Origin of the sequence: Paraburkholderia sp. Ac-20340 (assembly GCF_017104965.1) — a bacterium.
Taxonomy (GTDB): Bacteria; Pseudomonadota; Gammaproteobacteria; order Burkholderiales; family Burkholderiaceae; genus Paraburkholderia.
In genome coordinates this window covers 1-57,671 of record NZ_JAAGPR010000025.1, presented here as the reverse complement: position 1 = coordinate 57,671, position 57,671 = coordinate 1, and the positions used below count along the sequence as shown (strand labels likewise).

Here is a 57,671-nt window from a genome sequence, read left to right as displayed (position 1 = left end):
GGCCGTGCCGGTTCTGGTGCTGTTTGCGCTGGTGCAGCATGCACGGCCGTTCGAGCGTATGGCGCGCGTGATGAATCAGGTGACGAGCGGCAAACTGGTCGAACTGGTCGGAAAGTCGGTTCGTATCGATCAGGCCGTCAAGTTAATATGGCGGCGCAAAGCGACGGTTCTGCGCTATTTATTCATCTGGCAAACGATTCAATTCATTGGCTTTTCACTCGAAATCTGGCTCGCGCTGCGCGTGCTGGGCGCCGAGCCGACATTCGCCCAGGCGTGCGTCATTGAAGCGTTGATCCAGATTGTCAGCAGCATTGCGTTTCTGGTGCCCGCGAGTCTGGGCGTGCAGGAAGGCGGTTTTGTGCTGATCGGAGCGATCTTTGGCTTCGACGCGCTGACGTGCCTCGCGCTGGCCGGCGCGCGTCGCATACGCGATCTGCTGTTTTATGTACCGGGCCTTATCGCATGGCAATTGGCTGAATATGGCGGGCCGCGCGAACGCCAGACGCAGGCGAAACTGGGTCATGGGGCCTGAAACTGACGAGTGGCCCGTCATCAAGAATTTGGCAACACGATATGCATGTACAGATTGCGTCGGATCTTCATCTCGATGCGTTGCAGAAGAAGTTTCCCGATTGTGCCCCGCTCGACATTGCGCCGGGCGCCGACCTGCTGATTCTCGCTGGCGATATTGATCTGGGCGCGGCGGGCGTCGATCGATTCGCCGACTGGCCCGTGCCCGTGATTTACGTGAGCGGCAATCACGAGGCCTATGGTTCGGGCTATCGCCAAACCGTGGACGGTATCGCCAGGCGCGCGCAAGGGACGAATGTTCATTACCTCGAGCGCCGTTCCATTGAACTCGATGGTGTGCGTTTTCTGGGCTGCTGTTTGTGGACCGATTACGCGCTTTATGGCGATAGCGTCACGAGTATGGAATACGCACGCGAAGCGATGTCGGATCATCAGGCGATACGGCGTGAAGACGGCGGCTCGTTTGGCCCGGAAGAGGCCTTGGCCGAACACCGCGGTGCAGTCCAGTGGCTTGTGAAGGAACTGGCGACGCCGTATCGCGGCAAGACGGTGGTGATCACGCACCATGGCGTTTCGCCCGAGTCCGTGCACGAGCGCTTTCGCGATCATCCGGTCAATGCCGGCTTTCTAAGCGATCTACGTCATCTGCTGCCTTTTGCGGATCTGTGGATTCACGGCCACGTGCATGACTCGTTCGATTACCGGTCGGGCGGCGCGCGCGTGATGGCGAATCCGCGCGGCTATCCGTTGAATCTGGCATCGGCGCAAAGCCCGGCTGAATTGCAGTGGGAAAACCGGGCCTTCGATCCACATTGCGTCGTCAGGCTTTGACCGGGTTGTCGGTTGAAACCGTTAGCGCTTCCCACGTGCGAATTTCCTCATCTAGCGCCGACAATTTGCTTCGCACCAGCCCAAGCGCATCGCTGCCCAGCAGCAGATGCGCGGGCGGGTTTTCTGCATCAATTGCCGCGAGCATCGCCTGCGCGGCCTTTTGCGGATCGCCCAGTTGCTTGCCGCTTTTCTCTTCGCGGGCCTGGCGAATGGGATCGAAGAGGGCGTCGTAATCCGCTATCGAGCGCGGCGTGCGCGCCATCGAGCGTCCGGCCCAATCGGTGCGAAACGAGCCCGGCGCCACAGCCGTTACGGCGATGCCAAACGGCTTGACCTCTTTGCCCAATGCTTCAGAGATTCCCTCCAGCGCAAATTTGCTGCCACAGTAGTAAGTAATCCCAGGCATGGTGATATAGCCACCCATCGACGTGATATTCAGAATGTGGCCGCGCCTGCGCTCGCGCATGAAAGGCAACACGGCTTTCATCATGGCGACGGCGCCAAATACATTCACATCGAACTGCCTGCGCATCTCGGACAAGGGCGATTCTTCCATCACGCCTTCATGGCCGTAGCCGGCATTATTGACGAGCACATCGACCGGGCCGACAGTCGCTTCGATCCCGGCGACAACGCCATCGATCGCATCGAAATCGGTCACATCCAGCACGCGAGCGAAAGCGGCTTGCGTGGATAGGGCCTCGAAATCGCGCTTCGCTTCTTCGCTGCGTACCGTGCCGATTACGGTGTGACCGGCCGCTAACGCCTCTTGCGCGAGCGCTCGCCCAAAGCCGCTGCTAACGCCCGTGATCAGTAGAATCTTGCTGGATGCCATGAGAGCCTCGCTCGAATGATGTCAGAAACACCATACTAGTCTCAGGAACAGGGCAAAATAAGCCAAATTACCGGATTTATATTGCCTAAAACTATGATCAAGAAACAAGCCGTTCCCCTCGAAGCCGAGCGGGCGCAGCCCAATCGCAATCGCAAGCGCACGATTGCGCTACTGCGCGCGCTGGCGCCGGACGAGGGCTACAACCTCACGCCGCTGCCGGGCGTGCGTATCCTGCGCTCGAACCGGCCCTTGTCGATGACGCCGGTGCTTTACGACCCGGGCATCGTGATCGTGTGTCAGGGCAGCAAGCGCGGCTATTTCGGCGATCAGCTCTATCTCTACGACGAGGATCATTACCTCGCCGTCTCGGTGCCGGTGCCGTTCAGCATGGAAACCGAGGCCAGCGCGCAGCGCCCGTTGCTCGCGCTTTATCTGCATCTGGATTTTGCGCTTGCTGCCGAACTCGCGGCGCAGATCGATCGCGAAGGCGTTGCGGAGCACGTGCAGGCGCCGCAAAGCATGATGTCGACGCCCATGGACGATGCCATGCAGGCGTCCGTGTTGCGCTTTCTGGAGGCCATGCATCGGCCGCTCGAAGCGGCGGTGTTGGGGCCGGGATTGTTGCGCGAACTGTATTTTCGCGTGCTCACCGGCGCGCAGGGCAGCGCGATGCGCGAGGCGCTGGCGATGAAAGGGCAGTTTGGCCGCATCGGCCGCTCGCTGCGCCTGATTCATGCGAACTATGCGCAGGCGCTGGATGTGATGCAGCTAGCGGACGAAGCGGGTATGAGCATGCCGAGTTTCCATAGCCACTTCAAGGCAGTCACGCAGATCTCGCCGATGCAGTATGTGAAATCCACGCGTTTGCATCAGGCGCGGCTGTTGATGGTGCGGCAGGATCTGACTGCGGAGGCGGCCTGTCACGCCGTGGGTTACACGAGTGCATCGCAATTCAGCCGCGAATTCAAGCGCTTGTTCGGTTTGACGCCGGCGGCGGAAACGCGCCGCATGCGAGAAAGCTTCGCGATTCCCGAGCCGTTTGACGACGCGGTGTTTGTTTCGTCGCATTGAGTCATTTGCCGATTAACGCATTGCATTGTTATCGGGCGGCGTTTGTCCAAGCGTATCCGCAGGCCGATATTCGCTGGGCGGCACGCCTAATTCGCGGCGAAACATATCGCTGAAACTACTGGGCACATAACCAAGCGATCGGGCAACCGCGCTCACGGATTGCCCTTCTGCAAGCCGCGAAACCGCAATCGCCAGTTGCACCTGGCGTCGCCATTGCGCGAAGCCCAGACCCAGTTCCCGCGTGAAGAGTCGCGCAAGCGTGCGCACGCTTGCGCCCACCGACGCCGCGTGTTGCTCGAAGGCAATCTCATTCGACGGATGGTCGATCACGGCCCGGCACAGCATGGCGAGTCGCCGGTCTCCCGAACCCGCGGTCCCCACGGCATCGGGCAACGGAATGCGCAGCGACGAGCGCCGCGCATGCGCGAGTTCCATCGCCGCGAGATGCGATGCGGTGGCGAGCCAGGCATCGTCGCGTTCGGCTTCGTGTTCGGCGATGGTACGGATCAATTCGCGCAACAGACCATCGATCTGGAACACTTCGCTGCGCGTACTCAGATGCGCAATATCGCGTTCGTGCAGATAGAGATTGCGCATTTCCACTTCGCTCATCATGTGGATGGCGTGCGGGGTGCCTGGCGGCAACCAGACCGCGCGCTGCGGCGGCACGACCAGTGCTTCGCTGCCGGCCTCGACCCACATCACGCCAGAGACCGCATACAAGACCTGCGCCCAGGTGTGCGAATGCGGCTCGATATGCAGGCCACGCGGATAGCGGCGCGCGAGCGAGCGGCCACGTCCGGGCGCGTCGTCGAGAATCGGGGGCGCGGCTTGGGTCATAGAGCGCGATGCTTCGGGGCGAAAGGCGAAGATCGCTACGCTATCACGAGACGGAAGGGCACGCGCGTTGCGCTACGGGCAGGTGTGCGTGCGAAAGTCGATGATCAATTGCACCATGCGCAAAGAAAAAAGCACATACGCAACAGTCAGTGCCGCCTGCAATGCGAAGTGCCATCGCAGCCTGGACAATTGTCGCAAGCCATCGATCAGATTGAGAACGATGAGCACGCAACCAACGCCCGCGACGATATAGCCCGCAAAACGCGGATTCGACCAGCTCGGCGAGTTCATGAAGTCGAAGCGTTTGACGGATTCAAAACCCGCTGCAACCAGCACGGTTGCAATCACCAGATTGCGCACATGCTCGAACGCGGCTTTCAGCCCGCCCCGGTCGAATAGCGCCTGTGCAGCAGCGTGTGCGACAGCTCGCATGAATGCCCCTTGAGCAGGCCGAGTGTTCGCGCGTGCTTATTGAAACGTTGCATTGATGGTCAATTCGACGGCATTGCCTTTCGGACGATTGCTCGCGCTAAACTCATTCACCCAGCGCAGCGTTGCGCCTACCGGTGTCTTGTCGATTTTTCCATTCCATGTGAGCATCGGGCCAATCCCGACGGCGTGGCCCTGCGAGCCGCCCGTCAATTGTGCGATCCCGCCTGTATCGTTGCCCACCTGCTGGATATAGCCGCCGATGATGCCGGCGCCCCAACCGCCCGCGAAGCGCTTGAGCGCCAGCACGTCCAGCACGCTGACCGGCGCATTGTGATAATGCGTGTCGTTATTCGGCGTATAGAATTCGAGGCCGTAATTCAGCGAAAACTCGATATTCTCGGCCGGGAAAATATGGGTGTACGCAATCGTGGGCGTGAAAGTCCAGGTATTCTGACCGGCGTTGGCGAGGCGATTGGCATTGTAGGCGCCGGTGGGCGCGTAAATCTGCACGCTCAGCGCGATGTGATCGATCTTCGTCAGATGGTAGCCCGCCACGACAGGCGAGAAGAACACATCGGCGAATTGCGTGCCGTGGTCGTTCGGCAAAACACCATGAAACGATGAGATGTCGGTGTATTGCAGCGGCACGCCGAACGAGGTGGCGAAGTTCCAGCCACCCGCCGTGATTCCCCACGTTTTAACCGCATTGATCAGTGTGTACGAGATCGTGTAGTCGAGCCCCGCAGTAACGCGTCCCGCAATCGGCAGGGTTTTACTCGCGCCGACCGAACCTTCGTAGTAGATCGTATTGAGCGAAATGATCCAGTCCGATGTGGGCGGCACCACGCCCGCATAAGGCGAGATCTGCATGCCGGTGATCGGGCGGCCAATGCCGCTTTCGGTGGCCGCAGCGTTCAAGGAAACGCCAAACGTGCCTGAACACGCGATTGCGGCCAGCAGCGTTGTCGACATTCTGCGCGCTTGCATGGTGGTCATCCTGTTGGTATCCAGCGTGATCGTGTCGATGAACCTGCGCCGTTCGGTTCGCCTGTGTGATGTCCGGCACACGCCAGCTACGGTCGACGGCGTGGTGTCGCGTCAGGCAGCGCGATCGGCGTGTTACCGGCTTCGCTTATTTCGTCGGCGTAAAGTCGCCGGGCTTCCAGCTCTTGTCGAACGCCGCGGCCTCCGGGCCATAGATGCGGATATAGGCGAACCAGCCACGGCCAGGCACGGTCTTGATCCAGTGGCCTTCCTGCCCCTTGGGCGCCGTCGGGCCGAAATACAGCGTCACCGGTTTGCTCTGGTCGATATCCTTCAACTCGAACAGCGAGCGCAGCGCGGCTTTGTCCTGATCGGTTTGCACCTGCGAGCGGGTCGCGGCGTCGTAGGCGGTCACGGACCAGAAAAGCTTGCCCGGCACCGGTTGCGGAATCACCAGCGTGTAGTGCTTGCCGCCATCGAGCCACGCCCCTGCGGCGTCGCGCGCGCCCAGCCAGTAGAGCGAACCCGCGCCCGGATCACGCCGGAACATGGCAGGCGAAGTGACGATGGCCTGCGCAAACCAGCGGTCGCGCGCGTCCAGATCGATCCCGCCAGGCGTCTCGAACTGCACGCTGCCCGGCACGAGGCCAATCCACTCCCAATGACGGTCGGGCCACGGTTTCAGGTCTTGCCGATTGCTGTCGAATGCGGAAACCAGCATCTGGTCGCGGCCCATACGCGCGGCGCGATCGAGCAGAGCCTTTTGTTTTTCGTCGGGATGGAAGGGCTTGCCTTTCTCGATGCCAAGTTCGGCGAGTAGCCCGTACATCGGCAGAAAGGAGGGATTGAGCGGCTCTTGCTGGATGATCTTGTCCAGTTCCTGCCAGAACTGGAGGTTGTCCTCCCAGCGTAGCGAGGAACTGTCCATTGCCACTTTCGTCGTGTCCACCGCTTCGAGTGCCGGGCCAACGGCGCCGCTCTCGGACCAACGCTGGATCTTGACGGCGCGTAGCGCGTCCATCGCCTTCGGAATATCGCCGCCGGCCGGCAGCGCGCGCACGGCCAGCAGATTCTGCAGCGTCGTGGAGCGGCCCACGTAATAGCCATCCGGCGCCGTGCCTTTCCATCCCGGCGGCACGATCAGGTGCTTGCCGCCTTTGCCCGCATCGGGACCGGGCAGGCCGAGATCCGCCACCCAGCCCTGGTTATGATCGTCGACAAGGCCGATATACGGCCCTGGCGGCAAGTCGATCTCGATCGGGCCTTGCGAGAGATCCAGCACCGCCGAACCGTAAGGCGTATCCGAATTCAGCGTGAAGCCCACTTGCCTCGGGCCCGCTGCCGCGATGCCCCATTGCTTGCCGTCCTGGATGCCGGCCGTGCGATTGCCGTTGAAGATACCTTCCAGCGAAACCGTCGGATACCAGAACCGATAGGCGATCACCGCGCGTTGCTGCGCTTCGTCGGCACGCGCACGCTCTGAGGTTTGCGCTGTGGGATAGCCGTGCACGAACGTGTAGCCGTTCGTGCTGTCTTTTGCATATCCCGTTGTACCGGCAAAAGCCATAAGCAATGCGGCAATCAACCTGCGGTTCATAAAATCTCCTGTTGAATGGAAATGCAATCTCACTGCAATGCGCAGCAGGTCATGCGATCTTCACTGCAGGTATTTCTTTATTACCGGGTACAGGCAATACATTAGATGCTGGCGGCAGCGTAGTGAGTCAGTTTTTCGATTGATGCAGCGAAAACACAGCGTCGCACAACATCGCTGCAATCAGTCTTGGTGGCTGAAACAAGCGTTGCGGCCGTGTGTACGTAGCTTTCAGGAGAACGGTGCGATCGCAACGCTATGAGATTCGATTACGCTACTTTAAATGTTAATTAACGAATCAGGCGAGTGTGTGTTCTGGATGATCTATGGTTTCTTTGGTGTCAAATGGCAATCCGACAATAACAAATTGCCGATCGAAAGATCAACCATTTATTCGAGCGATAGGCGTTTTTATTCAAAACGCACTATTGAATTGATCGATTGACGAAGGGGGCTTTTCATTTGCAAACGACCAACAAAAAAGCCGCTCTTTCGAGCGGCTTTTTTACCAGCTACGACAACTTATCGGATCAGTCGTCGAGCAGCGACAGATCGCGCACCGCGCCCTTGTCGGCCGACATCACCAGCTTCGCATACGCCTTCAGTGCCGCCGACACCTTGCGCGGACGCGCTTCGACCGGCTTCCAGCCCTTGGCGTTCTGCTCTTCGCGGCGGCGCGCCAGTTCTTCATCCGAAACCAGCACGTTGATCGAGCGGTTCGGAATGTCAATGCGGATGCGGTCGCCATTGCGCACCAGACCAATCGCGCCACCCGCTGCCGCTTCCGGCGAGCAGTGACCGATCGACAGACCCGAGGTGCCGCCCGAGAAACGGCCATCGGTCAGCAGCGCGCATTCCTTGCCCAGACCCTTCGACTTGATATAGCTCGTGGGGTAGAGCATTTCCTGCATGCCGGGGCCGCCCTTGGGACCTTCGTAACGCACGATCACCACGTCGCCGGCCTTGACCTTGTCGGCCAGGATGTTCGCGACCGCTTCGTCCTGCGACTCGGTCACGTGCGCCGTGCCTTCGAACACGTGGATGCTTTCGTCCACGCCGGCCGTCTTCACCACGCAACCGTCCAGCGCGATGTTGCCGGTCAGCACGGCAAGGCCGCCTTCCTTCGAGAACGCGTGCTCATACGAGCGGATACAGCCTTCGGCGCGGTCGGTGTCGAGGCTCGGCCAGCGCGTGTTCTGGCTGAATGCCGTTTGCGTCGGGATGCCTGCGGGGCCGGCCATGTAGAAGGTCTTGACCGCTTCGTCCTGGGTGAGCGTAACGTCCCACTGGTCCAGTGCGTCCTTGAGCGTGGGCGCGTGCACGGTCGGCGCGTCGGTGTGCAGCTTGCCTGCGCGGGCCAGTTCGCCCAGGATCGCCATGATGCCGCCTGCACGGTGCACGTCTTCGATGTGGTACTTGTTGGTGTTCGGCGCAACCTTGCACAGTTGCGGCACGACGCGCGAGAGGCGGTCGATGTCACGCATCGTGAATTCGATTTCCGCTTCCTGGGCGATCGCCAGCAAGTGCAGGATGGTGTTGGTCGAGCCGCCCATGGCGATGTCGAGCGTCATGGCGTTCTCGAACGCCTTGAAGCCCACCGAGCGCGGCAGCACGCGGTCGTTCTCGCCTTCGTAGTATTCGCGCGTGATTTCGACGATGCGACGGCCCGCGCGCTTGAACAGTTGCTCGCGGTCCGCGTGCGTGGCGACCACCGTGCCGTTGCCCGGCAGCGAAAGGCCCAGCGCTTCGGTCAGGCAGTTCATCGAGTTGGCCGTGAACATGCCCGAGCACGAGCCGCAAGTCGGGCAGGCCGAGCGTTCGACTTCGGCGACTTCGGCGTCCGAGTACTTGCTGTCGGCGGCGATCACCATCGCGTCGATCAGGTCGAGCTTCTTGACTTCGATCGCCTTGGTGACCGGGTTCGCGAGGCGCGTCTTGCCGGCTTCCATCGGGCCGCCCGACACGAAGATCACAGGGATGTTCAGGCGCATCGCGGCCATCAGCATACCCGGGGTGATCTTGTCGCAGTTCGAGATGCAGACCATGGCGTCGGCGCAGTGCGCGTTGACCATGTACTCGACCGAGTCGGCGATGATGTCGCGGCTCGGCAGCGAGTAGAGCATGCCGTCGTGGCCCATCGCGATACCGTCGTCGACGGCGATGGTGTTGAATTCCTTGGCAACGCCGCCCGCGGCTTCGATTTCACGCGCGACGAGCTGGCCCAGATCTTTCAGGTGCACGTGACCGGGCACGAACTGGGTGAACGAGTTGACGACGGCGATGATCGGCTTGGCGAAGTCTTCGTCTTTCATGCCGGTGGCGCGCCAGAGCGAGCGCGCACCTGCCATGTTGCGGCCGGCGGTGGAGGTTTTGGAACGGTATGCGGGCATCGTGGGTGCTAGTGAAAAATCGCTGAAAAATTAGCGGGCCACGGGAATAAAGGCCCCTCGAGCGCCCGCGCGGCCAACCTTTTGAGCGGCGCCTCGGGCAAACTCTGTAATTATCCCATACGTGCCGCAATGGCGTCCTGGTCGGCCGAATTTGAGGTATTTGCGTGCGCGAGCAAGGGTTTTTCGCCCGGCAGACATAAAGCTCGCTGAAAGCAGGGCCAAAAACGATCGCCGCAGACGCAGACGAAAAAAAACCGCACGCGAACTTCGCATGCGGTTTCAGACGATCCGTGGATCGTGCGGTGCCGGCCGATCCTGCCAGGCCGGCAAGCGTTATCAGAACAGGTTGCGCAGACCGATTGCGACGCCGGTCTGGTTGTTGCGACCCGGGTAGTCGATCTTGTAAGCGCCGGTGCCGCGCGTGAAGTCGACCGTGCCGTAGACTTCCGTGCGCTTGGAGATCGAGTACTCGGCCAGCAGCGTGGCCGAGTAGTTGATACCGTTGCCCAGATCGCCGTTGCCGAGCGATGCATTGCGTGCGTGGCCGTAGTAGCCTGCGACCGTGATGGCCAGCGGGGCGGTGGCTTGCCACGTGGTGCCGACGTAGAAGTTGTCGTCGATACGGTTCGGGCTCACAGCGCTCGTCGGCAGCGAACCGGTTTGCAGTTCGGCCTGGTCGACCGTGCCCGAGTTGTCCTGCGAGTGCAGCCAGCCGGCGAGCAGGCGAACCGCTGGCGTAACCGAGTAGACGAGGCCGACGTTAGCCAGGTTGAACTTCTTGCCGGCGACGTCGTTCTGCTGCCAGCCAACGAGGGCTGCGAGCGGGCCGACCGTGTACGAAGCCGTCAGGCCGTACATGCTGTTTTCGCCGGTGCTGCCTGCCACGCCGCCGAAACCGTACATCGCCTCGACGTGCACGCCGCCGAACGTGTTCGTGTACTTCGCCGAGCTGTTCGTGAACAGGAACGGGCCGACCGGGTTGTACGCCCAGCTGTCTTGCCAGTAATCGGCAACGGTCAGCGGATCGAACGTGTTGCCCATTTCGTCGAAGAACGGCGTTTGCTGGCGACCGAACGTCAGCGTGCCGTACTGCTGGCTCGAAAGACCCACGTAAGCGTTACGCTGGAAGAGCGTGTTCGACGTGTTGGCGAGCTTGCCGTTCCAGAGGTTGAACTGGTTTTCCAGCTTGAAGACAGCGGAGAGTCCGCCGCCCAGATCCTCGGCACCCTTCAGGCCCCAACGGCTCGGCGTCACGGCGCCTTCGCGCATTTCGACCAGACCGTCGTTTGCTGCGTTGGCGTTGGTTTGATAGCGGATTGCCGTATCGACGAGGCCGTACAGCGTGACCGAGCTTTGCGCGAAAGCGGACTGTGCCGAAAGGGCCAGCAGTGCTGCGCCGATTGCTGCGGTGGTCTTCTTCATGTTTTCCCCGTTTGTAATTGATCCAGCGGGCTCGGGCGCGGCGCTGGCATTAGTCTTCGAACCGGTATCGCGGACGGTGCCCCGTTCACGAAAGTGGCGATAATATTTCGAACCATTAAATTTCCCGCAATAAATTTAAATGGGTGTCGCACGGGCACAACATGGGCTGGCGCAGCGTGCAATTGCCCGCTATCAGGGCGTTCGCAAGGTTTCGGGCGACTGGCAGCATGCATCGCCGGATAAACGCAAGCAGGTAATATGAGCAGCGAAAACGGGGTTTTCCCTAATTCTTTTCTTTCACGCGCTTTCCATCTCATGAAGATGATTTGCCGATGAATACCCAGGCTCTCGCAGTTCAAAACGACGGTCCCGAAGGTCTCTATTCGCGTGGCGCGGGTGCCGCGCGCGAATGGTGGCGCGTGTCGCTTTCGGAGCGCGAGCAGATGTTCCGCATCGAGCACGGCCGTGGCGCAGCGGGCGAAGGCGCGGTGGACATCGACACCGTTGTCGATCTCGACAATCTGGAAGCGAAGCTGCTCAAGTGGCGCCGCGAAGGTTTCGTTTCCGCGGCTGAGCGCGAGGACGAAGCACGCGCGGTGGAAGCGGGCAGCCAGTTCGCAGCGGAGCTTCGGCGGGCGGCGCAGCTTGCGCACGAGGCGGCGCTGCCTACTGTGGAAACGGGTGTGCGCATCGGCAATGTCGTCATGCCGCTCGCGCCTGAAGGCACGCCATCGGCGCTGGTGCCGCGCATCAACGAGGCCTATCTTTTCACGGCTCGTACAGACGATATTGCGCTCGATATCGTCGAAAATCATCGCGTGATGCTGATCGGCCACACGGGTTCGGGCAAGACCAGTTTTATCGAGCAGGTGGCCGCGCGTACAGGGCACGGCGTATTGCGTGCGAATATGAACGGGCAAACGACTATCGGCGATTTCGTCGGTTTCTGGACCGTGAAGGGCGGCGAAACGGTGTGGGTGGATGGCGTGCTGCCGGTGGCGATGCGCGAGGGCTACTGGCTCATTATCGACGAACTCGATTTTGCGGAGCCTTCGATTCTGGCGGTGCTGACTGCGGTTCTGGAACCTCACGGGCGCTTGTTATTGAAAGAACGCGGCAATGAAATCATTACGCCGCATCCGTCGTTTCGGTTGTTCGCAACCGCAAATGCCGCCGGGGCGATGAGTGCATTCCGGCACCTGTATCAAGGGGCGAATCTGCTTAACGAGGCGTTTCTCGATCGCTGGCGCGTCTATCTTTTCGACTATCTGTCGAAAGAAGAGGAGGCCGAAGTATTGCTGCGGACCTTGCCGCAACTCTCGCCGATGCTGGCGCAGACGCTCGCCGCCATTGCCGCCGATTGTCGCGCCGCTTTCGCGCGCGAAGATCTGGCGAGTACGTTTTCGACGCGGCGTCTGATCGACTGGGCCGAATTGATGCTGCGCACCGGTGACGCCGACCGCGCCGCCGGTCCGGCGATCTACGCCAAAGTCAGCGCTGAAGATGCGGCCTTGATTCGCAGCATCATTCGCCATCATGCGATTTTCGACGTGTGTTCCAGCGTATAGCGCAAACCGGCCATGGACAGCACGCTGATCGACGATCTTGAAGTGCGGCTTGGAAAACTCGCACGCGTGCTGACTGGCGCGGCGAGTGCGACGGTATCGATCGGCGCGGGCGGCCCACGTCTTGAGGGCGAGCGTTTCGTGTTGCCATCGCGTGCGCTGGAAATCGAAAAGGATTCCGAATCGTTATTGCTAACAGGCTATCTCGACCTGCTGGCGGCGCGTTGGCGGTTTAGCGCGGTGGAACGGCTGGATGTCGCGCAGGCGGGCGTGACGGGGCGTATTGCGCAGGCTATCGAGGATCGGCGTGTAGTTGCGCGTTTGTTGGCGGATTTCCCGGGCGCGCAACAGTATGTGACACGTTGGCGCGCGCAACTCGCTCGCGATGCCGCGCGGCGCTGGCAGACGCTGACATGGTCCGAACGCCTGGTGTGGGCGATCGAGCGCACACTCTGGCATGAGATGCCCGACGTGAACGAGCGCGACGCGGTCTCGCTGGCAGCCGCACTGCGTACGCTCGACGATGCGCAAGGCCCGCTGGCGTCCGCGCGTGCGAGCGATTCCACGCACGCGAGTGTGCGGGCTGCGCAGGCGATCGTAGCGGGCGTGCGTTCGCTGGCTTCGCGCGGCGCGAACAATATGATGCAGTCGGCGCGGCCCATCGAAGCACTCGACGACGACGCCTTCGCACGTGAGCTCGACGCCTTCGGCGCACAGGACGACACCGATTTCGCGCTGACGCTGGACGCAGACGAAGCCGCGAAAGCGTCGCGCGAGCCGGGCGCGCAGTTGCTGGATTCCGCCGCTCAGGCACAAGCCGATACATCGAGCGCACCGGGCGCCACGCTCTCAGACGCCGATGCCACTGCGCCGCGCGCTGCGAGCGTCGACGCAGCGTTCATCAGACCGCTGCGCTCGATTCCCCTCACCACGGCCTTCGACGTAATCACGGATCTCACCGGCAGCGGCGACGCCACCGCCTGGCGCAAGCTGCGCACGCTGGCGCGCGCAGAAACCGGCGCGCTCAAGATCCATCTCGAACGCGTGCTCAAGGCCGACGAACTCACGCACTGGAAGCGCGAGCAGGAACGCGGCGAGATCGATCGCGCTGCGCTCGCGCGTCTGGCGGTATCGCGTGGTTATCGCACGCCGTTTCGCGTGAGCACACACGCAAGCGGGCGCGACGCCGCCGTGACGCTGCTGCTGGATTTAAGCGGTTCGATGGCGGGGCGCAAGATCGAACTCGCGCGTTTATGCGCCGCCGCACTCACGGATGCGCTCATACAGCTCGATTTCGAGGCGGAAGTATTGGGCTACAGCTCGATCGAGTCGCCTTCAATGCGCGAACACTACGAGCGCGAGCGGGTTTCAGGCGTGGATCTGCGCGCCTATAACCGCTTTGTCGAAAGGCTCGATCTGCGCGTCTTCAAGCGTTTCGACGCGCGCGATCCGAGCGGGCTCGCCGCCATCGAATGCGGCCACGAAAACCCCGACGGCGAAGCGCTAACGTGGGCCGCCATGCGTCTGATAGCGCGCAAGGCGCGGCGTCGCCTGCTGTTCGTGCTCTCGGACGGCTTGCCCTCCACCAGCGACGGCGATCCCGCGATCCTGCGCAGCGACCTGCACGCGCGCGTGGCCGAGGTCAGCGGGCAGGGCATCGAACTGGTGGGGATCGGCATACAGGACGATGCCGTCGAAGCGTTTTATCCGCATGCGGTTGTGGTGCGCAAGCTGCACGAATTGCCGAGCGTTGCATTCGCCACGTTGAGCCGGATGCTCGCGCGGCGGCGTTGACTCTCGCAGCAATCCGTTTCGATTCGTTGCAAGTGCGCCTGAATAGCCGGGTATGCGCCTTGCAGACAGCGTAGGCGTGATATACCTTGTTAGATTAAATCGACGCGCGGCGCGTGGCGATTCGACTGAACAAAGCCAGTGATAACTCTTTTAGATAGTTAGGTTATGTCCGCTCCCGACCCAAGGACACACGAAGACTACGATCGCCTTTATTACCGGCTCGACCTCGAGCCTGGTGCCAGCGCGGCCGATATCAAACACAACTATCGGCAACTCGCGCAAATATTCCATCCCGACAAATGGCGGCATCCGACCGCTGCGTCGCTGCATTGGGCCGACGAGCAGTTCAAGAGGATCAAGGAAGCGCGCGAAGTGCTGGAGGCTTATTGGGCCGCGCATCATGAAGCGCCGTCGAGCGGATATGCGCTCAGCGACGCGCAACGCGGGCGCGCGCTCGAACAGGTGCGCGAATTGCAGATGCGCCGCGAGCGCCTTTCCATCGACCTCGACAATCTTCAGCGCGAGCGTCTACGCACCCTCGCCGAAATTGCGCGCATGCAGAACGAGCGCGAGCGTTTGATCGGCGACATCGTGCGTCTGCGTGACGACGCTTCGCGCGAGCGGGAAGCGCACGCGGACTGGAACGAACAGAAGCAGGCGTTTTCTGCTTCAAACGCTAGTTCGAATTCGGCTTCCGATTACGACGCTCCGCATGGCTATGAAGCAGGCATTGCCACGCCAGCCGAAAGCGATTTCGCGCCCACGAAATCGCATCCCATCCGCCATTTCTTTTTCTCGCGTTTCGACGACCCTTCGCGTGGCTGGCTGATGACGCTCAGCGGTGCGGTATTCGTATTGATCGTGCTGTTCGTGGCGGCGCACCGGATTGTCTTTAGCGTATTCGATATGACGGGTTCGTGGCGCTGGCTGGCGGTGTTTCTGCAAACGTTGTTGATTAGCAGTGGCGCGGTGCTGGCGGGCGGTTTCGCCTGGGCGCAGCGCACCTTGCATCGCGCGGATGGAGCGGGCCGCGTGCATGGCGTGCCGTTGCCCGTGCAGGAAACCTGGCTGCGCGTGACGACGTCATTGCGCGGTACGAGCCGTCACGGCGCGGCGTGGCAGATCGAGACCGGCGCGCTTTCCACCGGCGATTCGGGTTTCGAAATCGATGCGGTGTTGCGCTATTCGACCCGACCGCACGGCGAAGGCGAAGCGAATCAGGCCGTGCGGTTCCGTTGCCGTGCGCAGGCCGCTGGAGCGGGCGCAACGCGTATTGCGTGGGATTTCGGCGTTCAGGCGCCGACCTGGTGGCTCGTGCCTGCCGCGCAGGTCGTGCGCGATCTGCGCTGGCGTATTGAAGCCGATATCGCCGGGCGCATATAAACGCGCGATATCGATTGTTCAGAACACCTGACGAAATACCCAGTACAACGCGGCAGAGAGCGCAATCGAAGCGGGCAAGGTCAGCACCCAGGCCAGCGCGAGATTGCGCACGGTCGACCATTGTAGCCCGGAGCCGTTCGCAGCCATGGTGCCCGCCACGCCCGAAGCCAGCACGTGCGTCGTGGAAACGGGCAAGCCGTAGATATCGGCCATGCCGATGGTGAGCATGGCGACGGCTTCGGCGGATGCGCCCTGACCATAGGTCAAATGCTGTTTGCCGATTTTCTCGCCCACCGTGACGACGATGCGTTTCCATCCCACCATCGTTCCTAATCCCAGCGCAATCGCCACGGCCACTTTCACCCACGTGGGAATGAATTTGGTTGCGTGGTCCATCTGTTTGCGCAGGCCGTCGAGCGTTGCGGCATCCGCGCTGGAAAACGCGGGGCTTTTCGCTTTTTCCATCAGCCGGATCGCTTCGGAGGCGACGTACATATTGTTGCGCACGTTATCGACGATCACTTGCGGCACTTGTGCCATCGAACCGGACAGACTCACCTGATCGGCGATCGTATCGGTCAAGGCGCGCAGCGCGGGCAGCGTCGCAGGCTGCAACTTGTGCGTACGCACATAGGCTTCGACTTCGGCACGCGGATTGTCGGGCGGCGTTTCGGGCGCGTAGTGCACGAGCGTAATGGATGCGGCGCGCGCGGCGGCGACGAAGACTTCGGTTTCGCCAGGCGTGACGGCCTTGTTGAGCGCGTAGGCTGTCGGCACCACGCCGATCAGGATCAGCATGATCAGGCCCATGCCTTTCTGGCCGTCGTTGGAGCCGTGCGCGAACGACACGCCCGTGCAGGTGCCGATCAGCAGCAGGCGAATCCAGAACGGCGGCGGTTTGTTCGGCTCTGGCTGACGGTAGAGACTGGGTTTGCGCACCATGAATTTCAGCGCGACCAGCGCGAGCGCGGAAAGCAGAAAACCGATGATCGGCGAGAACAGCAGCGCCTTGCCTACGCCGGCCGCTTGCGCCCAATCGACGCCCGAGGTGCCGGATGGCCCGCTGATCCACTGATTCATGATGCCCACGCCAATAATCGAGCCCACCAGCGTATGCGAACTCGAAGAAGGCAAGCCGAAATACCAGGTGCCCAGATTCCAGATGATCGCGGCAATCAGCAGCGCAAACACCATCGCGAAGCCCGCGCTGCTGCCCACCTGCAGAATCAGTTCGACGGGCAGCAGTTGCAGGATGCCGAAGGCAACCGCACCGCTCGACACCAGCACGCCGAGGAAATTCCATGCACCCGACCAGACCACGGCGATATGGGGTTCGAGTGAGTTCGTATAGATGACGGTGGCGACGGCATTGGCGGTGTCGTGAAAGCCATTCACGAATTCAAAGCCCAGCGCGATGATGAGCGCCACGCCCAGCAACACAAAGGGCAACGCCGAGCTTTCCTGCACCTCGCGCAGATCGAGGAACAGATGATCGATAACATAGATCGCGCCGATCGCGATGATCAGAAAAAACAGCGTGACGGCGAGGCCGCGTCGGCGAGGGTGCACCGCGCTTAAGGGGGAAAGGGGAAGGTCCGGCATGTGAGTGCGCTATGAGTTGGGCTCGTGAGCCTCGCGCGCTGTGCCGGGAAAACGTGACGCTGGCGATGCGGTCTGCAAACTCATTTGCAAACCTCGTGGCCGCGTGCGTGAAAGAAGGCGGGGCGCGTCAGACACGCTGCTATTCGAGCGTGTCGTTTCGAGACGCGACAGTGTCGCACAACGCGCGGCGCGGCTGCGCCAGGACGCACGCGCTGCCATGGCGCGCTGCGCCGCGGCGCCCGCCAGAAGCGGCCGCCGCGGCTTTTGCGTCGTATTGACGCGTGGTGTGTCGATGCACTTCGGGCTATTCGAAGTGCATCAGTCCTGCCTCACGCCGGCATCAGAACAGCAGCGCAATACCCGCCATGCCGACAAACTGCGAATGCGTGCTCGACGGCGTGCTGTTCTGCGAATCACCCACCGAAGGCGTGGCGTTGACGATGTCGCCGCCGCCATTCGCGCCCAGCGTCTGACCGCTCGCGTGCTGATAGCCCTGCAGCGCATAGAGCGAGGTGCGCTTGGAGAGGTGATAGGTTTCTTTCAGCGATACCTGCTCGTAGCGCGCCGCGCTGGTGATGCCGTTAGCCTTCGACGCCATCGTGTAAGCGAAGCCGCCGCCCACGTCGAACGACGGCGTGAAGCGGTACGTGGCGAGCGCCGCCCACGTGTTGAACACGGCCGTATCGGCAAACAGCGACTTGCCGCCCGCGAGATATTCGACGTTCGAATACGACGCGCCCAGCATCAGATTGCCGATCGTGTAGTTACCCGCCACGGCGATGTGCTGCACCGCACGCGCCGAAACATAGCCCGTATTCAGCGACGATTTGCCGAAGCTCGCCGTCGACGAGGTGTCGAAGCCGCTCGTCAGCGCGGCGTTATCCATGCGCAGATAAGCGGCCGCGAGTGCGATCGGGCCGTTGTTGTAGCGCAGCGCCGCGCTCCACGTCTGTCCCTTGCCGGTGCTGCCCGCGATGCCGCCGAACGCGTACATGGCGCTGGCCTGCAGGCCGTACCACACCGGCGAGGTATAGATCGCCGAGTTATTGATACGCACGGTGGTATCGAGCCCGTCGATATCGCCAGGGTGCGCGCCCGTCGCGCCGGTCAGCCAGTTGCTGCCCGTGAGCGGGCCGACGAACTGGTAATACGGCGTGTACTGGCGGCCGAGCGTGAAGGTGCCCGCATTGTTGTTCTTCAGGCCGACATAAGCCTGACGGTTGAAGAGCAGGCCGCTCGACTGCAGCGCGCCGGTGTTCGGATCGAAACCGTTCTGCAGATCGAAGATCGCATAGGTGCCGCCGCCGAGATCTTCCTTGCCGAGCAGGCCGAATTTCGAGGCATAAACGTTACCCTGGCGCAGGTAGACGTTCGAGTGACCGTTCTGGTTGTTGACGTAGGTGATGGCGTCGTCGACAGCGCCATACAGCGTGACGCTGCTCTGGGCGAAGGCGGGATTGGCGATCAGCGCGGCGCCCGCCGTCAGGAAAATACCGGGGCCGAAGGCAGTTTTCTTCATCGTTGTGCGTCTCCAATAAAAGGCAGGATTGCTTATTGTTTTAAATCGAACCGCGCAAAATTTGCGCGGGGTGCGCCGCGTGAACGGCGCAAGGGTCTCAGGCTCTTTGGGTTCGGTATGGCCTTCTTTATGAAGGCTCGTATTGAACGTGTCTTTTTTAAGGCTTTCTGATTTGACTTATTCAGCCTGTTCGCGCGCCGCACGGGCACGCTGGCGCGCCTGCGCGGCCAGACGCACGGCGGCGTTCGGCGCGCCGTAGCCGTCGTATCCGCCGCGTCGTTCGACCAGTTCGACAAAGAAGCGCTGGTCGAGCGTTTCGGTGTAGGCGTGCAGGAATTCGCCGCCGTTTTCGTCGCGGTCGTAGAGCAGGTTGTGCTCGCGCAGGGCATCGAGAAAATCGGCGGGCAGCGCGAAACGCGCGTCCAGATCGTCGTAATAATTCGCAGGCACGCGCAGCAGCGGCACGCCGGCGGCTTCGAATTCCGTGACCGCGCGGAAGATATCGCCGGTGCTGAACGCCACGTGATTGAGGCCCGTGCCGTGATACGCGCGCACCGTTTCTGCCGCAGCGGTGTGCTGATCGACCGAAGCGTTGAGCACCACACGCAGGCCGCGATCGGCGCTGAAAAGGGCGCGGCTGCGCACCAGACCATAAGGATCGGGCACGAGCACGGCGGCGGTGGCCTGCAGACCGAATACCGATTTCAGGAACAGCACCCACGAATCGAACGAACCGGCGGGCAGCGAAAGGCTCACGTGATCGATGCCGGTGATCGGGCCGACTTCGGTCGGACCGTCCACATCGGTGAGCACGAAATCGGCTTCGAACAGCGTCGGCTTGCCGGGCTCTTCGTTAACGAAGTAGTTAAGACTGCCGTCCGGTGCCTGAACGGCGGGCACGATGCGCTCGTTCGGCCCCACGCTGCCCGAGAACGGCTGATAGCCGAATCCGGCCGCGCGTTCGAGCGCGTGGCCCGCATTGTCCACGTGCAGTGCGGACGCGCACAGCGACAGACCGTGGCGCTGGAAGAAGGCATCGGCGAACGAATCGGGCTCGGCGTTCAGGACGATGGCTGCGGTGCCGTGCTGATAAAGCGTCACATCCTTCGAGCGATGCTGGCCGGCGCGGCGGAAATGCAGCTTGCCGAGCAAATCGGCGAGGTGTTCGCGCGCGGCATCGTTGACGGCGAATTCGAGGAATTGCCACTGCGTATGCGCGGGCGCGGCGGGCGGCGTGTAAAGCGTCGAACCCGCTTTATCGCCTGCTTTAGCGAGCTCCTGATGCGTGAGTTCTTCGAGCAGCAGCAGCGAACGATGGCCATCGGCGGCGGTCGCGGCGGGCGGCGCGCCACGGAAGCCGTCGTTGAAGATTTCGAGCGAAAGCGGGCCCTGATAACCGCTCTTGACCACCTGCGCCGTGAAGTCCGCGAGCGCGAAGTCGCCCTGACCCGGGAAGCAGCGGTAATGGCGGCTCCATTCGAGCACATCCATCTGCATTTTCGGCGCGTCGGCGATCTGCACGAAGCCGATGCGATTGCCCGGAATCGACCCAATCGCGTCCGGCGTGTCGTCGAGCGAGAGCGTATGGAAGCTGTCGAGCGCGAGCGTAAGGTTCGGATGATTTACCGCATCGACCAGTTTCCACGCGTGGCGATACGTGCTCACGTGGCGGCCCCAGGCCAGCGCTTCGTAGCAGGTCACGACGCCGGCCTGCTCGGCGGCGCGCGCGAGTGCGCCAAGCTGGTCGATGGACAGCGCGTCGTCGCCGATCGAGTCGGGCGAGACATTGCTGCACACCAGCAGACGGTCGGCGCCCAGTTCGTGCATGACGTCGAACTTGCGCTTGACGCGTTCGATGTTGCGGGCGAGACGCTCGGCGCTCACGCCCTCGAAGTCGCGGAACGGCTGATAAAGCACGATGGCGAGGCCGTGATCGGCGGCCATACGGCGCACGTCGGCGGGCGAGCCTTCGAAATAGAGCAGGTCGTTTTCGAAGATCTCGACGCCCGTGAAGCCGGCGGCGCTGATCGCGGCGAGCTTTTCCGCGAGCGTGCCGCTGATCGATACGGTCGCGATCGAACGGCAGAGAGGGGCGATGGCTGGGGCTTGGGGCGTCTTGGACATGGCGTGGTGCGGCTGCGGCAATAACGTTAAGCATAGGACCTGCGGCGCGGATCGGCTGTCCTCTCGAGGACGGTCCGAGCCGCAGGAGTGTCGCAAGGATAATAAAACTAACCAGTTAGTACAAATTCTGGGAAACCCCAGGTGACTGGGGCAGGGTCGCGCGGCACACTGGCGGCCATGCGTTGGATGTGCGCATTGGCCACATGGATTCATGCGGTTCGAATATGTGCATAGACCATGCCTGTCGAGACGTCGTAGTGGAGCGTGTAATGCAATTGCCGTCGGTGCTGGTCCTCAATGGACCCAATCTGAATCTGTTGGGAACGCGGGAACCCGCGTTTTATGGGGCTGAAACGCTGGACGACGTGGCGCAGCGCTGCCGCGAAGCCGGCGAGCGGCTGAATCTCGCGATCGACTTTCGTCAGTCGAACGCCGAGCATCAGTTGATCGACTGGCTGCACGAAACGCGCACGCAGGTGGACGGCATCGTCATCAATCCTGCTGCTTACACGCATACCTCGGTGGCGATCGCCGACGCGCTTTCCGCCGTCGACAAGCCGGTGATCGAGGTCCATATTTCGAACGTGCACCAACGCGAGGCATTCCGTCACCACTCGTATGTTTCGGCGGTGGCGTCGGGCATCATCGTCGGCTGCGGCACCCAGGGTTATGTGCTGGCGCTCGAACGCATGGCCACGCTGCTGGCGCAGCAATCGGCGAAGAAGGGGGCGTAATGAGCACGAATTCCACACTCAAACCGCGCTCGTTTCTCTGCGGGCTGATCGGCAAGGGGATTGCCGGTTCGCTCACGCCCGCGATGCACGAGAAGGAAGGGCGCGAGCTTGGCTATAACACGGTGTATCGCCGCATCGACCTCGATCCGCTTGGCCTTTCGATCGACGATCTGCCGGAGCTGCTGCAGTCGGCGCAGCGCATGGGTTTCGACGGCCTGAATATTACGTATCCGTGCAAGCAGGCGGTGATTCCGCTGCTCGACGAACTCTCCGACGATGCGCGCGCGCTGGGCGCCGTCAACACCGTGCTGTTCCGTGACGGCAAGCGCATCGGCCATAACACCGACTGGTCGGGTTTCGCCACCGCGTTCAAGCGCGGCCTGCCCGATGTCTCGCTCGAAGCGGTCGTGCAACTGGGCGCGGGCGGCGCGGGCGCGGCCGTCGCGCACGCAGCGCTGCAGATGGGCGCACGCGCGCTCACGCTGTTCGATGTCGATAACGACCGTGCAGCGTCGCTGGCCGCCGAATTGCAGGCGCGCTTTCCTGCGGCGCGCGTGAGCGCGGGCACGAGCGCCACGCTCGAATCGACGCTTGCCGGCGCCACAGGCCTGATTCACTGCACGCCCACCGGCATGGCCAAGCTGCCCGGCCTGCCGCTGCCGGCCGAGTATCTGCACGCCGGCCTGTGGGTCGCGGACATCGTTTATTTCCCGATCCGCACGGCCTTGCTCGAAGCCGCCGAAGCGCGCGGCTGCCGCACGCTCAGCGGCGGCGGCATGGCGGTGTATCAGGCGGTCGACGCGTTCCGGCTGTTCACGGGCATGGAACCCGACGCAGAGCGCATGTACGCGCATTTGCAGGCAATGCTGGCGCTGGACGCCAGCCAATAACAAAGACCACTACGCGCCTCTACGGGCACATTCAGGTTCAGGAGACAGACATGGCACCACCCGTATCCACCGGGCGCGACGCGCCGGGCGTCGCTGCCGCACCGGCACAGGGCGCACTGCGCCGCTCGAAGGCGCGCTATCGCATCCTCGGGCTGCTGGCGATCGGCACGATGATCAACTACCTGGACCGCACGGTGCTCGGTATCGCCGCGCCGCAGCTGACCAAGGAACTGGGCATCAACGCCGCGCTGATGGGCCTCGTGTTCTCGGCGTTCTCGTGGAGCTACGTGGTCGCGCAGATTCCGGGCGGCGTGTTTCTCGACCGCTTCGGCAGCAAGCTCACGTATTTCCTGTCGATGACGCTCTGGTCGCTCTGCACGCTGGTGCAGGGGTTCGTTGGCAGCGTGGGCGCGCTGTTCGCCTGCCGGCTGGGTCTGGGCGCGGCCGAATCGCCGTGCTTCCCGACCAATAGCCGCGTCGTGGCAACGTGGTTCCCGCAGCAGGAACGCGCCTTCGCGACCGGCACCTACACGGTGGGCGAGTACATCGGCCTCGCGTTCTTCAGCCCGTTCCTGTTCGCGCTGATGGGCGCTTACGGCTGGCGCTCGCTGTTCTACGTGGTGGGCGCCGTGGGGATCGCTTTCGGCTTCGTCTGGTGGGCGTTCTATCGCGAACCGCACGAGCACCCGGCGGCGAACCGCGCGGAACTCGACTATATCGAGGCGGGCGGCGGCCTGGCGAAGCACGAACGCAAGGCCGACGCGGCCCAGCAGGAAGGCAAGCCGGCCAAGGGCGGCTTCGACTGGCGCATGGCCGGCAAGCTGCTGCGCAAGCGTCAGCTCGCGGGCATCTGCCTCGGCCAGTTCGCCGGCAACTCGACGCTGGTGTTCTTCCTGACCTGGTTCCCGACCTATCTGGCCACCGAGCGCCACATGGGCTGGCTCAAGATCGGCTTCTTCGCGATCATGCCGTTCATCGCCGCTTCGGTGGGCGTGATGTTCGGCGGCACGTTCTCGGACTGGATGCTGCGCCGTGGCATCTCGGCCAACGTGGCGCGCAAGCTGCCGATCATCGCCGGTCTGCTGCTGGCGTCGAGCATCGTGACGGCCAACTTCGTCGAAAGCAATGTGGCCGTGATCGCGATTCTCTCGGTGGCGTTCTTCGCCCAGGGCATGGCCGCACTGGGCTGGACGCTGGTGTCGGACATCGCGCCGGCCGGCATGCTGGGCCTCACGGGCGGCATTTTCAACCTGGCCGCCAATCTGGCCGGCATCATCACGCCGCTGGTCGTGGGCATGATCGTGGCAGCGACGGGCTCGTTCGTGTGGGCGCTGGCGTTCATCGGCACCATCGCGCTGCTGGGCGCGGCGTCGTACATCTTCGTGGTGGGCGACATCAAACGTATCGAGCTTTGAGGTAGCGGTCTGGACCGGCGGCCTGCGTTCGCGCGCCGCCGGTTTTTCGTCTCCCGGGCCCGCAGACCGGCCAGGCCGCCCGTCAAAGCGGCCCGGCAAAGCCCGGCAGGGGGCCATGCTAGAATCGGCTGAATCCCTTCCTTACTCGCGGTCCACAGAATAATTATGGCAAGACCGGCGGCTGCGGCCGAACGTAACGACGCTCAATCCGAAAGCCGGCGCAAGTACGATCCCGAGCAGACCAAACGCAATATTCTCGAAGTGGCAACCGCCGAATTTTCGGCGATGGGCCTGGCTGGTGCGCGTGTCGACGCCATCGCCGAGCGCACCAACACCACCAAGCGCATGCTCTATTACTACTTCGGCAGCAAGGAAGGGCTGTACGAAGCGGTGCTCGACAAGGTTTATGGAGACATCCGGGCGCTGGAGCAGGACCTGCATATCGACGAACTCAATCCCGACGAAGGCCTCAAGCGTCTGGTCGAATTCACCTTCGATTACCACGACCGCCATCGCGATTTCGTGCGCCTCGTGACGATCGAGAACATCCACGGCGCGAAGTACATCGAGCGCCTCAAGACCTTCCGCACCCGCAATGCCAGCGCGATCCGCACGATCGAGGATCTGCTCGCGCGCGGCGTGAGCGCCGGCTTGTTCCGCGACGATATCGACCCGATCGACCTGCATCTGTTGATCAGCTCGATGTGCTTTCATCGCGTGGGCAACCGCCATACCTTCGGCGCGGCGTTCGGGCGTGATCCGTCGCATCCGCGTCTGCGCGCGCGGCATCGTGAGATGGTGGTGGACGCGGTCACGCGCTTCGTGCGCAAGTCGGCCTGAGCCATTTGCGGCAGGGAAGGCGCCGCCCGGTTATCGGCACGCGGCGCGTCTAGCACATCCCCGACTTCCCTCATCCCATAAAAGTGCGCAAACGCATTACACTACGGCCCGGAAGCCCGCATGCGCGGGCCTTGCCCGTGCCGTGCGCCCGCTCGCGTCATTGCTACCGGTGGTTTCCGGTCTGACGACGTTGTGCGCGCCCGGCGCCGGCTCACGCCAACCGGATAAGCCCACGCGTAATGAGCACTGCCATGCCCCGTTCCGGTACCGCCGGACTGCCACGTCAGACCCAGGGTCGCTACACACTCGGTACGCGCATCGTTCTTAGCTTCGGCCTGCTGTTCGTGCTGATGCTGGCGACCGCCGCGATTTCCTGGGAGCGCCTGCGCGCCATCGACGACGAAGCCCTGAGCCTCACGCACGATTCCGTGCCGGGCCTGTTCTACGCCACCTCGATGCGCGCCGCCGCGAATCAGACCTACACCCTGGTCGAGCGCGCCGCCTTCGTCGAACCCGATGCAGCGGGCATCGCGCGCGTGCTTGGGCAATTGCCGGATTCGGTGGCCCAGGTCGAGCAGAACGCCACCCATTACGAAGCTTCGGTGTATCGCGACGTCGACCGTGCGCGCTATCAACGCTTTCGCGACGCTTACGCGCGCTACCTGCCGCTGCTGATGGGCGTGGTGCGCAACCTGCCGGCCCAGCGCAGCGCGGCGCAGACGCAGTTCGTACAACTCGACGCCACGTGGCGCGAGGTCATCACGGCCGCGAACACGCTCGTCGAAGAAAACCGCAAGCAGGCCGATCTCTCCGCGCAGGCCATCCGCGATTCGGTGACGGGCACCGAAATCACGCTGGCGACGGCGCTCGGTTTCGTGCTGCTGTCCGCGCTGGTGACCGGTTACATGCTGCATCGTGCGATCACGCGGCCGATGGCGCGCCTCGTCGAAGTGCACGACGCCATGCGCATGGGCAATCTCGCGCAACGCCTCGACCTGGGCCGCCGCGACGAATTCGGCGTGCTCGAGGACGGTTTCAACCGCATGAGCGACGAACTCGCGAGCCTCGTCGCCCAGGCGCAGAAGTCGTCGCTGCAAGTGACGACCTCGGTGGCCGAAGTGGCCGCCACGTCGAAGGAACAGCAGGCCACGGCCAGCGAAACGGCGGCCACCACGACCGAAATCGGCGCGACTTCGCGCGAGATTTTCGCGACCGCGCGCGACCTCGTGCGCACCATGGGCGAAGTCGCGACCGTGGCCGAACAGTCGGCGGGACTGGCCACGACCAGCCAGAGCGGCCTCACGCACATGGAAGACACCATGCGCAGCGTGATGGAAGCGGCGGGTTCGGTGAACGCCAAGCTGGCGATCCTCAACGAAAAAGCCGTCAGCATCAATCAGGTGGTGGCGACCATCACCAAGGTGGCCGATCAGACCAATCTGCTGTCGCTGAACGCCGCCATCGAAGCGGAAAAGGCCGGTGAATATGGCCGCGGCTTCGCGGTGGTGGCGACCGAAATCCGCCGTCTCGCCGATCAAACCGCCGTGGCGACCTACGACATCGAGCAGACCGTCAAGGAAATCCAGTCGGCGGTATCGGCGGGCGTGATGGGCATGGACAAGTTCGCCGAGGAAGTGCGTCGCGGCATGCACGACGTCCAGGCGGTGGGCGCGCAGCTTTCGCAGATCATCGGCGCGGTGCAGACGCTCGCGCCGCGCTTCCAGGTGGTCAACGACGGCATGCAGGCCCAGGCCACCAGCGCCGAGCAGATCACCCAGGCGCTCACGCAACTGTCTGAAGCGGCGCAGCAGACGGCCGAATCGCTGCGCCAGTCGTCGCAGGCCATCGACAATCTGACGCTCGTGGCCAACGAACTGCGCACCGGCGTGTCGCGCTTCAGGATCGAGGCGTGATGCGCGTGCTGGCTCCGGCCTTTTTCTGATCGGAGCGCCGATGCTTTTTCTCGTCTTCGAGCTGGACGGCGAACGTTACGCGCTCGATGCGCGCGAGATCGTGCGCGTGCTGCCCTTGCAGCCGGTGCGCGCGTTCGCGGGCACGCCGCCGTTTATCGCGGGCGTGATCGATCACGAAGGCGCGCCGGCGCCGGTCGTCGATATGGCGCAACTGGCGCTCGGCCGTCCCGCGCATGCGCTGATGTCCACGCGGCTCGTGCTGGTGAACGACGGTGTCGACGCGCGCACGCTGAAGCCGCGCTGTCTCGCGCTGCTGCTCGAATGCGCCACGCGCACGCAGAGCTTCGCGCCGGGCGACTTCGCCGAAGGCGGCATCGCCACGCCCGAGGCGCGCTGGCTCGGCCCGGTCGCGCGCGACGCGCACGGTTTCGTGCAATGGGTGAAAGTCGACCAGTTGCTCGATGCGCGCGTGCGCGCCTTGCTGTTTCCCGATCCGCCCACGTGGCAACGTGACGGCCTGCCGGCGGAGCGTACGCCATGAACGACGCGCGCTTTGCGGCCTGGCTGCTGGACGAAACCGGCATCGAAGCCGAATCGCTCGGCGCTCACGCACTCGCGCGTGCCGTGACCGCGCGCGCGGCCGCGACTGTTGCGCCGGATCTGGCGACGGGCGCGGTCTTGCCCGAGGCGGCCCGCGAAGCCTACTGGACCTTGCTGACGACCACCGCCGCCGAACGCCAGGCGCTGATCGACGCGCTGGTCGTGCCCGAAACCTGGTTTTTCCGCGAACGCGAGGCCTTTGCGGCGCTCGCGCGTGGCGGCGCGCAACGGCTCGGCTCGCATCCGGGCGATGTGTTGCGGGTGTTGAGCGTGCCGTGCTCGACCGGCGAGGAACCGTACTCGGCGGCGATGGCGCTGATCGACGCGGGACTCGCGCACGAGCAATTTGGTATCGACGCCATCGACATCAGTTCGGCTTCGATCGAGGCGGCGCAGCGCGGCGTCTATGGCCGCAATGCGTTTCGCGGCGATGCGCTGGCGTTTCGCGAGCGCTTTTTCCACGCCACGGCGCACGGCTGGCAACTCGCCGATACCGTACGCCGCGCCGTGCATTTCGAGCGCGCGAACCTGTTCGACTGGCTCGCCGCGCATCCCGTGCGCTACGACTTTATTTTTTGCCGCAACGTGCTGATCTATTTCGACCGCCAGGCTCAAGACCGTGCGATCGGCCTGCTGCGCGCGCGCCTGGCCGAAGGCGGGATGATTTTCGTCGGGCCCGCCGAGACCGGCTTGATGATGCGCCATGAATTTGCGTCGGCGCAGATACCGCTGGCGTTCGGCTTTCGCTGGACCGGCGGCGAGGGCGCGTATTCCGCTACGCCGCCCGCGTGGCAGGCGAGCCGCGAGCAAGCGCCACGCGTGACGCACGTGTCGAAAGCTTCGCAGTCGTTCCAGACGCCGCACTCTGCTTTGCGGCCGTTGCACAGCGCGCCGCCCGCGCGCGCTGCCGGCGTGCCCGCCGTGAAAGCCGCCGATCCGTTTGCAGCGAAGCCGGTTATCACGCCGGTTGTGACGCCGGTTATCACGCCGGTTTTCGCCGCCAGAATCGCAACACCCGCCGCGCCCCAAACGCAAAACATCCCGACGCTCGCCGAAGCCCGCCGTCTGGCCGATGCCGGTTCGCTCGACGCCGCCGCGCGCGCTGTCGCGCAGCACGCGCAGGCCACGCCCGATGACGCCGAAGCCTGGTATCTGCTCGGCCTGATCGCCGATGCGCAGGGCGAAGCCACGCTCGCGCTCGGCCACTACCGCAAGGCGCTCTATCTGCAGCCCGGACACTACGAAGCGCTCACGCATCTGGCCGCGCTGCTCGAAGTGCAGGGCGACGCCGACGGCGCGCGCCGTCTGATGCGCCGCGCTGAACGCGCCTCGCCGGGCGGCCAGGGAGGCGCGAATGCGTGACCACGACTTGCTGCACGACGCCACGGCAAGCGACGCCGCGCCGCTCGACGAATGCTGGAAGCGCATCGGCGTGCTGGGCGACGGCACGTGCGAGCGGCTCGAACAATACGTGCGCTGCCTCAATTGCCCGGTGTTCGAGCGCGCCGCCGCGCGCATGCTCGACCGCCCGGCGCAACGCGAGACCGGCACGCCGATCGCCCAGCAGCCCGTCACGCAGACGAACGCGGTGCTGTCGCGCCGCGCCGGTTCGCTGGTGTTTCGCGTGGGCGCGGAATGGCTCGCGCTGCCGGCGTCCGCGCTGCGTTATGTCGGCGAATCGCGCCCGATCCACACATTGCCGCACCGGCGCAGCGCCGCCGTGCTCGGCGTCGTGAATGTGCGCGGCGTGCTCACGCTCGCTGCGTCGCTGGCCGAACTGCTGCATATCGAAGCCGCTGCGAGTGGCGCAAGCGGCGCGAACAACGCGGGAGCGCGCATCGCCACGCCGCGCCTGCTCGTGACCGAATGGGACGGCGAAATGACCGCGTTCCCCGTCGACGATGTCGAAGGCGTGGCCTATTTCAACGCCGACGAACTGCTGCCCGCGCCCGCCACGCTCGCTCACGCCGCCGGCCGCCACGTGCGCGGCGTGTTCGCGTGGCGCGGCCGCTCGGTGGGCGTGCTCGAACCCGATGCGCTGTTTGGCGCGCTGACCCGGAGCCTCAGATGAGCGACGACGAACTGAGCCGCCGCTCGCTGCTCGACCTGTTCCGCGAGGAAGCGCAGACGCAGACGCGCACGCTCGCGGCGGGCCTGCTCGCGCTCGAAGCGACGCCGCGCGACGACGCCACGCTCGAAGCCTGCATGCGCGCGACGCATTCGCTCAAGGGCGCGGCGCGCATCGTCGGCTTGCCCGAGGCGGTGGATGTGGCGAGCGCGATGGAGGATTGCTTCGTCGCCGCGCAGCACGGTTTGCTGACGGTCGATGCAGCACGCATCGATACGCTGCTGGTCGGCATCGACCTGTTGATGGCGGCCGGCGATGCGAGCGCGCCGCCGCTTGCGCGCGATATCGTCGATGGCTTTGTTGCGCGGCTGGAGAATGGCGGGCAGGCGACGGCTGAAACGGCGGCGCCCATCGCGCAGCAAGATCCCGAAGCGCTGCTGGCCGCGAGTCTTGCAAGCGTGCAGCAGCCGGTCGAAGCAGAACCCGCGCTGGCGGAAAGCGCGAGCGAAGCTGCCGACGTTGCGAGCGCATCGGCGTCCGCTGCCCAGCCTGCGAGCGCGAATGCGAATGCGTCCCGCCTATCGCGCGACAGCGACCGCATGCTGCGCGTGCGCGCGGGCACGCTCGATCGTCTGTTGGGTCTGGCGGGCGAATCGCTGGTGGAATCGCGCCGCATGCGGCCGTTCGCCAACGGCCTGTTGCGCGTGCGCCGCGCCCAGGGCGACGTGCTCGCCGCGCTCGGCCAGTTCAACGAACATCACGGCGATACGCTCGACGCCGATGCGCGCGCCGCGCTGGCGGCGATCCGCGAGCAACTGTCCGCGCTGGGCGGCCAGCTGGCGGAGCGCTTCGACGATCTCGACCGCATCGACCGGCGCGGGACGCAACTGGCGCAACGTCTTTACGATTCGGCGCTCGAATGCCGCATGCGGCCGTTCAGCGACACGGCGCACGCCTATCCGCGCATCGTGCGCGATCTGGCGCGCTCGCTCGGCAAGCGCGTGCGTTTTGCGATCGAAGGCGAGAGCACGCAGGTCGATCGCGACATCCTCGAAATGCTCGACGCGCCGCTCGGTCATTTGCTGCGCAACGCGCTCGATCACGGCATCGAAGACCCGGAGACGCGCCGCCTGCTCGGCAAGCCCGAGGAAGCGACGCTCACGCTCGAAGCGCGTCACAGCGCGGGCAAACTGCTGATCGCCGTGGGCGACGATGGCGCGGGCGTCGATCTGGGCGCGCTCAAGCGCGCGATCGTGGCGCGCGGTCTCGCGCTGGCCGATGCGGTCGAAGCGATGTCCGAGCCGGAACTGCTCGACTTCCTGCTGCTGCCGGGTTTTTCGATGCGCGAGCGCGTGACCGATGTGTCCGGCCGCGGCGTGGGTCTGGACGCGGTGCAGAATTTCGCCAAGGCGGTGCGCGGCACGGTGCGCATCGAAAGCGCGGCGGGGCGCGGCACGCGTTTCGTGCTGCAATTGCCGCTGACGCTGTCGGTCGTGCGCAGCCTGATCGTCGATGTCGCGGGCGAGGCCTACGCGTTTCCGCTCGCGCATGTGCGGCGCGCGCTGCGCGTGCCGCGCGATAGCATCGAAATGCTCGAAGGCCAGCAGCATATCGTGCACGAAGGGCGGCCGATCGGTCTCGTCACGGCGCGTCAACTGCTGGGCGCGAACGGCGCGGCCAGCGCCGCCGACGACGTGAGCGTTCTGCTCGTCAGCGACGGCACGGGCCACGAAGCCGCGCTGTACGGCATCGCCGTCGATGGCTTCGCGGGCGAACGCACGCTCGCGGTGCAGCCGCTCGATGCGCGTCTGGGCAAGGTGCGCAACGTGGCGGCGGCCGCGCTGCTCGAAGACGGCACGGTCACGCTGATCGTCGATGTCGAGGATATCGTCGCCTCGGTGGCGCGGCTCGTGCGCGAAGGGCAACTCGCGGGCGTGGCGCGCGGCGCGAGCACGGTGGCGCGCGAACGCAAGCGCATTCTCGTCGTCGAGGATTCCTTGACCGTGCGTGAGCTGGAGCGCAAGCTGCTCGAAAAACGCGGCTACGCCGTGACGGTTGCGGTGGACGGCATGGACGGCTGGAATACGCTGCGCAACGGCCAGTTCGATCTCGTCATCACCGATGTGGACATGCCGCGTATGGACGGCATCGAACTCGTCACGATGATTCGCAGCGACCCGCATCAACGCAATGTGCCTGTGATGATCGTCTCGTACAAGGATCGCGAAGACGACCGGCGGCGCGGCCTCGACGCTGGCGCCGATTACTATCTGACCAAGGGCAGCTTCCACGACGAAGCGCTGCTCGACGCAGTACAAGACCTGATCGGAGAGGCGACCTGATGAACATCGGTATCGCGAACGACATGCCGCTCGCTGTCGAGGCGCTGCGCCACGCCATTGCGGCGCGGCCCGGGCATCGCGTGATCTGGGTGGCGGCGGACGGCGAGCAGGCCGTCGACTTCTGCGCGGCCCAGCAGCCGGACGTGATCCTCATGGATCTCGTGATGCCGAAGATCGACGGCGTCGAAGCCACGCGGCGCATCATGGCGCGCTCGCCGTGCCCGATCCTGATCGTCACGAGCAGCGTGGGCGCAAACGCGTGGCGCGTGTACGAGGCGATGGGCGCGGGCGCGCTCGACGCCGTCGATACCCCGACGCTCGCGGGCCCCGAAGCGCGCAGCACCATGGACCTGCTGCTCGCCAAGATCGACCAGATCGGCCGCGTCAACCACATGACCGAAGCGGCGCGCGCCCCGGCGTCGTTTGCATCGGGACCGGGCACGCTCACGCCGCTGGTGGCGATCGGCTCGTCGGCGGGCGGTCCTACGGCGCTGGCCACCGTGCTGGGCGCGCTGCCCGCCAATCTGAATGCGAGTATCGTGATCGTCCAGCACGTCGATCAGTCGTTTGCCGTGGGCATGGCCGACTGGCTCGACGGACAGACCGCGCTGAAAGTGCGCATCGCCTGCGAAGGCGAGCGGCCCGCGCCCGGCGAGGCACTGCTGGCGGCGACCAACGATCACCTGCGCATGACATCGAACGGCAAGCTGGCTTACACTCGCGAGCCTGCCGAGACGCCTTATCGCCCGTCCGTCGACACGTTTTTTCATAGCGTGGTGGAGAACTGGCAGGGCGAAGCGATCGGCGTGCTGCTCACGGGCATGGGGCGCGACGGCGCGATCGGCCTGAAAGCCATGCGCGCCAAGGGCTGCTACACGATCGCCCAGGACCAGGCGACGAGCGCCGTGTACGGCATGCCGAAAGCGGCTGCGGCGCTGGGTGCCGCGCGCGCGATTCTGCCGCTGCCCGCGATTGCCCCCGAACTCGTGAGCCGCGTGGGCGCGCCGCGCGCGGCGTGAAGCGAACGCCAAGCCGCCGCGCGTAAGCCCTGCTGGACGCAAGCATCGATACTGGATACACCAAGCGACTGACATCATGACCGAGAAGCCGAACCATTCACCTGCGCCAGACACTGCGTTGACCGAAGGCGGGCCCGACGAGGCCTCGCTCGAAGGCGCGCTGGAAGCCGTGCGCACCGCGCTCGAGCAGCCGTTGCCGGGCGCCGCGGACGTGCCGATGATGGTGCTGCTGGTGGACGACCAGGCGATCGTTGCCGAGGCCGTGCGGCGCGCGCTCTCGGGCGCCCGCGAAATCGATTTCCATTACTGCGCGCATCCCGAGCAGGCCGTGCGCATGGCCGAGCAGGTGCGCCCGACCGTGATCCTGCAGGATCTCGTGATGCCGGGCACCGACGGCCTGACGCTCGTGCGCGCCTATCGCGCCAACGACGCCACGCGCGACGTGCCGATCATCGTGCTGTCGACCAAGGAAGAACCGGCGATCAAGAGCGCGGCTTTTGCGGCGGGCGCAAACGATTACCTCGTCAAGCTGCCGGACAGCATCGAGCTGATCGCACGAGTCAAATATCATTCGCGATCCTATGTAAATATGCTCCAGCGCGACGAAGCCTATCGCGCGCTGCGCCGCTCGCAGCAGGAACTGCTGAAGGCCAATCTGGAATTGCGGCGTCTCACGCATTCGGATGGCCTCACGGGTCTTTCGAATCGCCGTTATCTGGACGAATTCCTCGGCGCCGAATGGCGGCGCGCGCAGCGCGAGAACACCGAGGTCTCGCTGCTGATGATCGACGTCGATTACTTCAAGCCCTATAACGACACCTACGGTCACGTGGCGGGCGATAACGTGCTGCGTTCGGTCGCGACCACGATCCGCCGCGAAGTGAGCCAGCCGCGCGATCTCGTGGCGCGCTTCGGCGGCGAGGAATTCGCGGTCGTGCTGCCGGGCGCGGGTAGTGCGCTCGCGCGTCTGCTCGCCGAGAAAATGCGTCGCGACGTGGCGGCGCTGCAGTTGCCGCACGTGGGATCGGCGGTCAGCGAACATCTGACGATCAGCGTGGGTGTGGCGACGCTCACGCCCAGCGCCGGTCTGGCCGAAACCGCGCTGATCGAGGAAGCCGACGCGGCGCTCTATCGCGCCAAACGCGAAGGCCGCAACCGCGTGGCGTTCTCGACCGATGTGACGGTGCGCGGCTGATCGCGCGCTCGCGCCCTTAAAAAATCTTCCTGCCCGCGCCGGAATAAGCGCAGCGCCTGCGCGTTAGCCCATCGTCCCCATCTTTTCTTCACGACGATCATGGTTGCGCAGGGGCCGCCCGACGAGCGGCCGGTGTCCGAAGCCGATATTCAGGCCTACACTGACGGCTCGCTGCCCGGCGAGCAGGTCGCGCGCGTGCGCCGTTATCTGGCGCGGCGGCCTGGCGAATGGCATCGAATCCTGTTTTATCGGCGACTCAATGCGCAGATGCAGCGCTCGTTTGGCGCGGCGGCGATGGCGGGGTCTGCGCTGGCGGCACCTGCCGCACCTGGCTCGCTTGCCGAGGCGGCCGCGCCGACGCGCTTTGCGGTGCTTCGGCGCGCGCTGGTCGTACTGGCGATCGCGATCGCGCTGGTGGCCGCTGCGCTCGCCTGGCTCTATGTTTCCGAACCTGATGCGCAGACGCTGAACAACGCCGCGGTCATGGCGCTGATGGAAGCGGGCAGCAGCAGCCAGCCCATGACGAGCCCCGCCGACACGCTCGCCGAGGCGCTCGCGCCCGGCACGCGCGCGGCGGGCCCCGCGCCGTTCGATCTGAGCGGCGTGGGCTTGCGCTTCGTGGCGTCGGGCACGGTCGAGCTGGGTCCGTTCGCGCGTGCGCAACGCTGGGTCTATGTGAACGCCGATGGCCAGCCCGTCGTCCTGCTGGCGGCGCGGGCGTGGTTCGTGCGCGCGGCGCCGCAGTGGAGCGCGCGGCGCGTGGGCGATCTGCGTCTGATCGGCTGGATTGGGGACGGCGAGCGCTGGGTTCTCGCAGGCAACGCGCGCACGCACGGACTGATGCGCGCCGCCGATGCCGCGACCCAGCAGATGGAAGCGACGACCGGGCGCGCCGATGCGCCGCCCCGTCAATGAGCGTCGATAAGCATCGAAATGCGTCGATAAAAAAAGGGCAGACAAGGATGGAACATGGACATCCGTGACGAGCTGATCGAACACGTCCCGCGCCTGAGGCGATACGCCCGCGCGCTGATCAACAATCGCGAACTGGCCGACGATCTCGTGCAGGACACGCTCGAACGCGCGCTCGCGCGCACCGAGCTGTTTCGCGCAGGCACCGATCTGCGCGCCTGGCTGTTCACGATCATGCACAACCTGTTTGTGAACCAGGTGCGCAAATCGGCGTCGCGCGGCACGCACGTTTCCGTCGACGACGAGAGCGTGCCCGAAACCGACTACGCGGTGCCCGCGACCCAGACCGGCACGCTCGAAGTGCGCGATCTGGACTACGCGTTGCAGCGCCTGCCGGTCGAACAGCGCGAAGTCGTGCTGCTGGTGGGGCTGGAAGAAATGAGTTACGCCGACGTGGCGCTGGCGCTCGACGTGCCGATCGGCACGGTGATGTCGAGGCTGTCGAGAGGACGTGAGCGCCTGCGCGCGCTCATGGCCGGAACCGTCCCGCGTGCGAACCTGAAGGTGGTGCGATGAGCGAGCAACAACATCCCGTAACCGAAGACGAAATCCACGCCTATGTGGACGGCACGCTTTCCGAAGCGCGCCGCGCCGACGTCGAGCGCGAACTCGAACGCAATCCCGAACTCGCGGCGCGCACGAGCGATTTTTTCTCGCTGAACAGCCTGCTGCATGAGCGTTTCGATCGTGTGTTGAGCGAGCCGGTGCCGGCGCAATTGCGTGCTGCTATTTCGGCATCTGCATCGGCAACTGTGTCTGGCGATGCTGCTGCGAAAGCGGATAAGCCGGTCGGGAACCCGGCGCGCGCGGCGGCCAACTGGCCGAAGTTCGCGGGCCTCGCGGCGACGCTGCTGCTGGGTGTCGGCATCGGCTGGGGCACGCATTACGGCGCGGATCTGATGAGCGATGCGCCGTCGCCGCGCGGCGCCCTGCATACGGTCAGCGCCGATCAGACGATGAACTTCGTGCACGAAGCCGCGCTGGCGCACGTGGTTTATATGCCGCAGGTCGAGCGCCCGGATACGATGGGCGCGCGCCAGGAGCAGGATTTCGTGCAGTGGCTCGCGAACCGGCTGGGCACCGATGTGCATCCGCCGATGCTTGCGAAGAGTGGTTTTGAACTGGTGGGCGGGCGTTTGTTGCCCGGGGCGCAAGGCGATGTCGCGCAGTTCATGTATCACAACGCGCAGGGCGAACGCGTGACGCTGTGTATTTCGCGTCGCAAGGTCAGCAGCAATACCACGGCGTTCAAGCTCTATGAGGATGGGCCCGTGAGCGTGTTCTACTGGATCGATGGCGATTTTGGGTACGCGCTCTCGGGCGGTATCGATAGAAAGGTGCTGCTGCAACTTTCGCACGATGTCTATGCACAATTGACTGCGCGCAACTGACTGCGCGTTGAGCGCGGGAGTTTGAGCCGGGCGCGCTGGGTGGCGCGCCCGGTTTTTTGTTTTGCGTTTTATTTCCTACATGCCAACGCCGAAACCCCGCTCTCAACGAGCGGGTTTTCGGCGTTGCACGCTTTACGCGCGATGAAACCCGGCAGCATCAGCCGCCCGAATAGAGATTGCAGAAGCTGTTCGGCCCGACGCAGGCTGCTTGCGGTGCGCCCGAATCATGCGTGCCGACGGCCGTCGTGCCCATGCCGCTGGCTTCCTGCACGGGCGCTGCGTGCGCGACCTGCTGCGTGAACACCGGGCTCACATCGGGATAGGACGCGTCGGTGACGAAGCGCGAGCCGTTGGCTTCGGCTTCGATCAGTTGCTGGCGCACTTCCTCGCGGGTGAGACCTTGTGCGGATGCCTGGGTAACAGTGCCCACGGAAGCAGCAGCGACGAGCGTGGCGATCAATACGCGGCGGATAGACATTTCGAACTCCTCATAAGATGGTGTGGTCTCGCGGCCGGCGCCGATGAACCGTATCGTGTTGATCGGTTCGTTTCGACGCTGCCTGCATGGATAAGAACGCACCAGCCTGGGAGATATTCCGCGCGAATTTGTATCTGCTTTGTAGCGGATATGGAGCGGATATAGAGCGGATAGGAAGCGGAGTGTCGATGATGTGGCCCGATGGAGATTCGGGCCACATGAACGCCGTGACTTACTGCAGTTTTACATCGACGAAACTGCGCGCGTTATTGCGCTGGATCAGCAGCGCCATGCTGCGCGTGGCCTTCGATTCCAGCGCCATGGCCTGCTCGTGCGTTTCGATCAGCGTGTCGTTGAGCGAGAGCACGATGTCGCCCGGACGCACGCCCGCGCGTGCGGCGGCACCGCTCGACGCGTCCACCATCAGGCCGAGCGGCAGGCCGCTGGAGCGCCGTTCGTCCTCGCTGAGCGCGTGCGTGGTCAGGCCGAGCCGGTCGGTCGTTGCGCTGTGCGGCTTCGGCAGTCTGGCCGCGGTGCTGATGCGCTGCACGGCCACGCCGTCGGTCTCCGCGTCGACGGTGGCGACGGCGCGCGCGTCGCGCGGCGCGGCTGCGGGCGCCTCGGCGGCATCGGCTTCATCGGTCTGGTCGGCGGCTTGCGCGGCCGGCGCTGCCTTCGCCGCTTGCACCGATTTAGCCGTCTTGCCGGCCACGGTTGCCTTCGCGGCTTTGGCCGCCTTACCGCTCTTCGGCGTGTCGATGGCCGCGTTCGAGAAACTCGCCAGCATCGGCCGGCGGTTGCGGATCAGCTTGAGCGGCGTCTGCGTGGCGGGCGGCACGGCGGCGAGCTGGCTGGCGAGCGTCGCTGCGCTGTCCACCGGCGCTTCGCCAACCTGCACGATCACATCGCCGGCTTTTACGCCCGCCGCCGCGCCGATCGAATCGGCATCGACGGTATCGACCAGCGCGCCGCCCGCATGCGACAAACCGAGCGCCGCGGCCAGGCCCGGGCTCACGTCTTCCACCTGCATGCCGAAGGTGCGCGTGCCGGCGCTCGCGGCATCGGCCTGATCCGTCTGGTCGGTTTGCTTGACGGGGCCGGTCTTGCGCGCCGCCTGCAACTGCGCGCGGAACTGGTTCGCCGCCTCGATCGGAATGCCGAAGGTCAGCCCCGTGAAGCGGTCGCGATCGGCGTAGACCTGCACGTCGATGCCGATCACTTCGCCCGCGCGATTAAAGAGCGGGCCGCCGGAATTGTCGGGGTTCACGGCCACATTGGTCTGGAAGAAAGGAAACGCGTTGCCGTCGGGCAGCGTGCGCGAGGGCGCGCTGACGATGCCGGTCGTGACCGTGTTCTCGAAGCTGTCCGGCGAGCCGATCGAGAGCACCGGTTCGCCCGCGCGCAGCTTCGACGAATCGCCGAGCTTCACGGTCGGCAGATCGTGCGCGTCGACCTGCAGCACGGCCACATCGCTTTGCGGATCGACGGCGACGACTTCGGCCTTGAACTCGCGCTTGTCGGTCAGTTGCACGATCACTTCCTGGGCGTTGTCGACCACGTGCGCGGTGGTGAGCACGACGCCGTCCGGGCTGACGATAAAGCCGGAACCGCTGCCGGTCATCACACGCGGGCCGTTGGGGTTCTGGCCCGGCGTCTGGGTCTGGAGTTCCGTGGACTGTCGCGGCGTGCGTTTGAAGAAGGCGGAGAACGGATCGTCGTTGTCGATCGCTTCCTGCTCGGGCGGCGCGGACTGGTCGTCGGTGCCGCGCGCGATCACGTGCACCACGGCCGGGCCGTAGCGGTCGGCCAGCGAGAAGAAGTCCGGTGCCGCCATCGCGCTGGGCGTGGCGGGCGGATGCTTGCCGGTGGCGGGCTTTTCGGCGACGGTTTTTTCGGCGGCGGATTCGTCGGACGCCTGGGCCGGCGTCGCGGCATAGGCGGCTCGATCGAGCTGGGCAGTGAGGCAAACGGTGCCGACAAGAAGAGCAGCAAGCGCAGCGGCGGGGCGCGAGGTGCAGGCGGGGATCGGGCGGGGCACAGCACACCTCCAGTAGTCATCGTGTCGGCGAGCGGGTGCCGACGCAATTAGTGTAGTCACACCGCGCGCAGAGTTGGGGGAGGGTTTGTCCCGTAGCACACAAAAACCCGCATTGCATCGTGATTCGTCGTCTGTATGGCATCGGGCGATGACCGCTATGAGGTCTACGTACGTGCGATTTCCTTACTTTCCCTTACGTGTCGTGTTGGGTACAGCGCATGCTCAGCGCGCCGCTCTGTGTGCGCTTTGGTGTGATCCAATGCGAACACGGCATCTGCAATCGATTGCAGATGCCGTGTGTCGTTTCCTGGCCGATGTTAGGGATGGCGAATCGAATCGCAGACGTATTCTCAATCCGCGTGATCCGCGCAATCTCGCCAGCATTGCAGCGGATCATGCGCGACGATCTGCTTGTACCTGCCGCTGAAGAACAGCAGCGGCGGGCCGTCCGATTCGCGTAGCGCCAGCACGTCGGCGGTGTAGATCAGATGATCGCCGCCACGATGCACCGCGTCGACGCGCGCCGCGATCTGCACCAGCGCCGCGCGCACGACCGGCACGCCGCCGGCGTGTTCGAACAGATCGTCGAGTCCGGCTTGCGGCTGTCCGCCGAAGTGCCGGCTCAGCGGCTCCTGGTGCTGTGCCAGAAAGCTCACGCCGAACGTATCGCCGCACGCGATCGACTGCGCGAAGCGCGCCTGCGCGCGCACCGAAACCAGAATCATCGGCGGATCGACGGACAGCGACATGAAGGCGTTGGCCGTCATGCCCGCCGTGCGTCCTTCGTGATCGAACGTGATGACGGTCACGCCGGTCGCGAACTTGCCCATCGCGCGGCGGAACTGCGCCGCGCCGAAGTCGACATCCGGGGTGAGATCGAGTGTCGCGCTCATGGCTCAGATCAGCGGCGTGCCGGCGCTCTGGCCGCAGGCGAGGCGCCCGTAGGTTTCGAAGTTCGTCGCCGGGGTGACGATGCCGTGCAGCGAGGCCACGCGCGCGTCGTGCCAGACGCGTGCGAACGGATTGCCGAGCGCCGCGAGCGAGCCGCCCGAAGCCGTTGCGAGCGTGTCGACGGCGTCCCAGATCAGCGTTTCCGCGAAGCCGACGTCGCGGCGCACTTTCGCGCGATCCATATAAGCCATGTACTGGCCGGCGGCGGCGCAGGCGTCGAGCGCATCGGCGTGCTTTTCGATGATGGCGCGCGCGGCGTCCAGTTTCGCCGATGCCTCGCCCACCTGCAGATGCGTGACGGCGGCTTCGGCCTGCTTCGTGTACCACGTGTACTGGATGCCACGGCGCGGCAGCAGTTCGAGGAAGGTGTCGAGCGCGTTGCGTGCGATGCCGAGCGCCGGAAACGCAAGGATGATCGCCAGCATCGGAATGCAGGCGACGCGATAAAGCGGTTCGTTCGCCAGATGCGTCGAGCGATATTGGCCTTCGATCGCCTGCGTCATGGAGGCGACGCGTTCGTCGGGCACGAACAGATTCGTCACGCTCACGCTGGAACTGCCGGTGCCGCGCAGCGCCATCACGTTCCAGTCGTCGAGCGTGCGCACGTCGCTTGCACGCACCAGCGCGACGCCCTGATCGACCACCTTGCCGCTTTCATCGACGAGCGGAATGCCCAGCAGATCCCAGTTGGCGTGATAGATGCCCGAGTTGAAACCCCAGACGCCTTCTTCGATCACGTAGCCGCCATCGACTTTCCTGACGCTGGCCTTGCGCGGCGAAAGCACCCCGACGACGCGCGCACGCTCTGGACTGCCAAATACTTCGTCGGTGACCTTTTCGCTGAAGAGCGTGGCGGCTGCCCACGTCGTTACGTTGATGAGCGCGGCGACCCAGGCCGTCGACGCATCGCCGCGGCCGAGTTCGGAGACCGCTTCGAGGAAGGTGCGTACGGAAGCCTGCTTGCCGCCGTATCGGCGTGGCGTGGTGAGTTCGAATAGGCCGGCGGCGTTCAGGTCGTCGAGGGTTTCCTGCGGCAGGCGCGCTTGCTGGTCGACGGCGGCGGCGCGTTGCTTGAGCGCCGGAACCAGGTCGCTTGCGGCGCGGATCAGCGCAGCTTCGGTGTTTTCGGCGTGGTGAAGGTCATGCGGAGCATTCATGGTGTCGTCCTCGTGGTGTCTCGTCGTTGAATTGTTGATATTGTTATCAAAAATGATTGATGTATCAATAACGAGATGGCCAGGTGCTTTCCCTGGCGTGGGGACGAGCGCAAACGGCACGCGCTCTGGCGTGCTCAGTGACAGGGAAGGGGAGTCGGCGCGTTGCGCGCCGCAGGAGAAAGACGGGAAGCCGGTCAGGCAGCGCGGGTGGAAGCGCTCGCCGCCACCTGCAATTCATCGTGCCGCAGCACTTCCTTCATGATGCCGGCCACATCAGCATCGCGAATGCCGAGGCCGCGCAGCGCGAACTCCGTGAAGCGATCCACCGTCTCCGGCGTGCGGCGCTTTTCCAGAATCTGACGCATCACATGCAGCGCGCCGCCGATGATGCAATCCATTGCCGCGAGCACATCGGCGCAATGAAAACGCCCGGCATCCACGCCGATGCGGATATCGCGCGCGAGCCGTCCGCCCATCGTCTCGATCAGATCGCTCACGCTCGATGCCGCGTTGACGAAGAACCAGCCCCAGATCGGATCGTCGAGCGTGTGGCGCATCACCTGGCGCACATTGAGGCCGACGATCACGGCGATATCGGCATCGGCGGGACGGATGCGGTCCAGCAGATCGGCGATCGCGAGCATGTCTTCGACAAACACGGCGCGCGCGATTTCGTCCTTGGTCGAGAAGTAGTTGTAGAACGAGCCGAAAGCGACGCCGGCCTGTTCGGTGATGTCGTTGATCGCCGTGCCGGAGATGCCTTTCTGGCCCATCACCCTGCGTGCGGCCTGCAGGAGCTTGCCGCGCGTGCGGGCGCGGGCGCGTTCGTTGATGCGCGGCGCGGCCTTGGGGGCTTCTGCTGCGTCCCCCGCTTTACCGGCCTGAGCGCGCTTCGCCGGGGCACGCTTGCTGGCAGGCGCTTTTTTCGCGGCGGTGGGGGCGGCGGGCGCGGCGGTGCTGCGTCGGGAAGTGGCCATGGCGATCGAGGGCGGCGAGAAGGAGCGCGGTGCGCAGAATGCCGCCATTATTGCCGCTGGCCGCGCAAATGCCTACCAGGCGGCTTGCCTGGCTGGCTCGGCGCATCACGGCGTGCCGTGCCACAATCGCTGTCTGCGGCCATCCGCCCGACAGCCAGACATCATGAACCGACACCGCCCAAGCGCCAGCCCCGACTGGGTCGAACGCGCCGAGTCCATCGAAGGCGTGGAGCGCATCGAAGCGTTTTTCCACGGCAAAGCCTACGCGATGCATCGCCACGACACCTACGCGATCGGCCGCACGCTCGCGGGCGTGCAGAGTTTCAACTACCGGCGCGGCCAGTGCAACAGCCTGCCGGGCCATACGCTGGTGCTGCACCCGGACGAGCCGCACGACGGCCAGGCCGGAACCGGCGAAGGCTTTCAGTACCGCATGATCTACGTGCAGCCGTCGCTGTTTCAGGACGTGCTCGGCGGGCGCACGCTGCCGTTCCTCGAAGGCGGCGTGACGACCGATCCGCGCCTTTCCGCGGCAACCGGCGCCTTGCTCCAGCAGATGAGTTACACGCTCGAGCCGCTCGAACAGAACGACGCGCTGACCGAACTGATCCATGCGCTGGCCGATGTCACCGGCACGGCAAAGCTGCGGCCAACGGGCGACTATCGCGCCGCCCGGCTCGCCCGCGACTTCCTGCACGCGCACAGTACGGAAGCGGTCGCGCTCGAAGCCCTGGAAGGCGCGACCGGCCGCGACCGCTGGAGCCTGTCGCGCGATTTCCGCCAGTTCTACGGCACGAGCCCATACCGTTATCTGACAATGCGCCGCCTCGACACCGTGCGCCGCCTGTTGCTGGCGGGCACGTCGCTGTCCCAGGCGGCGGCAGCGGCGGGTTTCGCGGATCAACCTCACATGACGCGCCATTTCTCCAAGGCCTTCGGCATGACGCCCGGACAGTGGCTGCGCGTCGCGCGCGGCTGAGGAAATCGCCACGATCGTTCAATACGCGTAGGCGCGGCGCGACTAAGCTGGGTGGATCGACATTCTTTCTACGGAGCCCAGCATGTCCGAAACCACTTCCCACGATGCCGCGCCGGCCACCCGCGGCCAATGCCAGTCGATCGATCTCGCAGGCAAGATCGGCTTGATCGACGGTCACTGGCAGCCGCGCGTGGTCGCCGAGATGAACGACTACCAGTTCAAGGTCGTCAAACTGCTCGGCGATTTTCTCTGGCACGCGCACGCCGATACCGACGAAACGTTTATCGTGCTCGATGGCGAATTGCAGATCGGCATTCGCGGCGGCCCGAACGGCGACGAAACGCTCGTCGTGCGCGCGGGGCAGATGGCCGTGGTGCCCAAAGGTATCGAACACAAACCCCATGCAAGCGCCGAAGTGAAACTGCTGCTGATCGAACCGCGCGGCGTGGTCAATACCGGCGATGGCGCGCAGGGCGAGCGCACGGCCGAAAACGATCGCTGGATCTGAATCCGGGCGCGTATAAAAAAGCGTTTGTGTCAGAAACATGTCGACCGTGTGAAAGCCTGCGCTTGCCTGCAAAAGCGGGGATATGGCATGCTTGCGCCGATTAAACGGCCACACGACCATGGATCTCGCCTCGTCCATTGCAACCTACGGCGCCGACATGTCGGGCTTGATTTGCGGATTCCGCTTCATGCCAGGCGAGCCGGGCCAGCCCGTCAAGGGCGAAGATGTGCTCGCCGCGCTGCAGGCCGGCGAGCAGAACAAGTCCGCTAACGACGGCGCTTTCTACTGGCTGCATTTCAATCTCGCGCACGCCGCGAGCGCTTCGTGGATGCGCGCGCATCTCGATCTGCCCGAAAGCTTCTTCGAAATGCTGGTGGAAGGCTCGCACTCCACGCGCATCGAGCAGGTGGACGGCGCGCTCTACGCCGTCGTCAACGACGTGATGTTCGATTTCGAACTCACGCCTTCGCAGATCGCCACGCTCTGGTCCTATACGCACGAACGCCTGCTGGTGACGGCGCGCATGAAGCCGCTGCGCTCCATCGACCGTCTGCGTGGCGATGTTCGCAACGGCGAGACCTTCCGCTCGCCAGCGGATCTGCTGATTCATCTGCTGCGCGATCAGGCCGATCTGATGGTGGAAATCGTGCGTCGCACGAGCGTCGATGTCGATCGCGCCGAAGACCAGTTTCTCGCCTCGCGCCGTTTCGGCAGCCGCCACGATCTGGCGGCGATGCGCCGCATTCTGGTGCGTCTGCAACGCATGCTCGCGCCTGAACCCGGGGCGGTGTTCCGCCTGCTCGCGCGCCCGCCGCGCTGGCTGCAACTCGCCGATATGCAGGATCTGCGCGAGACGACCGAAGAATTCACGCTGGTGCTCGGCGACATGGCGGGTCTGGTCGAACGCATCAAGTTGCTGCAGGAAGAGATCGGCGCGCGTCTCGAAGAACAGAACAACCGCACGCTGTTCACCCTCACGCTGGTGACCGTGCTGGCCTTGCCGATCAACATCGTCGCGGGCTTTTTCGGCATGAACGTGGGCGGCATTCCGCTCGCCGAAAACCATCACGGTTTCTGGCTGATGGTGCTGCTCGTGGCGGGCTTCACCGTGCTGCTCGGCTGGTGGGTGTTCCGCCTGCGCGGCCCGGTGGATCGATAGCGCGGCCGAGCCCCGCATAGCGCCGTTTCGCGCGCGCGGCAAGCGATTTTTGACCGATTTTTTTCCCGCCGGACCATGCATTGCGGTTAAATTCGCGCGCTATATACTAGCCGCTCGATTCCCTAGCCCGTTCGGGCGTTTCGCCCGCCATGCCCTTGCCAGCCACGCCATCGTCCGCTGAAGCCGCGTTCGTTCCGTCTGCCACTTCGACGGCGGCCGGTCGTGGCGCGCACAACGACGGCGCGGCTGCATCGGCAAAGACGGGGCATGATCCCTTGCTCGACGCGTTGATGCGGCTGGCGGCCCGGCATTTCGGCGTGGCGGCCGCCTGCGTGCTGCCCGGCGAGGCGGCGCAGGGCGCTGAGTGGCTGGGCGCGGGCGTCGACGCGCCGTTGCGCGACGCGCTGCTGGAAGTCCAGCGCTCGAATACCCGTAATGCGGATGAAAGTTTCGTCGAGCCGATCGTCGTCAACGATCTCGGCTCCGACCCCGCATGGCAGGCGTGCCTGTCGCGCGCGAGTGCGCTGCCGTTCCGCTTCGTTGCTGCGTGGCCACTGGTGAGCGCGAACGGCGATGCGCTGGGCAGTCTCTGCCTGCTCGATCACGCGCCGCGCGAGTTGTCGGCGGCGCAGCGCGCGAGTCTCGACGATTTCGCGCGCGTGATCGCCGCGCTTGCGCACGACATGCCCATGCCCGACACGGCGCTGCGCGAAGAAATGGCCACGTTGCGCGAGCGCGAACGCCTGCTGGCACTGGCGATCGCGGGCAGCGGCACCGGCATCTGGGACCGCAACGTGACGACCGGCGAAATCCGCTATTCGACGGGCTGGAAGGCGATGCTCGGTTACGCCGACGACGAAGTCAGCAATCGCATCGAAGACAGCTACCAGCGCCTGCATCCCGACGATCTCGCCTATGTGCAGGCGACCATGAAGGCGCATTTCGAAGGCCGCACGGATCAATACGAAGTCGAGCACCGCATTCGCTGCAAGGACGGCAGCTACAAGTGGATCTGCAGCCGCGGCAAGGTCACCGCGCGCGGCGCCGATGGCCACGCGCTGCGCATGGTGGGCACCTCGACCGACGTGACGTCGATGCGCGAAATGGCCGAATGCCTGCGCGAATCGGTCAATCTGATCACCAATCTCACCAATGAAGTGCCGGGCCTCGTGTTCCAGTGCCGCCGCGCGCCGGACGGCCACACCTGCTTTCCGTACGCGAGCGCGGGCATCGGCGAAATCTACGAGCTCACGCCCGCGCAGGTGGCCGCCGACGCCGAGGGCATCGACGCGCTGATCCATCCCGACGATCTCGAAGCCTATCGTGCTTCGTTCGCGGAATCGGCGGCCACGCTCGCACCGTGGCATCTGGAATACCGCGTGCGTTTGCCGCAACAGGGATTGCGCTGGCGGCAGGGCGACGCCAAGCCACAGCGTCTTGCCGATGGCGCGACCGTCTGGCACGGCTTTATCACCGATGTGACCGAGCGCAAGCGCATCGAGGCCGAGTTGCAGGAATTCGCCATGACCGACGGCCTCACGCGCCTCGCGAACCGGCGGCACTTCATGGCGCGACTCGACACGCAACTCGCGCTGCTGCGCCGCGCAGGCGCGCCCGATTGCGCGCTGATGATGTGCGACCTCGATCACTTCAAGTCGATCAACGACCGTTTCGGTCATGCCGTGGGCGACGATGCGCTACGCCATTTCGCGGCGATCCTGCGCAACCAGTTGCGCGTGGGCGACGTGGCGGGGCGCATCGGCGGCGAGGAATTCGCGGTCCTGCTGGGCGGCGCCGATCTCGACGGCGCGTGTATCGTGGCGCGGCGCATTCAGGACAGCATCGCGCAATCGCCGCTCTGTGCGCAGGCCGGAACGGTGGCGCTGACGGTCAGTATCGGCGTGACGCTCATGCGAGCCGACGATATCGGCGCCGAAGCCACGCTTTCGCGCAGCGACGTTGCGCTTTATCGTGCGAAAAAGGGCGGGCGCAATCGGATCGAATGCGCGTGAGTTTTTTCGGGCGATGCGTTAACGTCGAAATCGTTATCCCCGCAGCGTGATTTGCTTAGCGCGATTCGTTACTTCTGCTCGCACGGCGTGACAGGTAGCATTTTTTGCACCTTTCATTGCCGCTTCGCGCCACGCATCATGAGCCACGATAACGATATTCGCTTCCAACGCCGCCGTACGATTCTCGCTGCCCTCGGCGCAACGGTGGGCGCCACGCTTGCCGGTGCTGCGCTGCCCGCGTGGGCAAAGTACCAACCCGATCAATTCCGCATTGGCTATCAAAAGGCCGCGAGTACGCTCGTTTTGTTGAAGGCCAGCGGCACGCTCGAAAAACGCCTCGCGCCGCAAGGCATCAAGGTGTCGTGGACGGAATTTCCGGCGGGCCCGCAATTGCTCGAAGGGCTGAATGTGGGCGCGATCGATTTTGGTTATGTGGGAGAAGCGCCGCCTGTTTTTGCGCAGGCGGCAGGCGCGGATTTCGTCTACACGGCTTATGAATTGCCGACGCCGCATGCGGAAGGCGTGGTGGTTTCCAGATCGTCATCGATTAAATCGGTGTCCGAATTGAAGGGCAAGAAGATTGGCCTGAATCGCGGTTCGGATGTGCACTGGTTTCTGGTGGCGCTGCTGCAAAAGCACGGCATTGCGCTCGCCGATATTCAACCGGTTTATCTCGCGCCCGCCGATGCCCGCGCGGCGCTGCAAAGCGGTTCGATCGACGCGTGGGCCGTGTGGGACCCGTTTCTCGCCGCTGTGGAATCGCAGGACGGCGCGCGTCTGCTGGCGGATGCGAGCGGCGTGGCCAGTCATCATCAGTTTTTCCTGAGCCAGCGTGAGTTTGCTGTCAAACGGAAGGACGCAATTGCCATTGCGCTGGATGAACTCGGTAAAACGGGGCAGTGGGTGCGTGCGAATACGGCGGCGGCCGCCGCGAAACTCGCACCGATTCAAGGTCTGGATGCAGCGACAATCCAGATTGGTCTATCGCATTACGCGCACGAATACCGGCCAATCGACGCAGGCGTGATTGCGGAACAGCAAAAGATCGCCGATACGTTTTACGACCAAAAAATCATTCCGCGGCGGGTGACGACGAAGGATGCGGTGTTGGGGTGAAAATAAAAATGGCGGCCTGAAAAGCCGCCATTTCCACACGCGAACTCAACCCGGCAATCAATGCTGCGACGACCAGCCCTTATAGCTGCCCACGTTGTCGCGCGTCACCAGTTGCGGCGTCATCTGGATCAGCGGATTCGCGGGCTTCTTGCCATTCATGATGTCGTAGCCCACGGTCACGGCCGTTTGCGCCATCTTCCACGGGTCCTGGCTCGCCGATGCCTGCACCAGCGTATCGGTCTTGAGCGCGGATTCGATATCGGGCGCGCCGTCCACCGAAGTAATCACGATGTTGTTGCGATGCAGTTGCTTGGCGGCCAGATCGCTGCCCACGGCCTGCGGATCGTTGATCGTGAATACGCCAGCCACTTGCGGGAAGCGCGTGAGATAACCCTGCATCGCGTTCATGCCGCCTTCGCGCGAACCCTTGCCGTCCTGATCGTCGGAGAGCACCTTGATGCCCGGCGACTTCGCGAGCACCTGCTTGCAACCGTTCACGCGGTCGATCACGGCCGACACCTGCGGACCGTTTTCGATAATGACGTTACCCTTGCCGTTGATCTTCTTCGCGAGGAACCCGCACGAGATCGCGCCGGCCTTGACGTTGTCGGTTTGCACGGTGGCGTCGGCGCCCGCGGCGCTCACGTCCACGGCCACCACCACGATGCCGGCCGCGCGCGCCTTGCGCACCGCCGGTTCGATCGCCTTGGGATCGGAGGCGTTCAGAAGAATCATGTCCACGTGCGCCGAAATAAAGTTATCGATCTGCGTGAACTGCTTGTTCAGATCGTAATCGGCGGAAACGGCGGTGACTTTCGCGTTCGGGTTGATCTGTTTGGCCTTGGCTTCGGCACCCTGCACGATGGTCACGAAGTAAGGATTGCCAAGCGAACCCACGGTGATGCCGATCGACTTCAACTGCTTGTCGGCGGCATGCGCGCCTTGCAGCGCGAATCCCATGGTCAGAGCGGCAGCGGCGAGCAGAGTCTTTTTCTTGAACATGAACGTGTCTCCAGAGAGGTCCTGTTGGTGTTGTCGTGCAGGGCGGGCGCAGGAGGACCGCATGCGCCCGCTTGTCTAGTCGCGAAGATATTGCAGGGTCGATCAGGTGCGAGCCGAACCCCGTTGACGATAACGATCCAGCGCCACGGCGCCGACGATCACGAGGCCCTTGATGATGTATTGCCAGATATCCGAAACGCCCAGCAGCACGAGGCCGTTGGTGAGCACCGCAATAATGAGCGCGCCGATCAGCGTGCCGACGATCGAACCCACGCCGCCCACGAAGCTCGTGCCGCCCAGAATCACCGCCGCGATGGCATCGAGTTCATACGACTGGCCCAGTTGCAGACCGTTCGCAGCATAAAGACGCGCCGCCGACATCACCGCGCCCAAACCCGCGAGCAGGCCCGACACCGCGTAGACGAACATCTCGATCGCCCAGACCTTGATGCCGGAAAGACGCGCCGCTTCGGGATTGCCACCCACCGAGTAAATATGCAGACCCAGCACGGTACGGCGCAGCACGAACCACGAAGCCGCCACGACCACCAGCGCGATGATCACGAGCCAGGGCACGCCAAGCACCGAACCATTGCCGATGAACGCGAACGAAAGCTGCGGATTGAAGATCGTCGTGTCGTGGCCCATCAGGCGTGCGATACCGCGCACCGCAGTGAGCGACCCGAGCGTGACGATAAACGGCGGCAGACGCAGCAGCGAGATCAGCGCGCCGTTGATGACGCCGAATCCCAGACCCACGCCCAGCGCAGCCGGAATGCCGAGCCAGCCCATGCCGACGAGGGTCGAACCCAGCATCGCCGCAACCGCTGCGGCGGCCAGAATCGAGCCCACCGAAAGGTCGATGCCGCCAGTGAGAATCACGAAGGTCATGCCGGCGGCCAGCACGATATTGATCGACGCCTGCTGCGTCACGATCGACAGATTCTCGAAGGTGAAAAAGCCGTCGTTGAGCAGGCCAAAGCCGATGCACAGCAGCACCAGCACCGGCAGCATGCCCGCCGTGCGCATGATCGACTTCATGCGCGCGCGATGGCCGTCGATGGCCTGGCTGCGCGTCGATTGCGTCGCCTGCGCGCCCGGTGCGGAATTGGCCGCAACGCCGTGGCGGGGAAGAATGTTTTTCATGATGTCGTGCTCCTCAATATCTCTTCGACGAATGCGTCTGTTTTTGCCGATGCCGCGCTTCAGGCGGCTTCGTCCAGCGCGCCCTGCGAGCCGGTGGCGAGTTCGATGATGGCTTCCTGACTGATGGGCTTGCCGGTATAGCCGCCCAGTTCTCCGGCGAACTCGCCTTCGCGCATGACCAGCACACGATCGGCCACGCCGATGATTTCGGGCAGTTCGCTCGAAATCACGATGATGCCCACGCCGGTTTTGGCGAGGTCGTTGATGATGCGATAGATCTCCGACTTCGCGCCGATATCGACGCCACGGGTCGGCTCATCCAGAATCAGCACGCGCGGCTTCGTTTCCAGCAACCGGGACAGCAGCACCTTCTGCTGATTGCCGCCCGAGAGCGCGCCCACATTCACGCGCGGGCTGGGCACGCGAATCGACAGCGCGCGGATCGAATCTTTCGCGCGCGCCGAACCGCGCGCAAGATCGAGCACGCCAAAGCGCGCATCGCGTCCGGCCACGGCCACGTTGATGTTGTCGCGCACACTCATGTCGAGAAAGAGACCTTGATGCTTGCGGTCTTCGGTGAGATACACGAGGCCCGCGTCGATCGCATCGCGCGGCGTATGCACGGCGAGCGTGCGTCCGTCGATGGCGATATCGCCGCGCGCGCGGGGCTCCGCGCCGAAGATCAAACGCGCCAGTTCCGTGCGGCCTGCGCCCACCAGTCCCGCAATGCCGAGCACTTCGCCCGCATGCAGATCGAGGCTGCAACCGCGCACGCGTTTGTTGTCGGCGACATCGCGCACGGTGAGCACTACCTTGCCCGGGTCGTAAGGCGCGTGCGCTTTTTTGTAGAACCCCGAAATATCGCGGCCCACCATCATGCCGACCAGGCTTTCCGCGCTCAGTTCTTCGCGCATCAGCGTGCCCACATAGCTGCCGTCGCGCAGCACGGAAACGCGGTCGGAAAGCTCGTAAATTTCGGCCATGCGATGGCTGATGTAGATGATCGCGAGACCTTCTTCGCGCAATTGCAGAATCAGTTTGAAAAGCCGCTCGGTTTCGCGCGAGGAGAGCGGTGTGGTCGGCTCGTCCATCACGATGATGCGCGCTTCGGTATGGACGGCGCGCGCGATTTCCACGAGTTGGCGTTCGGCGATCGACAGCGAACCCACCAGCGTGGTGGGCCCGAAACTCGCGCCAAGACGCGTCAAAACGTCTTCGCAACCGCGCTCCATCGCCGCGCGATCGACGACGCCAAAGCGGCGGCCGCCTTTGCGCAATTCGCGGCCCGCGTAGATGTTTTCGGCCACGCTCAGGTTCGGCGCGAGGCTCAGTTCCTGATAGATCACGGCCACGCCCAGTTCGCGTGCGGCGAGCGGCCCGTCGATCACGACGGTTTTGCCGTCGAGCAGGATTTCGCCGCCGGCGTCGGCCTGATAGGCGCCCGAGAGAATCTTCATGAGCGTCGATTTGCCCGCGCCGTTCTCGCCCATCAGCGAATGCACTTCGCCAGGCCAGACCGAGAGGCGCACGTTGTCGAGCGCGCGCACGCCGGGAAAGGTCTTGCTGATGCCCCGCATTTCCAGCAGCGGGGGCGTCGACTCAGAGCGCGACATGGCTCACCTCCTGGGCTTGCGCCTGCATTTGCGTTGGGTTCTGCAAGGTGGACTGCTGCGCCGCGCCGGCGCCCATCAGGATGCCCGCGCGCGGCGAGAAGTTGAAGAACATCGGCAAGGTGGCCGCGCCCAGCGCGCCCGCATCCTGACCGAAGGTACCGCGCACCAGTTCGGGCGTGCCGCGCGCTTCGGGCGCCGTGGCCGCGACGGCCCAGCGCAGACGCTCCATCAGCGTGTCGATGAGACCCGCGTCGACGTCGGCGTCCAGCACCACGGCCGGCACGTCGAGCACGCACAGCGCCGAACGCAGCGCGGGCGCAAGCGCATCGATGCAATCGTCGAGCCATTCCTCGACGGCCGGATGACCGCTGGCGATATGGCCTTCGATATCGGCGCGGCTTTCGACGTTCGCGCCGCGATATTGCAGATGGCGGCGCAGCGCGATCAGCGAGGCGCGCGAGAGCAGGATGTCCCACTTGCCGTCGGGCTTGTACGCCGAGGGCAGGCTGCTCGGCGGCACCGGCATCACGGCGAAATCGCCCGCGTTGCCCGTGAGACCGCGCACGCAGTCGCCGCCGACTGCAATGCCGCCGCCGATGGCCGGGCCTAGAAACAGATAGAGGAAATCGTCGCGCTGACGCCCGCAGCCGTAGAAAATTTCGGCGATGGCGGCGGCGTTGCCGTCGTTTTCGCTGAACACGGGCAGCGAGAGTGCGCGGCCCAGCTCGCCGGCGAAATCGACTTCGCTCCAGACGCGGAAGGTGTCGGCGGGCAGGCCTAGTTCGCGCAGCCAGCTACCGAGGTTATACGGCTGCGCCACGCCGATACCCGCCAGGCGCTTGCGTTCGTCTTTGCTCAGCAATCCTGACAATTCGCGAATGTCGCGCTGGACGATTTCCTGCGCTTCGGCCGGTTGCGGCAGCAGCATGTCGTGCGAGCGGCGCTCGATCATCTGGCCCGCGAAATTCACCAGCACGGTTTCGATATTGGTCCGGTCCAGCCGCACGCCAATCGCAAACGCGCCGCGCGGCGACAGCCGCAGCAGCGAGGCGGGCTGGCCGCGTCCGCCATCCAGACGACGCCCGCTCAACTCGATCAACCCGCTCTGGATCAGCGACGTGATGATGCTGCCCACAGCCGTGCTGGTGAGATTCGCAAGACGGGCGAGATCGGCCTTGGACGCCTCGCCGGCGCGCCGCAGCGCCTGCAGCAGCAGGCGCTCGTTGAAGCGGCGAACATTGGCCGAGTTGCTGCCCTGGCCCACATGCGGACTTCTCACGTGTCTCCTCCGTTGGCGTCGCCGGTGGCGCCTTGCGGCTGCGTCGGCGACTAAATAAATCAAGTTGATTTATTTAATGACGGAAACCGCCTCGTGTCAGCCTGGGGAAATCCCGGCGATCGCCTGGTTTTTATCTTGCAGAGCGCCGTTCGCGCATCGGCGCGCGTTGTCCGGCGCTATCCTTACTGACGCTTTCGACATCTAAACCGACAGGCATTTTTCTGGAGTAGGCACTTCATGGCATATCTGCTGCTGATCAGCGAACCGCGCGGCCAGCGCGAGACCCGCACGCAATCCGAAGGCGAGGCGCTTTACGCGCGCATGGTGAGCTATGCCGAAGATCTCGCGAAGCAAGGCGTGTTGCTCGACGTGCAGTCGCTGGTTTCCGACGCGGATGCCGCGCGCGTAGAAGTGCGGGAAGGGCGCACGAACGTCACCGACGGGCCGTTTTCGGAGGCTAAAGAAATGATAGGCGGCTTTTTCCTGATCGATTGCGCCACGCGCGACGAAGCGCTGGCGTTCGCGCGCGCCTGCCCGGCGGCGCAATGGGCGAGCGTGGAGGTGCGCGAAACGGGGCCGTGCTTTCGCTAGCCGCGTTAAATCCTGGTGCTTTCCCTGGCACGTGAAAAAAATCGTCGAATCGTGTCGATTGGCTTGAGCGTCGCGCGTCGTATCAATGAGCGCATCGTTTCGCTCGATCCGCACATTCAGGAGATTTCAATGCGATTCATGATCATGGTGCGCGCCAATGCGCTCAGCGAAGCCGGCGAGCAACCCGCCGACGAAACCATTTTCGCCGACATGGCCACGTATCACGAGGAACTGGCGCGCGCCGGCGTGTTGCTCGACGCCGCAGGTTTGCAGCCGAGTTCGCGCGGTTTTCGCGTGCGCTATACCGACGGCAAACCGCATATCGTCGATGGTCCTTATGCCGAAGCGAAAGAACTGATTGCCGGTTACACGCTGATCCAGGTGCGCTCGCGCGAAGAGGCGCTGGAATGGGCGCGGCGCTTTCCCGCGCCATTCGGCAAACAGATGGATGGCGAAATCGAAGTGCGCCAACTCTATGAACTCGACGATTTCGAAGAACTCGAAAGCATTGAGCGATTTCGCAAGCTCGAAGCACAGAGCAAATTCAAGTAAATTCAGTTAGTCATCCGAATCATAGTTAATCAAGGAAACGATCATGCACAAGCATATCTTCGTCAATCTGGGTGTCAGCGACCTGAAGCGCTCGATGGACTTCTTCGGCGCGATCGGCTTTCGTTTCGAGCCGAAATTCACCAACGATCAGGCGGCCTGCATGGTGATCGGCGAGAACATCTTTGCGATGCTGCTCACCACCGATTTCATGCGCACGTTCACGGACAAGACGCTCGTCGATGCACGCGAGCAGACCGAAGTGCTCACCTGTCTTTCGTGCGAGTCGCGCGACGAGGTGAACACGCTCGTCGATAAAGCGCTGGCGGCGGGCGGCACTTCGAAGCGTCCGCCGATGGATTGCGGCGAATCGATGTATGGCCGCAGTTTCGAAGACCCGGACGGCCATATCTGGGAACTCATGTATATGTCGCCGGAAGCGGTGGAGAAGGGAGCGCACGGCTAAGTGGCGCGGAAAAGCGCATCCGTTGCGGCGATCCATCGTTCGATCGAGGCGGTCTGGCGCATCGAACGCGCGCGCGTGATCGCTCACGCCGCGCGCGCGCTGCGCGACGTGGGACTCGCCGAAGACGCCGCTCAGGATGCGCTGGTCGCGGCGCTCGAAAGCTGGCCGGCGAGCGGCATTCCTGCCAACCCTGGAGCGTGGCTCATGACGGCGGCCAAACATCGCGCGCTCGATCGCTTGCGGCGCGCGGCCGCGCATGCACGTGCGCACGATGCCATCGGCGCGGATCTCGAGGCGCTGGAGGCGCAGTTCGCGCCCGATATCGCCGATACGCTCGAAGCCGCGCGCGACGATATCGGCGACGATCTGCTGCGGCTCATGTTCGTTGCCTGCCATCCCGTGCTGCCGCGCGAGCAGCGCGTGGCGCTGACCTTGCGGCTGCTGGGCGGTTTGAGCACGCCGGAAATCGCGCGCGCGTTTCTCGTTTCCGAAGCGACGGTTGCGCAGCGCATCGTGCGAGCGAAACGCGCACTTGCGGCCGCAAAGGTGCCCTTCGAGGTGCCTGACGCGACGGAGCGCGCCGTGCGGCTTGCTTCCGTGCTGGAAGTGATCTACCTCGTTTTCAACGAAGGCTATGCGGCCACCTCGGGCACGGACTGGATGCGCCCGGCGTTGTGCGACGAAGCGTTGCGGCTGGGGCGCATGCTGGCCGAACTCGCGTCCGCCGAATCCGAAGTGCATGGCCTGGTCGCGCTGATGGAGTTACAGGCGTCTCGCTTGCACGCGCGTGTGGATCGCGCGGGCCGCGCCGTGCTGCTGGCCGATCAGGACCGCTCGCGCTGGGACCGCCTGCTGATCCGGCGCGGCTTCGCGGCAATCGAGCGGGCGCAGCAGTGTGCGCACGGCGCGCTCGGGCCGTATGCGCTGCAAGCCGCGCTCGCTGCTTGCCATGCGAGCGCGCCCGGTACGGCCGAGACCGACTGGCCGCGCATTGTCACGATCTATGATGCGTTGCTGCGCATCGACCCATCGCCCGTCGTGCGCCTGAACCGCGCGGTGGCGGTGGGCATGGCGCAAGGGCCGCAGGCCGCGCTGGCGCTAGTCGATGCCTTGAACGACGAAGCCGCACTGCGCCAGTACCCGTGGCTGCCCGCGGTGCGGGGGCATCTGCTCGCGAAACTCGGGCGCAGCGACGAAGCCCGCACGGCGTTCGAACAGGCCGCCGCGCTGACGCAGAACGCACGCGATCGCGAAGTGCTGCTCGCGCGCGCGGCCGAACTGAAGCCGAACGCGTCTCAAACGCCCTGAGCCGTCAATAACCTTAACTGTTCGAGCAACTTGACCGCGGGACTCGGCAAAATCCCCTGACGCCGTCTGAACGCAGTCAACGTGCGTCGCCCAATCACGCCAGGCATTTCCAGCGTATCGAACACGCCCGCCCGGCTCTCGGTCACGTACATCGTCGACGCCATCCAGCTAAGGAATCCTGAACTTCCTACCAGGCTCTTGAGCACCGTCACGGAACGCGTTTCCACCACCACATTCGGCAAGCCCAGCCCCTGTTCCGCAAAAGCCTGCTGCATATGCTCGAACGGCCCGGTGCCGCGCGGCGGAATCGCCCATTGCGCGTCGAGCGTATCGGCGAGCGTCAGCCCGGTCCTGGCGCGCAGCGGATGATCGAGCGCAGCCACCACATAGCTCGCGTCTTCCCAACGGCAATCGCCGATGGCGGTGATTTCGTCGGTATCCGGCACGGACATGCTCAGCGCGAGATCGATTTCGCGCTTGACCAGCGCATCGGCGAGCCGGTCCCACACGCCTTCGATGATCTCCACGCGCAGGTTCGGCCAGCGCGCCAGCACGCCGCTCACTGCGAGCGGCAACACCAGGCTGGCGATGCTGCCCACCGCGCCCACGCGGATCGTGCCGCGCGCAAGGCCGCGCAGCGCGTCGATTTCCTCGCGCGCCTGCTCGGCTTCGCGCTGCAGCAGCATGGCGTGCGGCAGCAGCGCTTCGCCCACGGCGGTCAGATGCATGCCGCGCGAATGGCGCTCGAACAGCGGCGCGCCGACCTGTTCTTCGAGCCGGCGCACCGCGCGGCTCAAGGCCGGCTGGGTGATGTGGAGCGTGTCGGCGGCGCGGCCGAGACTGCCGCAGGCCACGATGGTCGCGAAGGCGTGCAGTTGCTGGAGGTTGTAAGTCATGCCCAAAGGTAATGCCTTTTCCCGCAATAGGCAATTTCCGGTTACCCGGGTGCCGCCGATAATCGTGCATCGATTTCCGACGCCCATCCAGAAGGAGACCGCGCAATGACCGCTAGCGCGCAGCCGCAAACGCCCGATTCCCCACACGCATGGACCGTCCGCGACGCCGTGATCGACTTCGCGCGCCGTGTCGGCATGACGTCGATCTTCGCGAATCCCGGCTCGACCGAGTTGCCGATGTTCCGCGATTTCCCCGCCGATTTCCGTTATGTGCTGGGTTTGCAGGAAGCCGTGGTCGTCGGGATGGCCGATGGTTACGCGCAGACGAGCGGCAATGCGGCGCTGGTGAATCTGCACTCGGCAGCGGGCGTGGGCAATGCGATGGGCAATCTTTTCACGGCGTTTCGCAATCGCACGCCGCTCGTCGTCACGGCGGGCCAGCAGGCGCGCGCGATTTTGCCGTTCGATCCGTTTCTCGCTGCGACCCAGGCCACCGAGTTGCCCAAACCGTATGTGAAATGGAGCATCGAACCGGCGCGCGCCCAGGACGTGCCGCTGGCGATTGCGCGCGCTTATGCGATCGCCATGCAGGAGCCGCGCGGGCCGGTGTTCGTATCGATTCCCGTCGATGACTGGGATCAGCCCGCCGAGCCGGTTGCGCAGCGCGAGCTGGCGCACACGACGCGGCCGGAACCGGCGCTGCTCGCGCGTATCGGCGGGCTGCTCGATGGCGCGCAGCGGCCCGCGTTCGTGGTGGGCGGCGCGGTCGATCGGGCGGGCGCGGCCGACGACGTGGTGGCGCTGGCCGAACGGCATCGCGCCCGCGTATTCGTCGCGCCGATGAGCGGACGTTGCAGTTTCCCCGAAACGCATCGCCTTTTCGCGGGCTTTTTGCCGGCAATGCGCGAGCGCATCGTCGAACTGCTTGCCGGTCATGACGTGGTGTTCGCGCTTGGCGCGCCGGCATTTACGTATCACGTCGAAGGGCACGGCCCGCATGTCCCGGCGGGCACGCAACTATGCCAGTTGATCGACGATCCGAACGTGGCCGCGTGGACGCCCGAAGGCTCGATCGCCGTCGGCAATGTGCGGCTGGGCGTGCAGGATCTGCTCGCGCGTCCTGCGCCGCCGGAACGCGCGCTGCCCGCGA

General features: G+C 64.4%; 50 protein-coding genes (1 of these 50 running past the window's edge). 30 read left to right on the top strand and 20 right to left on the bottom strand.

Annotated features, from left to right (window positions below; genetic code table 11):
- Positions 1-532: the 3' portion of a lysylphosphatidylglycerol synthase domain-containing protein gene (locus G3N59_RS26070; RefSeq protein ID WP_205985697.1), read on the top strand. It extends 473 nt beyond the left edge of the window; the window shows 532 of its 1,005 coding nt (coding positions 474-1,005); the start codon falls outside the window, past its left edge; its stop codon occupies positions 530-532.
- A 41-nt stretch (positions 533-573) separates the two neighbouring features.
- Positions 574-1,362 carry a metallophosphoesterase gene (locus G3N59_RS26065; RefSeq protein WP_205985696.1) on the top strand — a complete coding sequence of 263 codons (789 nt, stop codon included), beginning with the start codon at positions 574-576 and terminating at the stop codon, positions 1,360-1,362.
- Here the strand turns inward: G3N59_RS26065 and G3N59_RS26060 are convergent.
- Positions 1,352-2,197: an oxidoreductase gene (locus G3N59_RS26060; RefSeq protein ID WP_205985695.1), complete on the bottom strand. Its 846-nt coding sequence runs from the start codon at positions 2,195-2,197 to the stop codon at positions 1,352-1,354. The genes G3N59_RS26065 and G3N59_RS26060 overlap by 11 nt on opposite strands.
- A 93-nt stretch (positions 2,198-2,290) precedes the next feature.
- Between G3N59_RS26060 and G3N59_RS26055 the strand changes: the two genes are divergently transcribed.
- The gene (locus G3N59_RS26055) at positions 2,291-3,268 is read left to right on the top strand and encodes an AraC family transcriptional regulator (protein ID WP_205985694.1); all 978 of its coding nucleotides are present in this window, start codon (positions 2,291-2,293) and stop codon (positions 3,266-3,268) included.
- Positions 3,269-3,280: 12 nt separating this feature from the next.
- Here the strand turns inward: G3N59_RS26055 and G3N59_RS26050 are convergent, their stop codons facing one another.
- The 6 genes from G3N59_RS26050 to G3N59_RS26025 all read right to left on the bottom strand — a co-directional run bounded on the left by G3N59_RS26050 (position 3,281) and on the right by G3N59_RS26025 (position 10,930).
- The gene (locus G3N59_RS26050; protein ID WP_205985693.1) at positions 3,281-4,108 is read right to left on the bottom strand and encodes a helix-turn-helix transcriptional regulator; all 828 of its coding nucleotides are present in this window, start codon (positions 4,106-4,108) and stop codon (positions 3,281-3,283) included.
- 72 nt (positions 4,109-4,180) lie between these two features.
- Positions 4,181-4,540 carry a hypothetical protein gene (locus tag G3N59_RS26045; RefSeq protein WP_205985692.1) on the bottom strand — a complete coding sequence of 120 codons (360 nt, stop codon included), beginning with the start codon at positions 4,538-4,540 and terminating at the stop codon, positions 4,181-4,183.
- 36 nt (positions 4,541-4,576) lie between these two features.
- Positions 4,577-5,527, bottom strand: coding sequence for a transporter (locus G3N59_RS26040; RefSeq protein ID WP_205985691.1), 951 nt, complete (start codon positions 5,525-5,527; stop codon positions 4,577-4,579).
- Positions 5,528-5,672: 145 nt separating this feature from the next.
- On the bottom strand, positions 5,673-7,121 hold the full coding sequence (locus G3N59_RS26035; RefSeq protein ID WP_205985690.1) for a DUF1254 domain-containing protein: 1,449 nt from the start codon (positions 7,119-7,121) through the stop codon (positions 5,673-5,675).
- Positions 7,122-7,648: 527 nt separating this feature from the next.
- Positions 7,649-9,508: a dihydroxy-acid dehydratase gene (ilvD, locus tag G3N59_RS26030; protein ID WP_205985689.1), complete on the bottom strand. Its 1,860-nt coding sequence runs from the start codon at positions 9,506-9,508 to the stop codon at positions 7,649-7,651.
- Between the two features lie 336 nt (positions 9,509-9,844).
- Positions 9,845-10,930: a porin gene (locus tag G3N59_RS26025; RefSeq protein ID WP_205985688.1), complete on the bottom strand. Its 1,086-nt coding sequence runs from the start codon at positions 10,928-10,930 to the stop codon at positions 9,845-9,847.
- A gap of 332 nt (positions 10,931-11,262) precedes the next feature.
- On the opposite strand from G3N59_RS26025, the gene G3N59_RS26020 reads away from it, so the two are divergent.
- From G3N59_RS26020 to G3N59_RS26010, 3 genes are all read left to right on the top strand, one after another.
- Positions 11,263-12,498, top strand: coding sequence for an AAA family ATPase (locus tag G3N59_RS26020; protein WP_205985687.1), 1,236 nt, complete (start codon positions 11,263-11,265; stop codon positions 12,496-12,498).
- Positions 12,499-12,510: 12 nt separating this feature from the next.
- Positions 12,511-14,289, top strand: coding sequence for a cobalamin biosynthesis protein CobT (locus G3N59_RS26015; RefSeq protein WP_205985686.1), 1,779 nt, complete (start codon positions 12,511-12,513; stop codon positions 14,287-14,289).
- Between the two features lie 165 nt (positions 14,290-14,454).
- Positions 14,455-15,672 carry a J domain-containing protein gene (locus G3N59_RS26010; protein WP_205985685.1) on the top strand — a complete coding sequence of 406 codons (1,218 nt, stop codon included), beginning with the start codon at positions 14,455-14,457 and terminating at the stop codon, positions 15,670-15,672.
- A gap of 18 nt (positions 15,673-15,690) precedes the next feature.
- Here G3N59_RS26010 and G3N59_RS26005 read toward each other — a convergent pair whose 3' ends face one another.
- The 3 genes from G3N59_RS26005 to G3N59_RS25995 form a co-directional block, all read right to left on the bottom strand.
- Complete coding sequence (locus tag G3N59_RS26005) at positions 15,691-17,274, bottom strand: inorganic phosphate transporter (protein ID WP_205985684.1); 1,584 nt, start codon at positions 17,272-17,274, stop codon at positions 15,691-15,693.
- Positions 17,275-17,614: 340 nt separating this feature from the next.
- Positions 17,615-18,793: a porin gene (locus G3N59_RS26000; protein WP_205985683.1), complete on the bottom strand. Its 1,179-nt coding sequence runs from the start codon at positions 18,791-18,793 to the stop codon at positions 17,615-17,617.
- Between the two features lie 177 nt (positions 18,794-18,970).
- Complete coding sequence (locus G3N59_RS25995; protein ID WP_205985682.1) at positions 18,971-20,917, bottom strand: sugar phosphate isomerase/epimerase and 4-hydroxyphenylpyruvate domain-containing protein; 1,947 nt, start codon at positions 20,915-20,917, stop codon at positions 18,971-18,973.
- A gap of 269 nt (positions 20,918-21,186) precedes the next feature.
- Between G3N59_RS25995 and aroQ the strand changes: the two genes are divergently transcribed.
- The 14 genes from aroQ (at position 21,187) to G3N59_RS25925 (ending at position 36,296) form a co-directional block, all read left to right on the top strand.
- Positions 21,187-21,651, top strand: a complete 465-nt coding sequence (gene aroQ, locus G3N59_RS25990) for a type II 3-dehydroquinate dehydratase (RefSeq protein WP_205985681.1) — start codon at positions 21,187-21,189, stop codon at positions 21,649-21,651.
- On the top strand, positions 21,651-22,541 hold the full coding sequence (locus tag G3N59_RS25985) for a shikimate dehydrogenase (RefSeq protein ID WP_205985680.1): 891 nt from the start codon (positions 21,651-21,653) through the stop codon (positions 22,539-22,541). Before aroQ ends, G3N59_RS25985 begins: the two co-directional genes overlap by 1 nt.
- A 50-nt stretch (positions 22,542-22,591) precedes the next feature.
- Complete coding sequence (locus tag G3N59_RS25980; protein WP_205985679.1) at positions 22,592-23,956, top strand: MFS transporter; 1,365 nt, start codon at positions 22,592-22,594, stop codon at positions 23,954-23,956.
- A gap of 165 nt (positions 23,957-24,121) precedes the next feature.
- Positions 24,122-24,796: a TetR family transcriptional regulator gene (locus G3N59_RS25975; protein WP_205985678.1), complete on the top strand. Its 675-nt coding sequence runs from the start codon at positions 24,122-24,124 to the stop codon at positions 24,794-24,796.
- A 239-nt stretch (positions 24,797-25,035) separates the two neighbouring features.
- Complete coding sequence (locus G3N59_RS25970) at positions 25,036-26,709, top strand: methyl-accepting chemotaxis protein (RefSeq protein ID WP_205985677.1); 1,674 nt, start codon at positions 25,036-25,038, stop codon at positions 26,707-26,709.
- 40 nt (positions 26,710-26,749) lie between these two features.
- Positions 26,750-27,250, top strand: a complete 501-nt coding sequence (locus tag G3N59_RS25965; RefSeq protein WP_205985676.1) for a chemotaxis protein CheW — start codon at positions 26,750-26,752, stop codon at positions 27,248-27,250.
- Positions 27,247-28,671, top strand: a complete 1,425-nt coding sequence (locus G3N59_RS25960; protein ID WP_205985675.1) for a CheR family methyltransferase — start codon at positions 27,247-27,249, stop codon at positions 28,669-28,671. The genes G3N59_RS25965 and G3N59_RS25960 overlap by 4 nt, the downstream gene beginning before the upstream one ends.
- Entirely contained in the window at positions 28,664-29,380 is a 717-nt protein-coding gene (locus G3N59_RS25955) for a chemotaxis protein CheW (RefSeq protein WP_205985674.1), read from the top strand. Before G3N59_RS25960 ends, G3N59_RS25955 begins: the two co-directional genes overlap by 8 nt.
- Entirely contained in the window at positions 29,377-31,719 is a 2,343-nt protein-coding gene (locus tag G3N59_RS25950; RefSeq protein ID WP_205985673.1) for a hybrid sensor histidine kinase/response regulator, read from the top strand. The genes G3N59_RS25955 and G3N59_RS25950 overlap by 4 nt, the downstream gene beginning before the upstream one ends.
- Positions 31,719-32,738, top strand: coding sequence for a chemotaxis response regulator protein-glutamate methylesterase (locus tag G3N59_RS25945; RefSeq protein WP_205985672.1), 1,020 nt, complete (start codon positions 31,719-31,721; stop codon positions 32,736-32,738). Before G3N59_RS25950 ends, G3N59_RS25945 begins: the two co-directional genes overlap by 1 nt.
- Before the next feature lie 217 nt (positions 32,739-32,955).
- Positions 32,956-33,933 carry a diguanylate cyclase gene (locus G3N59_RS25940; protein ID WP_241024135.1) on the top strand — a complete coding sequence of 326 codons (978 nt, stop codon included), beginning with the start codon at positions 32,956-32,958 and terminating at the stop codon, positions 33,931-33,933.
- Between the two features lie 99 nt (positions 33,934-34,032).
- Positions 34,033-34,848: a hypothetical protein gene (locus tag G3N59_RS25935; RefSeq protein ID WP_205985670.1), complete on the top strand. Its 816-nt coding sequence runs from the start codon at positions 34,033-34,035 to the stop codon at positions 34,846-34,848.
- Positions 34,849-34,902: 54 nt separating this feature from the next.
- Complete coding sequence (locus tag G3N59_RS25930) at positions 34,903-35,421, top strand: sigma-70 family RNA polymerase sigma factor (protein ID WP_205985669.1); 519 nt, start codon at positions 34,903-34,905, stop codon at positions 35,419-35,421.
- Entirely contained in the window at positions 35,418-36,296 is an 879-nt protein-coding gene (locus tag G3N59_RS25925) for an anti-sigma factor (protein ID WP_205985668.1), read from the top strand. The genes G3N59_RS25930 and G3N59_RS25925 overlap by 4 nt, the downstream gene beginning before the upstream one ends.
- A 157-nt stretch (positions 36,297-36,453) precedes the next feature.
- On the opposite strand, the gene G3N59_RS25920 is transcribed toward G3N59_RS25925, so the two are convergent.
- The 5 genes from G3N59_RS25920 to G3N59_RS25895 form a co-directional block, all read right to left on the bottom strand.
- Positions 36,454-36,774 carry a DUF4148 domain-containing protein gene (locus G3N59_RS25920; RefSeq protein ID WP_205985667.1) on the bottom strand — a complete coding sequence of 107 codons (321 nt, stop codon included), beginning with the start codon at positions 36,772-36,774 and terminating at the stop codon, positions 36,454-36,456.
- A gap of 232 nt (positions 36,775-37,006) precedes the next feature.
- A complete protein-coding gene (locus G3N59_RS37125) occupies positions 37,007-38,812 on the bottom strand; it encodes a trypsin-like peptidase domain-containing protein (RefSeq protein WP_346777935.1) in 1,806 nt (601 codons plus the stop codon).
- Between the two features lie 350 nt (positions 38,813-39,162).
- Positions 39,163-39,705 carry a flavin reductase family protein gene (locus G3N59_RS25905; protein WP_205985666.1) on the bottom strand — a complete coding sequence of 181 codons (543 nt, stop codon included), beginning with the start codon at positions 39,703-39,705 and terminating at the stop codon, positions 39,163-39,165.
- 3 nt (positions 39,706-39,708) lie between these two features.
- Positions 39,709-40,920 carry an acyl-CoA dehydrogenase family protein gene (locus tag G3N59_RS25900; RefSeq protein ID WP_205985665.1) on the bottom strand — a complete coding sequence of 404 codons (1,212 nt, stop codon included), beginning with the start codon at positions 40,918-40,920 and terminating at the stop codon, positions 39,709-39,711.
- A 194-nt stretch (positions 40,921-41,114) separates the two neighbouring features.
- Entirely contained in the window at positions 41,115-41,897 is a 783-nt protein-coding gene (locus tag G3N59_RS25895) for a TetR/AcrR family transcriptional regulator (RefSeq protein WP_205985664.1), read from the bottom strand.
- Between the two features lie 163 nt (positions 41,898-42,060).
- On the opposite strand from G3N59_RS25895, the gene G3N59_RS25890 reads away from it, so the two are divergent.
- The 5 genes from G3N59_RS25890 to G3N59_RS25870 all read left to right on the top strand — a co-directional run bounded on the left by G3N59_RS25890 (position 42,061) and on the right by G3N59_RS25870 (position 47,671).
- Positions 42,061-42,876 carry an AraC family transcriptional regulator gene (locus G3N59_RS25890; protein WP_205985663.1) on the top strand — a complete coding sequence of 272 codons (816 nt, stop codon included), beginning with the start codon at positions 42,061-42,063 and terminating at the stop codon, positions 42,874-42,876.
- A gap of 82 nt (positions 42,877-42,958) precedes the next feature.
- Entirely contained in the window at positions 42,959-43,384 is a 426-nt protein-coding gene (locus tag G3N59_RS25885; RefSeq protein WP_205985662.1) for a cupin domain-containing protein, read from the top strand.
- Between the two features lie 118 nt (positions 43,385-43,502).
- Positions 43,503-44,543: a transporter gene (locus tag G3N59_RS25880; RefSeq protein WP_205985661.1), complete on the top strand. Its 1,041-nt coding sequence runs from the start codon at positions 43,503-43,505 to the stop codon at positions 44,541-44,543.
- A 149-nt stretch (positions 44,544-44,692) separates the two neighbouring features.
- Positions 44,693-46,555, top strand: coding sequence for a diguanylate cyclase (locus tag G3N59_RS25875; protein WP_241024118.1), 1,863 nt, complete (start codon positions 44,693-44,695; stop codon positions 46,553-46,555).
- A 138-nt stretch (positions 46,556-46,693) separates the two neighbouring features.
- Positions 46,694-47,671: an aliphatic sulfonate ABC transporter substrate-binding protein gene (locus G3N59_RS25870; RefSeq protein WP_205985660.1), complete on the top strand. Its 978-nt coding sequence runs from the start codon at positions 46,694-46,696 to the stop codon at positions 47,669-47,671.
- 57 nt (positions 47,672-47,728) lie between these two features.
- Here G3N59_RS25870 and G3N59_RS25865 read toward each other — a convergent pair whose 3' ends face one another.
- The 4 genes from G3N59_RS25865 to G3N59_RS25850 all read right to left on the bottom strand — a co-directional run bounded on the left by G3N59_RS25865 (position 47,729) and on the right by G3N59_RS25850 (position 52,711).
- A complete protein-coding gene (locus G3N59_RS25865) occupies positions 47,729-48,631 on the bottom strand; it encodes an ABC transporter substrate-binding protein (RefSeq protein WP_241024131.1) in 903 nt (300 codons plus the stop codon).
- 144 nt (positions 48,632-48,775) lie between these two features.
- On the bottom strand, positions 48,776-49,819 hold the full coding sequence (locus G3N59_RS25860; protein ID WP_205985658.1) for a ribose ABC transporter permease: 1,044 nt from the start codon (positions 49,817-49,819) through the stop codon (positions 48,776-48,778).
- Positions 49,820-49,878: 59 nt separating this feature from the next.
- Positions 49,879-51,432 (bottom strand): sugar ABC transporter ATP-binding protein, encoded by a 1,554-nt coding sequence (locus G3N59_RS25855; RefSeq protein ID WP_205985657.1) that lies wholly within the window; start codon positions 51,430-51,432, stop codon positions 49,879-49,881.
- Complete coding sequence (locus tag G3N59_RS25850; protein WP_205985656.1) at positions 51,419-52,711, bottom strand: ROK family transcriptional regulator; 1,293 nt, start codon at positions 52,709-52,711, stop codon at positions 51,419-51,421. Before G3N59_RS25850 ends, G3N59_RS25855 begins: the two co-directional genes overlap by 14 nt.
- A 237-nt stretch (positions 52,712-52,948) precedes the next feature.
- Here G3N59_RS25850 and G3N59_RS25845 point away from each other — a divergent pair, with 237 nt between their 5' ends.
- The 4 genes from G3N59_RS25845 (at position 52,949) to G3N59_RS25830 (ending at position 55,625) form a co-directional block, all read left to right on the top strand.
- Complete coding sequence (locus G3N59_RS25845; protein WP_205985655.1) at positions 52,949-53,302, top strand: YciI family protein; 354 nt, start codon at positions 52,949-52,951, stop codon at positions 53,300-53,302.
- A gap of 129 nt (positions 53,303-53,431) precedes the next feature.
- Positions 53,432-53,854, top strand: a complete 423-nt coding sequence (locus G3N59_RS25840; RefSeq protein ID WP_205985654.1) for a YciI family protein — start codon at positions 53,432-53,434, stop codon at positions 53,852-53,854.
- A gap of 43 nt (positions 53,855-53,897) precedes the next feature.
- Positions 53,898-54,317: a VOC family protein gene (locus G3N59_RS25835; protein ID WP_205985653.1), complete on the top strand. Its 420-nt coding sequence runs from the start codon at positions 53,898-53,900 to the stop codon at positions 54,315-54,317.
- Positions 54,318-55,625, top strand: coding sequence for an RNA polymerase sigma factor (locus G3N59_RS25830; protein WP_205985652.1), 1,308 nt, complete (start codon positions 54,318-54,320; stop codon positions 55,623-55,625). It abuts the gene before it with no gap.
- Here G3N59_RS25830 and G3N59_RS25825 read toward each other — a convergent pair.
- Positions 55,613-56,521 carry a LysR family transcriptional regulator gene (locus G3N59_RS25825; protein ID WP_205985651.1) on the bottom strand — a complete coding sequence of 303 codons (909 nt, stop codon included), beginning with the start codon at positions 56,519-56,521 and terminating at the stop codon, positions 55,613-55,615. The two genes, G3N59_RS25830 and G3N59_RS25825, sit on opposite strands and share 13 nt — an antisense overlap.
- 105 nt (positions 56,522-56,626) lie before the next feature.
- On the opposite strand from G3N59_RS25825, the gene mdlC reads away from it, so the two are divergent.
- On the top strand, positions 56,627-57,671 hold a 1,045-nt coding region (gene mdlC / locus G3N59_RS25820), incomplete at its 3' end, for a benzoylformate decarboxylase (RefSeq protein WP_205985650.1).

Coding starts and splice junctions, on each gene's coding strand:
- G3N59_RS26065 (WP_205985696.1), top strand. CDS start 574: ATGCATGTACAGATTGCGTCGGATCTTCATCTCGATGCGTTGCAGAAG.
- G3N59_RS26060 (WP_205985695.1), bottom strand. CDS start 2,197: ATGGCATCCAGCAAGATTCTACTGATCACGGGCGTTAGCAGCGGCTTT.
- G3N59_RS26055 (WP_205985694.1), top strand. CDS start 2,291: ATGATCAAGAAACAAGCCGTTCCCCTCGAAGCCGAGCGGGCGCAGCCC.
- G3N59_RS26050 (WP_205985693.1), bottom strand. CDS start 4,108: ATGACCCAAGCCGCGCCCCCGATTCTCGACGACGCGCCCGGACGTGGC.
- G3N59_RS26045 (WP_205985692.1), bottom strand. CDS start 4,540: ATGCGAGCTGTCGCACACGCTGCTGCACAGGCGCTATTCGACCGGGGC.
- G3N59_RS26040 (WP_205985691.1), bottom strand. CDS start 5,527: ATGCAAGCGCGCAGAATGTCGACAACGCTGCTGGCCGCAATCGCGTGT.
- G3N59_RS26035 (WP_205985690.1), bottom strand. CDS start 7,121: ATGAACCGCAGGTTGATTGCCGCATTGCTTATGGCTTTTGCCGGTACA.
- ilvD (WP_205985689.1), bottom strand. CDS start 9,508: ATGCCCGCATACCGTTCCAAAACCTCCACCGCCGGCCGCAACATGGCA.
- G3N59_RS26025 (WP_205985688.1), bottom strand. CDS start 10,930: ATGAAGAAGACCACCGCAGCAATCGGCGCAGCACTGCTGGCCCTTTCG.
- G3N59_RS26020 (WP_205985687.1), top strand. CDS start 11,263: ATGAATACCCAGGCTCTCGCAGTTCAAAACGACGGTCCCGAAGGTCTC.
- G3N59_RS26015 (WP_205985686.1), top strand. CDS start 12,511: ATGGACAGCACGCTGATCGACGATCTTGAAGTGCGGCTTGGAAAACTC.
- G3N59_RS26010 (WP_205985685.1), top strand. CDS start 14,455: ATGTCCGCTCCCGACCCAAGGACACACGAAGACTACGATCGCCTTTAT.
- G3N59_RS26005 (WP_205985684.1), bottom strand. CDS start 17,274: ATGCCGGACCTTCCCCTTTCCCCCTTAAGCGCGGTGCACCCTCGCCGA.
- G3N59_RS26000 (WP_205985683.1), bottom strand. CDS start 18,793: ATGAAGAAAACTGCCTTCGGCCCCGGTATTTTCCTGACGGCGGGCGCC.
- G3N59_RS25995 (WP_205985682.1), bottom strand. CDS start 20,917: ATGTCCAAGACGCCCCAAGCCCCAGCCATCGCCCCTCTCTGCCGTTCG.
- aroQ (WP_205985681.1), top strand. CDS start 21,187: ATGCAATTGCCGTCGGTGCTGGTCCTCAATGGACCCAATCTGAATCTG.
- G3N59_RS25985 (WP_205985680.1), top strand. CDS start 21,651: ATGAGCACGAATTCCACACTCAAACCGCGCTCGTTTCTCTGCGGGCTG.
- G3N59_RS25980 (WP_205985679.1), top strand. CDS start 22,592: ATGGCACCACCCGTATCCACCGGGCGCGACGCGCCGGGCGTCGCTGCC.
- G3N59_RS25975 (WP_205985678.1), top strand. CDS start 24,122: ATGGCAAGACCGGCGGCTGCGGCCGAACGTAACGACGCTCAATCCGAA.
- G3N59_RS25970 (WP_205985677.1), top strand. CDS start 25,036: ATGAGCACTGCCATGCCCCGTTCCGGTACCGCCGGACTGCCACGTCAG.
- G3N59_RS25965 (WP_205985676.1), top strand. CDS start 26,750: ATGCTTTTTCTCGTCTTCGAGCTGGACGGCGAACGTTACGCGCTCGAT.
- G3N59_RS25960 (WP_205985675.1), top strand. CDS start 27,247: ATGAACGACGCGCGCTTTGCGGCCTGGCTGCTGGACGAAACCGGCATC.
- G3N59_RS25955 (WP_205985674.1), top strand. CDS start 28,664: ATGCGTGACCACGACTTGCTGCACGACGCCACGGCAAGCGACGCCGCG.
- G3N59_RS25950 (WP_205985673.1), top strand. CDS start 29,377: ATGAGCGACGACGAACTGAGCCGCCGCTCGCTGCTCGACCTGTTCCGC.
- G3N59_RS25945 (WP_205985672.1), top strand. CDS start 31,719: ATGAACATCGGTATCGCGAACGACATGCCGCTCGCTGTCGAGGCGCTG.
- G3N59_RS25940 (WP_241024135.1), top strand. CDS start 32,956: ATGATGGTGCTGCTGGTGGACGACCAGGCGATCGTTGCCGAGGCCGTG.
- G3N59_RS25935 (WP_205985670.1), top strand. CDS start 34,033: ATGGTTGCGCAGGGGCCGCCCGACGAGCGGCCGGTGTCCGAAGCCGAT.
- G3N59_RS25930 (WP_205985669.1), top strand. CDS start 34,903: ATGGACATCCGTGACGAGCTGATCGAACACGTCCCGCGCCTGAGGCGA.
- G3N59_RS25925 (WP_205985668.1), top strand. CDS start 35,418: ATGAGCGAGCAACAACATCCCGTAACCGAAGACGAAATCCACGCCTAT.
- G3N59_RS25920 (WP_205985667.1), bottom strand. CDS start 36,774: ATGTCTATCCGCCGCGTATTGATCGCCACGCTCGTCGCTGCTGCTTCC.
- G3N59_RS25905 (WP_205985666.1), bottom strand. CDS start 39,705: ATGAGCGCGACACTCGATCTCACCCCGGATGTCGACTTCGGCGCGGCG.
- G3N59_RS25900 (WP_205985665.1), bottom strand. CDS start 40,920: ATGAATGCTCCGCATGACCTTCACCACGCCGAAAACACCGAAGCTGCG.
- G3N59_RS25895 (WP_205985664.1), bottom strand. CDS start 41,897: ATGGCCACTTCCCGACGCAGCACCGCCGCGCCCGCCGCCCCCACCGCC.
- G3N59_RS25890 (WP_205985663.1), top strand. CDS start 42,061: ATGAACCGACACCGCCCAAGCGCCAGCCCCGACTGGGTCGAACGCGCC.
- G3N59_RS25885 (WP_205985662.1), top strand. CDS start 42,959: ATGTCCGAAACCACTTCCCACGATGCCGCGCCGGCCACCCGCGGCCAA.
- G3N59_RS25880 (WP_205985661.1), top strand. CDS start 43,503: ATGGATCTCGCCTCGTCCATTGCAACCTACGGCGCCGACATGTCGGGC.
- G3N59_RS25875 (WP_241024118.1), top strand. CDS start 44,693: ATGCCCTTGCCAGCCACGCCATCGTCCGCTGAAGCCGCGTTCGTTCCG.
- G3N59_RS25870 (WP_205985660.1), top strand. CDS start 46,694: ATGAGCCACGATAACGATATTCGCTTCCAACGCCGCCGTACGATTCTC.
- G3N59_RS25865 (WP_241024131.1), bottom strand. CDS start 48,631: ATGGGATTCGCGCTGCAAGGCGCGCATGCCGCCGACAAGCAGTTGAAG.
- G3N59_RS25860 (WP_205985658.1), bottom strand. CDS start 49,819: ATGAAAAACATTCTTCCCCGCCACGGCGTTGCGGCCAATTCCGCACCG.
- G3N59_RS25855 (WP_205985657.1), bottom strand. CDS start 51,432: ATGTCGCGCTCTGAGTCGACGCCCCCGCTGCTGGAAATGCGGGGCATC.
- G3N59_RS25845 (WP_205985655.1), top strand. CDS start 52,949: ATGGCATATCTGCTGCTGATCAGCGAACCGCGCGGCCAGCGCGAGACC.
- G3N59_RS25840 (WP_205985654.1), top strand. CDS start 53,432: ATGCGATTCATGATCATGGTGCGCGCCAATGCGCTCAGCGAAGCCGGC.
- G3N59_RS25835 (WP_205985653.1), top strand. CDS start 53,898: ATGCACAAGCATATCTTCGTCAATCTGGGTGTCAGCGACCTGAAGCGC.
- G3N59_RS25825 (WP_205985651.1), bottom strand. CDS start 56,521: ATGACTTACAACCTCCAGCAACTGCACGCCTTCGCGACCATCGTGGCC.